This window comes from Streptomyces sp. NPDC021115, from assembly GCF_044333065.1.
GTDB lineage: Bacteria > Actinomycetota > Actinomycetes > Streptomycetales > Streptomycetaceae > Streptomyces.
Genome location: NZ_JBIRQF010000018.1, coordinates 1 through 57,671 on the forward strand (window position 1 = coordinate 1; position 57,671 = coordinate 57,671).

General features: G+C 71.5%; 47 protein-coding genes, 1 rRNA gene, 1 pseudogene and 1 riboswitch (1 of these 50 running past the window's edge). Of the genes and pseudogenes, 31 read left to right on the plus strand and 18 right to left on the minus strand.

Annotated features, from left to right (window positions below; translation table 11 throughout):
• The 11 genes from rrf to ACH4TL_RS35975 form a co-directional block, all read left to right on the plus strand.
• Positions 1 to 85 (plus strand): 5S ribosomal RNA (rrf, locus tag ACH4TL_RS35925); the annotation flags it as partial.
• 150 nt (positions 86 to 235) lie between these two features.
• The gene (locus tag ACH4TL_RS35930; RefSeq protein WP_398326453.1) at positions 236 to 844 is read left to right on the plus strand and encodes a CDP-alcohol phosphatidyltransferase family protein; all 609 of its coding nucleotides are present in this window, start codon (positions 236 to 238) and stop codon (positions 842 to 844) included.
• Between the two features lie 110 nt (positions 845 to 954).
• A complete protein-coding gene (locus ACH4TL_RS35935; protein WP_398326456.1) occupies positions 955 to 3,450 on the plus strand; it encodes a sugar phosphate nucleotidyltransferase in 2,496 nt (831 codons plus the stop codon).
• 126 nt (positions 3,451 to 3,576) lie between these two features.
• Positions 3,577 to 4,506 (plus strand): DUF881 domain-containing protein, encoded by a 930-nt coding sequence (locus ACH4TL_RS35940; protein ID WP_398326459.1) that lies wholly within the window; start codon positions 3,577 to 3,579, stop codon positions 4,504 to 4,506.
• Positions 4,503 to 4,835, plus strand: coding sequence for a small basic family protein (locus ACH4TL_RS35945; protein ID WP_014058688.1), 333 nt, complete (start codon positions 4,503 to 4,505; stop codon positions 4,833 to 4,835). The genes ACH4TL_RS35940 and ACH4TL_RS35945 overlap by 4 nt, the downstream gene beginning before the upstream one ends.
• A gap of 1,013 nt (positions 4,836 to 5,848) precedes the next feature.
• The gene (locus ACH4TL_RS35950) at positions 5,849 to 6,724 is read left to right on the plus strand and encodes a DUF881 domain-containing protein (RefSeq protein ID WP_398326854.1); all 876 of its coding nucleotides are present in this window, start codon (positions 5,849 to 5,851) and stop codon (positions 6,722 to 6,724) included.
• Positions 6,725 to 6,857: 133 nt separating this feature from the next.
• A complete protein-coding gene (locus ACH4TL_RS35955) occupies positions 6,858 to 7,712 on the plus strand; it encodes an FHA domain-containing protein (protein WP_398326462.1) in 855 nt (284 codons plus the stop codon).
• A 21-nt stretch (positions 7,713 to 7,733) separates the two neighbouring features.
• Positions 7,734 to 8,507, plus strand: coding sequence for a MerR family transcriptional regulator (locus ACH4TL_RS35960; RefSeq protein WP_398326465.1), 774 nt, complete (start codon positions 7,734 to 7,736; stop codon positions 8,505 to 8,507).
• Between the two features lie 52 nt (positions 8,508 to 8,559).
• On the plus strand, positions 8,560 to 9,033 hold the full coding sequence (locus tag ACH4TL_RS35965; RefSeq protein WP_009713203.1) for a bifunctional nuclease family protein: 474 nt from the start codon (positions 8,560 to 8,562) through the stop codon (positions 9,031 to 9,033).
• 168 nt (positions 9,034 to 9,201) lie between these two features.
• On the plus strand, positions 9,202 to 9,828 hold the full coding sequence (locus tag ACH4TL_RS35970; protein WP_398326468.1) for a MerR family transcriptional regulator: 627 nt from the start codon (positions 9,202 to 9,204) through the stop codon (positions 9,826 to 9,828).
• Between the two features lie 72 nt (positions 9,829 to 9,900).
• Positions 9,901 to 11,319, plus strand: coding sequence for a DNA polymerase IV (locus tag ACH4TL_RS35975; protein ID WP_398326471.1), 1,419 nt, complete (start codon positions 9,901 to 9,903; stop codon positions 11,317 to 11,319).
• On the opposite strand, the gene ACH4TL_RS35980 is transcribed toward ACH4TL_RS35975, so the two are convergent.
• Positions 11,295 to 11,612, minus strand: coding sequence for a PRC-barrel domain-containing protein (locus ACH4TL_RS35980; protein WP_039936641.1), 318 nt, complete (start codon positions 11,610 to 11,612; stop codon positions 11,295 to 11,297). The genes ACH4TL_RS35975 and ACH4TL_RS35980 overlap by 25 nt on opposite strands.
• 126 nt (positions 11,613 to 11,738) lie before the next feature.
• A riboswitch (glycine riboswitch) is annotated at positions 11,739 to 11,836 on the plus strand.
• A gap of 189 nt (positions 11,837 to 12,025) precedes the next feature.
• Here ACH4TL_RS35980 and gcvP point away from each other — a divergent pair.
• Positions 12,026 to 14,923, plus strand: coding sequence for an aminomethyl-transferring glycine dehydrogenase (gene gcvP / locus ACH4TL_RS35985; RefSeq protein ID WP_398326475.1), 2,898 nt, complete (start codon positions 12,026 to 12,028; stop codon positions 14,921 to 14,923).
• A gap of 87 nt (positions 14,924 to 15,010) precedes the next feature.
• On the opposite strand, the gene ACH4TL_RS35990 is transcribed toward gcvP, so the two are convergent.
• Positions 15,011 to 15,217 carry a DUF5999 family protein gene (locus ACH4TL_RS35990; protein ID WP_055551180.1) on the minus strand — a complete coding sequence of 69 codons (207 nt, stop codon included), beginning with the start codon at positions 15,215 to 15,217 and terminating at the stop codon, positions 15,011 to 15,013.
• Between the two features lie 268 nt (positions 15,218 to 15,485).
• A complete protein-coding gene (locus ACH4TL_RS35995; RefSeq protein ID WP_398326478.1) occupies positions 15,486 to 16,073 on the minus strand; it encodes a hypothetical protein in 588 nt (195 codons plus the stop codon).
• Positions 16,074 to 16,532: 459 nt separating this feature from the next.
• On the opposite strand from ACH4TL_RS35995, the gene ACH4TL_RS36000 reads away from it, so the two are divergent.
• Entirely contained in the window at positions 16,533 to 18,035 is a 1,503-nt protein-coding gene (locus ACH4TL_RS36000; RefSeq protein WP_398326480.1) for a glutamate--cysteine ligase, read from the plus strand.
• Between the two features lie 24 nt (positions 18,036 to 18,059).
• Here ACH4TL_RS36000 and ACH4TL_RS36005 read toward each other — a convergent pair whose 3' ends face one another.
• Positions 18,060 to 19,862, minus strand: coding sequence for a substrate-binding and VWA domain-containing protein (locus ACH4TL_RS36005; protein WP_398326856.1), 1,803 nt, complete (start codon positions 19,860 to 19,862; stop codon positions 18,060 to 18,062).
• 286 nt (positions 19,863 to 20,148) lie between these two features.
• Here ACH4TL_RS36005 and ACH4TL_RS36010 point away from each other — a divergent pair, with 286 nt between their 5' ends.
• Complete coding sequence (locus tag ACH4TL_RS36010) at positions 20,149 to 20,889, plus strand: CPBP family intramembrane glutamic endopeptidase (RefSeq protein WP_398326859.1); 741 nt, start codon at positions 20,149 to 20,151, stop codon at positions 20,887 to 20,889.
• A gap of 22 nt (positions 20,890 to 20,911) precedes the next feature.
• On the opposite strand, the gene ACH4TL_RS36015 is transcribed toward ACH4TL_RS36010, so the two are convergent.
• Positions 20,912 to 21,727, minus strand: coding sequence for a PhzF family phenazine biosynthesis protein (locus ACH4TL_RS36015; protein ID WP_398326483.1), 816 nt, complete (start codon positions 21,725 to 21,727; stop codon positions 20,912 to 20,914).
• Positions 21,728 to 21,868: 141 nt separating this feature from the next.
• Between ACH4TL_RS36015 and ACH4TL_RS36020 the strand changes: the two genes are divergently transcribed.
• Complete coding sequence (locus tag ACH4TL_RS36020) at positions 21,869 to 22,504, plus strand: PadR family transcriptional regulator (protein ID WP_398326486.1); 636 nt, start codon at positions 21,869 to 21,871, stop codon at positions 22,502 to 22,504.
• A 4-nt stretch (positions 22,505 to 22,508) separates the two neighbouring features.
• Here the strand turns inward: ACH4TL_RS36020 and ACH4TL_RS36025 are convergent, their stop codons facing one another.
• Both ACH4TL_RS36025 and ACH4TL_RS36030 read right to left on the minus strand, forming a co-directional pair.
• Positions 22,509 to 22,937: an SRPBCC family protein gene (locus ACH4TL_RS36025; RefSeq protein ID WP_398326489.1), complete on the minus strand. Its 429-nt coding sequence runs from the start codon at positions 22,935 to 22,937 to the stop codon at positions 22,509 to 22,511.
• Positions 22,938 to 22,941: 4 nt separating this feature from the next.
• Positions 22,942 to 23,556: an HAD domain-containing protein gene (locus ACH4TL_RS36030; protein WP_398326492.1), complete on the minus strand. Its 615-nt coding sequence runs from the start codon at positions 23,554 to 23,556 to the stop codon at positions 22,942 to 22,944.
• A gap of 235 nt (positions 23,557 to 23,791) precedes the next feature.
• Between ACH4TL_RS36030 and ACH4TL_RS36035 the strand changes: the two genes are divergently transcribed.
• Positions 23,792 to 24,319 carry a Clp protease N-terminal domain-containing protein gene (locus tag ACH4TL_RS36035; RefSeq protein ID WP_398326495.1) on the plus strand — a complete coding sequence of 176 codons (528 nt, stop codon included), beginning with the start codon at positions 23,792 to 23,794 and terminating at the stop codon, positions 24,317 to 24,319.
• Positions 24,320 to 24,351: 32 nt separating this feature from the next.
• Positions 24,352 to 25,395, plus strand: coding sequence for an EamA family transporter (locus ACH4TL_RS36040; RefSeq protein WP_398326498.1), 1,044 nt, complete (start codon positions 24,352 to 24,354; stop codon positions 25,393 to 25,395).
• 18 nt (positions 25,396 to 25,413) lie between these two features.
• Here ACH4TL_RS36040 and ACH4TL_RS36045 read toward each other — a convergent pair whose 3' ends face one another.
• Positions 25,414 to 26,094, minus strand: coding sequence for a pyridoxamine 5'-phosphate oxidase family protein (locus ACH4TL_RS36045; protein WP_398326501.1), 681 nt, complete (start codon positions 26,092 to 26,094; stop codon positions 25,414 to 25,416).
• A 37-nt stretch (positions 26,095 to 26,131) separates the two neighbouring features.
• Between ACH4TL_RS36045 and ACH4TL_RS36050 the strand changes: the two genes are divergently transcribed.
• Positions 26,132 to 27,466, plus strand: a complete 1,335-nt coding sequence (locus tag ACH4TL_RS36050) for an aminotransferase class I/II-fold pyridoxal phosphate-dependent enzyme (RefSeq protein WP_398326504.1) — start codon at positions 26,132 to 26,134, stop codon at positions 27,464 to 27,466.
• A 14-nt stretch (positions 27,467 to 27,480) separates the two neighbouring features.
• Here the strand turns inward: ACH4TL_RS36050 and ACH4TL_RS36055 are convergent, their stop codons facing one another.
• Positions 27,481 to 28,431 carry a DMT family transporter gene (locus ACH4TL_RS36055; protein WP_398326507.1) on the minus strand — a complete coding sequence of 317 codons (951 nt, stop codon included), beginning with the start codon at positions 28,429 to 28,431 and terminating at the stop codon, positions 27,481 to 27,483.
• Positions 28,432 to 28,505: 74 nt separating this feature from the next.
• On the opposite strand from ACH4TL_RS36055, the gene ACH4TL_RS36060 reads away from it, so the two are divergent.
• A complete protein-coding gene (locus ACH4TL_RS36060) occupies positions 28,506 to 29,411 on the plus strand; it encodes a LysR substrate-binding domain-containing protein (RefSeq protein WP_398326510.1) in 906 nt (301 codons plus the stop codon).
• Between the two features lie 30 nt (positions 29,412 to 29,441).
• Here the strand turns inward: ACH4TL_RS36060 and ACH4TL_RS36065 are convergent, their stop codons facing one another.
• Positions 29,442 to 29,909, minus strand: coding sequence for a pyridoxamine 5'-phosphate oxidase family protein (locus ACH4TL_RS36065; RefSeq protein ID WP_398326513.1), 468 nt, complete (start codon positions 29,907 to 29,909; stop codon positions 29,442 to 29,444).
• Positions 29,910 to 30,132: 223 nt separating this feature from the next.
• On the opposite strand from ACH4TL_RS36065, the gene ACH4TL_RS36070 reads away from it, so the two are divergent.
• The gene (locus ACH4TL_RS36070) at positions 30,133 to 30,801 is read left to right on the plus strand and encodes a cysteine hydrolase family protein (protein ID WP_398326516.1); all 669 of its coding nucleotides are present in this window, start codon (positions 30,133 to 30,135) and stop codon (positions 30,799 to 30,801) included.
• On the opposite strand, the gene ACH4TL_RS36075 is transcribed toward ACH4TL_RS36070, so the two are convergent.
• A complete protein-coding gene (locus tag ACH4TL_RS36075) occupies positions 30,802 to 31,305 on the minus strand; it encodes a Rieske (2Fe-2S) protein (protein WP_398326519.1) in 504 nt (167 codons plus the stop codon).
• 197 nt (positions 31,306 to 31,502) lie between these two features.
• Here ACH4TL_RS36075 and ACH4TL_RS36080 point away from each other — a divergent pair, with 197 nt between their 5' ends.
• Positions 31,503 to 33,080 (plus strand): Re/Si-specific NAD(P)(+) transhydrogenase subunit alpha, encoded by a 1,578-nt coding sequence (locus ACH4TL_RS36080; RefSeq protein WP_398326521.1) that lies wholly within the window; start codon positions 31,503 to 31,505, stop codon positions 33,078 to 33,080.
• Positions 33,081 to 33,086: 6 nt separating this feature from the next.
• The gene (pntB, locus tag ACH4TL_RS36085) at positions 33,087 to 34,520 is read left to right on the plus strand and encodes a Re/Si-specific NAD(P)(+) transhydrogenase subunit beta (protein ID WP_398326524.1); all 1,434 of its coding nucleotides are present in this window, start codon (positions 33,087 to 33,089) and stop codon (positions 34,518 to 34,520) included.
• Positions 34,521 to 34,550: 30 nt separating this feature from the next.
• Here the strand turns inward: pntB and ACH4TL_RS36090 are convergent, their stop codons facing one another.
• The 7 genes and pseudogenes from ACH4TL_RS36090 to ACH4TL_RS36120 form a co-directional block, all read right to left on the minus strand.
• Complete coding sequence (locus ACH4TL_RS36090) at positions 34,551 to 35,234, minus strand: response regulator (RefSeq protein WP_398326527.1); 684 nt, start codon at positions 35,232 to 35,234, stop codon at positions 34,551 to 34,553.
• Positions 35,231 to 36,421 carry a sensor histidine kinase gene (locus ACH4TL_RS36095; protein WP_398326530.1) on the minus strand — a complete coding sequence of 397 codons (1,191 nt, stop codon included), beginning with the start codon at positions 36,419 to 36,421 and terminating at the stop codon, positions 35,231 to 35,233. Before ACH4TL_RS36095 ends, ACH4TL_RS36090 begins: the two co-directional genes overlap by 4 nt.
• Positions 36,422 to 36,528: 107 nt before the next feature.
• Positions 36,529 to 38,751, minus strand: coding sequence for an MMPL family transporter (locus ACH4TL_RS36100; protein ID WP_398326533.1), 2,223 nt, complete (start codon positions 38,749 to 38,751; stop codon positions 36,529 to 36,531).
• A 143-nt stretch (positions 38,752 to 38,894) separates the two neighbouring features.
• Positions 38,895 to 39,164, minus strand: a complete 270-nt coding sequence (locus ACH4TL_RS36105; RefSeq protein WP_398326886.1) for a hypothetical protein — start codon at positions 39,162 to 39,164, stop codon at positions 38,895 to 38,897.
• Between the two features lie 77 nt (positions 39,165 to 39,241).
• Positions 39,242 to 39,874 (minus strand): annotated as a pseudogene (locus ACH4TL_RS36110) (3-hydroxyacyl-CoA dehydrogenase NAD-binding domain-containing protein); the annotation flags it as partial.
• Entirely contained in the window at positions 39,861 to 40,733 is an 873-nt protein-coding gene (locus ACH4TL_RS36115; RefSeq protein WP_398326536.1) for a 3-keto-5-aminohexanoate cleavage protein, read from the minus strand. The pseudogene ACH4TL_RS36110 and the gene ACH4TL_RS36115, both read right to left, overlap by 14 nt.
• Before the next feature lie 67 nt (positions 40,734 to 40,800).
• Positions 40,801 to 41,727 carry a ring-hydroxylating oxygenase subunit alpha gene (locus tag ACH4TL_RS36120; protein WP_398326539.1) on the minus strand — a complete coding sequence of 309 codons (927 nt, stop codon included), beginning with the start codon at positions 41,725 to 41,727 and terminating at the stop codon, positions 40,801 to 40,803.
• 62 nt (positions 41,728 to 41,789) lie between these two features.
• On the opposite strand from ACH4TL_RS36120, the gene ACH4TL_RS36125 reads away from it, so the two are divergent.
• From ACH4TL_RS36125 to ACH4TL_RS36165, 9 genes are all read left to right on the plus strand, one after another.
• Positions 41,790 to 42,371, plus strand: coding sequence for a TetR/AcrR family transcriptional regulator (locus ACH4TL_RS36125; protein ID WP_398326542.1), 582 nt, complete (start codon positions 41,790 to 41,792; stop codon positions 42,369 to 42,371).
• Between the two features lie 441 nt (positions 42,372 to 42,812).
• Complete coding sequence (locus ACH4TL_RS36130; protein ID WP_398326545.1) at positions 42,813 to 43,385, plus strand: LuxR C-terminal-related transcriptional regulator; 573 nt, start codon at positions 42,813 to 42,815, stop codon at positions 43,383 to 43,385.
• Positions 43,386 to 43,427: 42 nt separating this feature from the next.
• Positions 43,428 to 44,192 (plus strand): thioesterase II family protein, encoded by a 765-nt coding sequence (locus ACH4TL_RS36135; protein ID WP_398326548.1) that lies wholly within the window; start codon positions 43,428 to 43,430, stop codon positions 44,190 to 44,192.
• Positions 44,193 to 44,248: 56 nt separating this feature from the next.
• Entirely contained in the window at positions 44,249 to 45,106 is an 858-nt protein-coding gene (gene prcB / locus ACH4TL_RS36140) for a proteasome subunit beta (protein WP_398326551.1), read from the plus strand.
• Between the two features lie 259 nt (positions 45,107 to 45,365).
• Positions 45,366 to 46,394, plus strand: a complete 1,029-nt coding sequence (locus ACH4TL_RS36145; RefSeq protein WP_398326554.1) for a beta-ketoacyl-ACP synthase III — start codon at positions 45,366 to 45,368, stop codon at positions 46,392 to 46,394.
• A gap of 39 nt (positions 46,395 to 46,433) precedes the next feature.
• Positions 46,434 to 46,664, plus strand: a complete 231-nt coding sequence (locus tag ACH4TL_RS36150) for an acyl carrier protein (protein WP_398326557.1) — start codon at positions 46,434 to 46,436, stop codon at positions 46,662 to 46,664.
• Between the two features lie 336 nt (positions 46,665 to 47,000).
• The gene (locus tag ACH4TL_RS36155) at positions 47,001 to 48,659 is read left to right on the plus strand and encodes an acyl-CoA dehydrogenase family protein (RefSeq protein WP_398326560.1); all 1,659 of its coding nucleotides are present in this window, start codon (positions 47,001 to 47,003) and stop codon (positions 48,657 to 48,659) included.
• The gene (locus ACH4TL_RS36160) at positions 48,656 to 55,036 is read left to right on the plus strand and encodes an amino acid adenylation domain-containing protein (protein ID WP_398326563.1); all 6,381 of its coding nucleotides are present in this window, start codon (positions 48,656 to 48,658) and stop codon (positions 55,034 to 55,036) included. Before ACH4TL_RS36155 ends, ACH4TL_RS36160 begins: the two co-directional genes overlap by 4 nt.
• Positions 55,033 to 57,671, plus strand: the 5' portion of a protein-coding gene (locus tag ACH4TL_RS36165; RefSeq protein WP_398326566.1) for a type I polyketide synthase. It continues 3,415 nt past the right edge of the window; 2,639 of the gene's 6,054 nt are visible here — the first part of the coding sequence; the start codon lies at positions 55,033 to 55,035; its stop codon lies beyond the right edge, outside the window. Before ACH4TL_RS36160 ends, ACH4TL_RS36165 begins: the two co-directional genes overlap by 4 nt.

The following is a 57,671-nucleotide window of genomic DNA, read 5'->3' on the forward strand; positions in this document are numbered from 1 at the left end:
TTACATTCCGAACCCGGAAGCTAAGCCTTTCAGCGCCGATGGTACTGCAGGGGGGACCCTGTGGGAGAGTAGGACGCCGCCGAACAAATTTTAGAAAGGGCCCTGTAGGGAGCTGAAAAGCTTCCTACAGGGCCTTTTCGCGTGTGTCCACTACCTCCCCGGTGAGAGGCACCGGTGGCACTACCGGTAGAGTCATGGGGCATCATCGGCTGATTCCCTCACAGGAGGCCCCCGGGTGGAGGTTCAGGAGACACGGGTCCAGACGGATCGTGTACTCACCATCCCGAACATCCTCAGCACCGCGCGCCTCTTTGGCGTACCGCTTTTCCTGTGGCTGATCCTCCGGCCCGAGTTCGGCGGGCCCAAGAGCGACCTCTGGGCACTGCTGGTGCTGGCGCTCAGCGGGGTGAGCGACTATCTGGACGGCATGCTGGCCCGTCGCTGGAACCAGATCAGCAGCCTGGGCCGCCTCCTCGACCCTGCCGCCGACCGGCTCTACATTCTGTCGACGCTCATCGGCCTTACCTGGCGGGGCATCCTGCCGCTCTGGCTGCCCATGATTCTCCTGGCCCGGGAGGTCGTGCTCGTCGCGATGGTGTGGATCCTGCGGCGCCACGGCTATCCGCCGCCGCAGGTGAACTTCCTCGGCAAGGCGGCCACGTTCAACCTCATGTACGCCTTCCCCCTGCTCCTTCTGAGTGATGGAAGTGGCCCACTTCACACGACCGCCGCTATCTTCGGATGGGCGTTCGCCGGATGGGGTACAACACTCTATTGGTGGGCAGGAGTCCTCTACGTGGTTCAGGTCCGCCGGCTGGTGAAGGCGGACGCCGCGGCCGACTGAGTTCGCCGTCGTGGGCAACCCAGGAGCGGGTGCTCGTAGCGATTTCTTGGGCCATCGGGCGTGCGTGGTCGGCATGACCGTCGTCTCTTTACGAGGAGGACGCTTCCGACATGAAGGCCGTCGTAATGGCAGGGGGCGAGGGAACTCGTCTGCGCCCGATGACCGCGACCATGCCCAAACCGCTGCTGCCCGTGGCCAACAGGCCGATCATGGAGCATGTGCTGCGGCTGCTCAAGCGGCATGGCCTGTCCGAGACCGTGGTGACCGTGCAGTTCCTCGCGTCTCTGGTCAAGAACTACTTCGGGGACGGCGAGGAGCTCGGCATGGAGCTCACCTACGCCAACGAGGAGAAGCCGCTCGGCACCGCGGGAAGCGTCAAGAACGCCGAAGAGGCGCTCAAGGACGATGCCTTTCTGGTGATCTCCGGTGATGCCCTGACCGATTTCGACCTGACCGAGCTGATCAATTTTCATAAGGAAAAGGGCGCGCTGGTAACGGTGTGCCTGACCCGGGTCCCCAATCCGCTTGAATTTGGAATCACCATCGTCGACGAGGCGGGCCAGGTCGAGCGCTTCCTCGAAAAGCCCACCTGGGGCCAGGTCTTCTCGGACACGGTCAACACCGGCATCTATGTCATGGAGCCCGAAGTCTTCGACTATGTCGAGCCCGATGTGCCCGTCGACTGGTCCGGTGATGTCTTCCCGCAGCTCATGAAGGAGGGCAAGCCCATCTTCGGCTACATCGCCGAGGGCTACTGGGAGGACGTCGGCACCCATGAGAGCTATGTGAAGGCCCAGGCCGATGTGCTGGAGGGGAAGGTCGACGTCGAAATCGACGGCTTCGAGATCTCACCCGGCGTCTGGGTCGCCGAGGGCGCGGAGGTGCATCCCGAGTCCGTGCTCCGCGGCCCGCTCTACATCGGCGACTACGCCAAGGTGGAGGCCGGTGCCGAGATCAGAGAGCACACCGTCGTCGGCTCCAACGTCGTCGTGAAGAGCGGCGCGTTCCTGCATAAGGCCGTCGTCCATGACAACGTTTACGTGGGCCAGCAGTGCAATCTGCGCGGCTGCGTGATCGGCAAGAACACCGACATCATGCGCGCCTCCCGCATCGAGGACGGGGCGGTGATCGGCGACGAGTGTCTGATCGGCGAGGAGTCGATCGTCCAGGGGAACGTCCGGGTTTATCCGTTCAAGACCATCGAGGCGGGCGCGTTCGTCAACACCTCGGTCATCTGGGAGTCCCGGGGACAGGCCAATCTCTTTGGGACCCGGGGCGTGTCCGGCATCCTCAACGTGGAGATCACCCCCGAGCTGGCGGTGCGGCTGGCCGGTGCGTATGCCACGACCCTGAAGAAGGGCTCCACGGTCACCACCGCACGCGACCACTCCCGGGGCGCCCGCGCCCTGAAGCGGGCCATGATCTCCGCCCTCCAGACCAGCGCCATCGACGTCCGGGACCTGGAGAACGTGCCGTTGCCGGTCGCCCGCCAGCAGACGGCCCGGGGCAGCGCCGGCGGCATCATGATCCGTACGTCCCCCGGTGTTCCCGACTCCGTGGACATCATGTTCTTCGACGAGCGCGGCGCCGATCTGTCCGCGGGCGGCCAGCGCAAGCTGGACCGGGTCTACGCACGCCAGGAGTACCGGCGGGCGTTCCCTGGGGAGATCGGCGACCTGAGCTTCCCGTCGAGCGTCTTCGACTCGTACACGGGCTCGCTGCTGAGGGCCCAGGACATCAGCGGTATCGCCGAATCCGAGCTCAAGGTCGTGGTGGACGCCGCGAACGGCAGCGCCGGGCTCGTCCTCCCCAGCCTGCTGGGGCGGCTCGGCGTGGACGCGCTGACGATCAACCCGGGGCTCAACGAATCGCGCCCGACCGAGACCGCCGACGGCCGCCGAGCCGGGCTCGCCCGGCTCGGGGAGATCGTCGCGTCGGCCCGCGCGGCCTTCGGCGTCCGGTTCGACCCCGTCGGCGAGCGGTTCTCGCTCGTGGACGAGCGCGGCCGCATCGTGGAGGACGACCGGGCGCTGCTGGTGATGCTGGACCTGGTGGCCGCGGAGCGGCGGAGCGGGCGGGTGGCGCTCCCGGTTACCACGACCCGTATCGCCGAGCAGGTCGCGGCGTACCACGGCACCCAGGTGGAGTGGACGACGACCGCGGCGGACGATCTGACCCGGGTCGCCCGTTCGGAGACGACGATCTTCGGCGGCGACGGTCGCGGCGGCTTCATCGTCCCCGAGTTCAGCAGCGTCTTCGACGGCACGGCCGCGTTCGTCCGGCTCATCGGGCTGGTGGCGCGCACTCAGCTGACGCTCAGCCAGATCGATGCCCGGATCCCGCGGGCCCATGTGCAGCGTCGCGACCTTGCCACCCCGTGGGCGGTCAAGGGTCTTGTCATGCGGCATGTGGTGGAGGCCGCGGGGGACCGCTCCGTGGACACCACCGACGGGGTGCGGGTGGTCGAGGCCGACGGCCGCTGGGTGATGGTGCTGCCCGACCCGGCCGAGGCCGTCACGCACCTGTGGGCGGAGGGTCCGGACGACGCGTCCGCGCAGGCGCTGCTCGACGAATGGGCCGGGGTCGTGGACAGCGCGGGGCGCTGACCCCGGGCACTTCCGGCGGCTCTTGAACCCGTTTGAACACGTTGGGGCGCCGCCTCCCGGCCCCGGATCCGGCACGCCGGTGGGGCCATTGGGAGACGGCGCCCACGACGTGCGACGATGTGCGGCATGTCGCAGCAGCCCCCCGTTCGGAGCACAGAAACGCCGAGTCCGCGCCCGCGCCTCGACGCGTCCATGTCGCTGCTGACCAATGTGATGGACCACAGCCTCGACGACGGCTACGCCGAGGCTGCCGCGCGGCGCGGCGAGACCGGCCGGTCCCGGCTGCCGCGCACCCTGCGCGGCCGGCTGACCGTGGCCTTCGGCCTGGTGATGGTGGCGGTCGTGGTCACCATCGGGGCCGCCGAGGCCCGGATATCGGCGCCCACGCTGGCCAAGGAGCGGGGAGAGCTCATCGACCGGATCGAGTCGGGGAACGCGAAGGCGGACCGGCTCGCCAAGAGCGTGGACAAGCTGCGCGGGGACGTGGGGGAGAAGCAGCGGCAGGCGCTCGAGAAGCACGGGGGGCCCAAGGGGGACCTGGTGGCCCTGCTCTCGGGTGCGACCCAGGTGTCGGGCCCCGGCATCAAGCTGGTCGTCGACGACGCCAAGAAGTCCACGTCGGGGAGCGGCGGGGGCCCCAGGGAGAGCAACGACTTCTCCGATACGGGGCGGGTACGCGACCACGACATGCAGCGCGTCGTCAACGGTCTGTGGGAGTCGGGCGCGGAGGCCGTCGCGATCAACGGGCAGCGGCTGACGGCGCTCTCGGCGATCAGGGCCGCGGGAGACGCCATACTGGTCGACAACAAGCCGCTGGCGCCTCCGTACACGGTGCTGGCGGTGGGGGACGGGCAGCGGCTGAGCACCGCTTTCCAGGACAGTGCCGATGGGCAGTACCTGCATGTGTTGCAGCAGAACTACGACATCCGCACGAGCATTTCCGCCCAGGACACGGTCCGGCTGCCTGCCGCGCCGAGCCTGATCGTACGTAGCGCAAAACCCGTAGTCGGCGGCGCCGGCGAGGGTGGTACCGAAACAGGGAAGGGCACATCGTGATCGCCGTATTGGGCCTCATCGTGGGAGTCGTGGTCGGACTGGTGGTCCGACCCGTGGTGCCGACGGTGGTCGAGCCCTATCTGCCGATCGCCGTCGTCGCGGCACTCGACGCCGTGTTCGGAGGCTTCCGGGCGATGCTGGACGGGATCTTCGACGACAAGGTCTTCGTCGTGTCGTTCCTGTCCAACGTGGTGGTGGCCGCGCTGATCGTCTTCCTCGGTGACAAGCTCGGCGTCGGCGCCCAGCTGTCCACCGGGGTCGTGGTCGTCCTCGGCATCCGCATCTTCTCCAACGCCGCGGCGATCCGCCGGCACGTGTTCCGGGCGTGAGGCGGATGACGACCGACGACACCCCCGAGAAGCCGCGGCGCTCCGACCAGCTGGAGCGGCCGGAGCAGCCGGAACGGTCCGAGCGGCCGCAAGAGGCCGAGCAGTCCGAGGCGGCACGCACGCCGGAGCGGTCCGGGAAGCCCGAACGGCCCGAGCAGCCCGAACGGCCCGAGCAGCCGGAGCGGCCCGAGCAGCCGGAGCGGGCCGAGCAGCCGGAGCGGGCCGAGCAGCCGGAGCGGGCCGAGCAGCCGGAGCGGGCCGAGCAGGCTGAGAAGCCTCAGCCGACCGAGCCGCCCGAGGAGCGCGCCGCGGCTGATGAGGGTGACTCCGAGCGGCCCGCGAAGCCGCCGCGCAAGGGCGCGCCCGAGCAGTCCGACGCATCCGAGAAGCGGGCGGTCCCGCCGCAGCCGTCGCTCCCCAAGCCGCCGGAGAAGCGCGCGGCGGCGGCCGGGAAGCCCGAGCCCTCCGAGGCCGCGGAGAAGCGCGAGGCCGCCCCGCTGAAGCCCCAGGCGCCCCAGGCGACGCCTCCTGGACAGGGCGGGCCCCAGGGCCGGCGCCCGGCCCCCAGGGCGACCACCCCGCCCCGGGGCCAGGGCCCCGATGGCCCCCGCCCTCAGGGCCAGGGTCCCAGGGGGCAGGTGCCCAACGGGTCTGCTCCCCAGAACCAGGCGCCCCAGGGTCAGGGCCCCAAGGGCTCCGCCCCGCAGGGCTCAGCTCCGAGGAGACAGGCGCCCAAGGGTCCCGGTCCTCAGGGCCAAGCGCCCCGGGGTCAGGCGCCGAAGGGGCAGGGCCCCCAGCGCCCCGCCTCCCAGGGCCAGGCTCCCAGGGGCGCCGCCCCACAGGGCTCAGCTCCGAAGGGGCAGGGCCCCCAGCGGCCCGGGCCCCAGGGGCAGGGCCCCCAGCGTTCCGTTCCCCAGGGTCAGGGACCTCAGCGGCCCGGTCCCCACGGGCAAGGGCCCCGGCGTCCCGTTCCTCAGGGGCAGGGCCGCCAGCGGCCCGGGTCCCAGGGACAGGTGCCCCAGGGCGCGCCGCCTCGGGGGCCTGGCGCCGGGCGGGCCGTGCCCGGGCCGGGGCCGAACGGGCGGCGTCCGGGTGATTCCGCCAGTGGCGGGAACGGCGCCGGGCCCGGGTTCACGCCCGCGGGGAAGCCCGAGGGCGCGGAGGAGGCGCTGACCGGTCGGCAGCGCCTGCTGAAGGGCGTGTGGCCGCCCCGGGTGACCCGGGCGCAGCTGATCGTCGCCGTGCTGCTGTTCGGGCTGGGTCTCGGCCTGGCCATCCAGGTGCGTTCGACGAACGAGAACAGCGTGCTGCGCGGGGCCCGCCAGGAGGACCTGGTGCGGATCCTGGACGAGCTGGACGCGCGGACCCAGCGGCTCCAGGACGAGAAGCGCCGTCTGGACAATCAGCGCACCGAGCTGGAGAACAGCTCGGACCAGGCGGAGGAGGCCCGTAAGCAGACGCTCCAGAAGGAGCAGCAGCTGGGCGTGCTCGCGGGCACGGTCGCCGCGCAGGGGCCGGGGATCACGATCACCATCCACGACGCCCAGGGCTCCGTGGAGGCCGACATGCTGCTCGACACGGTGCAGGAGCTGCGTGCCGCGGGCGCCGAGGCGATCCAGATCGGCTCCGTGCGGGTGGTCGCCAACTCCTACTTCTCGGACTCCGGCGGCTCGGTGGAGATCGATGGACGGAAAGTGACGCAGCCGTACGTCATCAAGGTGATCGGCAAGCCGGAGGATCTGGAGCCGGCGCTGAACATTCCGGGCGGAGTGGTGCAGAGTCTGGAGAAGGAGCAGGCCACCGTGTCCGTCCGGCGGGAGAAGAAGATCGTTGTGGACGCCTTGCGGTCGGGGAAGCGCCCTGACTACGCTCGGTCGTCATCACGGTGAGGCGGTTCGATATGAGGGTCTCTCGGGGAGACCATGTGGATGCGGGGGGTCGACGCACCAGAAGAGTCGCGCGTGATGGAAACTGTCTGGTGGTCACGGACGTTGTGAGGATGTCCGGACCGTCTGCTGGTGTGTGCATCGAGGGTTTGTCCTGCCCCACGGGCGGGTCTGTTTCAGTCAAGGGGAATCGCCCGTGAAGTTGTTCGGGAAGTTGTTCGGGAAGAGTGCACGCCAGGACGGCGGCAGCAGCACCGCTCGCCACCGCGCGGGGCGTGGTGGGGACGAGAGCGGAGGGGGTGGCGAGGAGCGCCCGCTGTTCCGGGATCAGGTCGGCGGCCAGGGCGGTGACATTTCGGGCGGCCAGGGCGCGTCTTCTGTTGACCCCTCGGCGGCCGGGCGCATAGGTTTCGAGGACCCATCGGCCTCGCGTAGTGGTGGAGGTCCCGGATTGCCTGTTTGTACGAGGTGCGGGCATCGGAACGCGGAGGACAGCCGCTTCTGCTCCAACTGCGGCGCGCCGCTGCGGGGCCAGGCGCCGTCCGAGCGCGCTTCGGAGACCACGTCCACGATCTCCATCTCCGGGATCGAGGCGTACGACTCCGAGGTGACCGGCCAGAACCCGCTGCCGTCGCTCAGCCCGGAGGCCCAGGCCGCCGTGGAGGCGCTGCCGCTGGGATCCGCGCTGCTGGTGGTCCGCCGCGGGCCGAACTCGGGCAGCCGCTTCCTGCTGGACAGCGATCTGACCACCGCGGGCCGTCACCCGCAGAGCGACATCTTCCTGGACGACGTGACGGTCTCCCGCCGCCATGTGGAGTTCCGGCGCGGCCAGGACGGCAGCTTCACCGTCGCGGATGTCGGCAGCCTCAACGGGACGTACGTCAACCGTGAGCAGATCGACGCGCCGGTGGTCCTGACCAGCGGTGACGAGGTGCAGATCGGTAAGTACCGACTGGTCTTCTACCCGAGCCAGCGGGGCGTCGGCATCTGACCCGTCAGGGGAGGTCCGTCCATGCTTCAGACACCGTCGGGCGGTGCCGGTACCGGCACCGCCCCCGCGGGCGGCCCGGGCGGCCGGTCCATGAGCATCGGCGCCGTGCTGAATCTGCTGCGGGACGAGTTCCCCGAAGTCACCATCTCCAAGATCCGCTTCTTGGAGTCCGAAGGGCTGGTGGAGCCGCGGCGCACGCCGTCGGGCTACCGCAAGTTCAGTCAGGAGGATGTGGAGCGGCTCGCTCTCATCCTCCGCATGCAGCGTGACCACTACCTGCCACTGAAGGTCATCCGGGAGCACCTGGAGGCCCTGGAGCGGGGTGAGAGGCCGCAGCTTCCTGCCGTTTCGCCGGGAGCGCGGCCGCACGAGCTGCTGGAGCCGGGAGCCGGTCCGGGGGCCCTCGAGCCCCCGGAAGGCCCGACCGTGGCCCGGGTGGGCCGGGCCGAGCTGCTGGCATCCGCGCAGGTCAGCGAGGCGGAGCTGGCCGACTGGGAGTCGTACGGGCTGATCGTGCCCGACGCGCACGGCGGATACGACGTCGAGGCGGTGACCGTCGCCCGGCTGCTCGCCGAGCTTGGCCGTTTCGGCCTCGAACCACGCCATCTACGGATCATGAAAGCGGCCGCCGAGCGCGAGGCCGGGCTGGTCGAGCAGGTCGTCGCGCCGCTGCGGCTGCATCGAAACCCGCAGACCAGAGCGCATGCGGAGGCCAGCGCGCGGGAGCTGGCGACGCTCTCCGTCCGGCTGCACGCGGCCCTGGTGCAGTCGGCGCTGCGGGCCGCCGCACACTGACCGATCCGGCCCCGACTATCCAAACCGGCCGGGCACGTCCTAGGGTTGCTGTGTGAACGAGCTCGACGTCGTGGGTGTCCGGGTGGAAATGCCCTCCAACCAACCGATCGTGCTCCTGCGTGAAGTGGGAGGCGACCGGTACCTCCCCATCTGGATCGGACCAGGGGAGGCGACCGCGATCGCCTTCGCACAGCAGGGCATGGCTCCGGCGCGCCCGCTGACCCACGACCTTTTCAAAGACGTACTCGAAGCGGTCGGCCAGACCCTCACGGAGGTCCGGATCACGGATCTGCGCGAGGGGGTCTTCTACGCCGAGCTGGTGTTCGCCAGCGGTGTGGAGGTCAGCGCGCGGCCGTCCGACGCCATAGCGCTCGCGCTGCGCACCGGGACGCCGATCTACGGCAGCGACGGCGTGCTCGACGACGCCGGTATCGCCATCCCGGACGAGCAGGAGGACGAGGTGGAGAAGTTCCGCGAGTTCCTCGACCAGATCTCGCCCGAGGACTTCGGAAGCAGCAGCCAGTGAAGCGGTCTGCCGGACCTCGCTAGCACATTCGAGTAGCCTTTCCCGGACGAGGGACACGGGAAACCACTCTCAGGGTGATTATCACTCGGCGTGCCGAGTGTGGCGATCGTTGACGCACCCCGGGTGACTGCCTACCTTCGAGGAGGCAGGTCGAGGACGGAGGTCGGCGTGAGAAGCACCGGCGACGGCACGGCAGCCGGAGGTCCGTACACGCTCCAGGGGAGCGCACCGGCCGATCCGGCACTGAAGGCTCGGGTCGCGGCACAGCCCACGGCATCGCGAGAGCCCGCCGCGGGGGGTAAGGAGACGGTCGGCTACCGCGGCCCCACCGCGTGCGCCGCCGCGGGCATCACCTACCGCCAGCTGGACTACTGGGCGCGCACGGGCCTGGTGGAGCCGAGCGTGCGGCCCGCCTACGGGTCGGGCAGCCAGCGGTTGTACAGCTTCCGGGACGTGGTCGTCCTCAAGATCGTCAAGCGGCTGCTGGACACCGGCGTGTCCCTCCAGAACATCCGGGCCGCCGTCCAGCACCTGCGCACCAGGGGCCTGGACGATCTGGCCCAGATGACGCTGATGAGCGACGGCGCGACGGTGTACGAGTGCACCTCGCCTGACGAGGTCGTGGACCTCCTCCAGGGCGGCCAGGGCGTCTTCGGGATCGCCGTGGGCGTGGTGTGGCGGGACGTGGAGAGCGCGCTGTCCCAGCTGCACGGGGAGCGGGTGGACACCGGCGAGACGCTGGTGGGCCACAACCCCGCCGACGAACTCGCCAGGCGCCGCAACCGGGCGGGCTGAGAGCGCTCCCTCCGGGCGGTTCGGGTCCCCCGTGCGCGCCGATTGTCAGTGGTGTGCGGCAGCATCGGACCTGTGAGGGGTGCGCCGACGATTCTCCACCTGGACATGGACGCTTTCTACGCTTCGGCGGAGCAGGCGGCCAAGCCCAGCCTGCGCGGAAAGCCGGTGATCGTGGGCGGCCTCGGGCCGCGCGGGGTGGTGGCCACCGCGTCGTACGAGGCGCGGGTGCACGGGGTGCACTCGGCCATGGCGATGGCGCAGGCCCGCAGGCTCTGTCCGAACGCGGCGTACCTCACCCCACGCTTCCCGCTCTACCGCCAGGTCAGCGATCAGGTCATGGGGCTGCTGCGGGCGCTGTCGCCACTGGTGGAGCCGCTGAGCCTGGACGAGGCGTTCGTGGATCTGGAGGCGGGCGGCGCCGAGCCCCGGGTGGCGGCGGCGGTGGCCGTGGGGGAGCGGCTGCGGGCCGACATCCGCGCGGTGACCGGGCTGACCGGCTCGGTGGGCCTGGCCGGCTCCAAGATGCTCGCCAAGATCGCCTCCGAGCGGGCCAAGCCGGACGGACTGGTGGTCATCGAGCCCGGCACGGAGCGGGAGCTGCTGGACCCGATGCCGGTGCGCACCCTGCCGGGCGTCGGCCCGGCCACCGCGGAGGCGCTGCGCCGGGTCGGCATCCACACCGTCGCCGAGACGCGGGAGGCGGGCGAGGCGGAGCTGGTCCGGCTGCTGGGCCGGGCGCACGGGGCGTCGCTGTACCTGATGGCCAGCGGGCGGGACGAGCGGGCGGTGGTCGCCGAGCGGGACGCCAAGTCCGTCTCGGTGGAGGACACCTTCGACGTCGACGTGACCGACCGCACCCGGGTGCAGCTGGAGGTGGCGCGGCTGGCCGACCGCTGTGTGCGGCGGCTGCGGGAGGCGGGCCGCTCCGGACGCACGGTCGTGATCAAGGTGCGGCGGTACGACTTCTCGACGCTGACCCGTTCGGAGACCCTGCGCGGGCCCACCGACGACCCCGGCGTGGTCAAGGAGGCCGCGGCGCGGCTGATCGACGGGGTGGACACCACGGCGGGCGTGCGGCTGCTGGGGGTGGGCGTCTCCGGGCTCGCGGACTACACGCAGGAGGATCTGTTCGCCCAGGCCGCCCAGGCCGCGCAGGCGGCTGAGGCCGCCCACGAGGCCCTGGAGGGGCCGGAGAGGGCCCCGGGCTCCGAGACGCCGGAGCCGGAGGGCCCGGGCGCCCCGGGCGCCTCAGAGGCCGCTGAGGGCGCCGCGCGGCCGCGGGCGTGGCTGCCCGGGGCCGATGTGCGGCACGCCGAGTACGGGGCGGGCTGGGTGCAGGGCAGCGGGGTGGGGCGGGTGACCATACGGTTCGAGGTGCCCTGGTCGGAGCCCGGCCGGGTGCGGACGTTCGCCGTGGACGACCCGGATCTGGAGCCGGGCGAGCCGCTGCCGCTGGTGCGGCCCGGTCAGCCGGTGACGTCGAGACCGTAGTGGTGGTACAGCTGAAGCTCCTGCTCCGGGGAGAGATGGCGGCCGACCCCGAGGTCCGGGGCGTCCTTGATCAGCGCCCGGTCGTACGGCACCCGCAGCGCGTCGCCGACGACCTCGCTCGGTTCGAGGGGGACGAAGACGTCCCGGCTGAACAGGCCCGTGCGTACCGCCGCCCACTCGGGCTCGCCGGTCGCGTCGTCGAGGTAGACCTCGTCCACCGTGCCGATCTTGGCGCCCTCGCGGTCGAACGCCTTGCGGCCGATGAGGGTTCGCGGGTCGATGTCCGTCTGCACGCTCTCTCCCACAGATGGCGATGGTCCAGTGATACCTACCAAAAGCCACATCCGGGTACCCGGCCACTCGGGCATCCACTGTCCAACCCCCAACGGCAGACGCGCTGGTACGCTGGCTGTGGCTGTAGACCCCGTGCGGGAGAGTCCTCCGACGATGGTGTCGGGGGCGCCGAAGGAGCAAATCCTCCCCGGAATCTCTCAGGCACACGTACCGTGCGGGTGAGGTCACTCTGGAAAGCAGGGTGGGCCACGGGGAGCACATGCTCCGGAACCCCTCCTCACCGACGGTGAAAGCCGGTCAGGCACCACGGGCCGGTGAAGCTCTCAGGTTGAGATGACAGAGGGGGAGGCCGTCCGGGCACCCGCACCGCGGTGCCCCTCGCCGGTCGTACCTGACCAGGAGGCCCCCGCAGATGACCACCCACCGCATCTCGCTCGCCGAACTGGAGCGCGGTACTCCATTCGAGCAGCGGCACATCGGCCCCGACGCCGGAGCGCAGGCCAAGATGCTCGCCCAGGTCGGCTTCGGCTCCCTCGACGAGCTGACCGCCGCCGCCGTACCCGAGGTCATAAAGAGCGCCGAGGCGCTGCGGCTGCCGCCGGCCCGCAGCGAGGCGGAGGTCCTCGCCGAGCTGCGCGCCCTCGCCGACCGCAACCAGGTGCTGCCGTCCATGATCGGCCTCGGCTACTACGGCACGTTCACCCCGCCGGTGATCCTGCGCAACGTCATGGAGAACCCCGCCTGGTACACGGCCTACACGCCGTACCAGCCGGAGATCTCCCAGGGCCGGCTGGAGGCGCTGCTCAACTTCCAGACCGTCGTCTCCGACCTGACAGGACTGGACACCGCAGGTTCCTCGCTGCTGGACGAGGCCACGGCCGCCGCCGAGGCCATGGCGCTCTCGCGCCGCGTCGGCAAGGTCAAGGAGGGCGTCTTCCTGGTCGACGCCGACTGTCTGCCGCAGACCATCGCCGTCATCGAGACCCGCGCCGAGCCGACCGGCGTCGAGGTCGTGGTCGCCGATCTGACCGACGGCATCCCGGACGAGGCCGCCGAGCGCGGCGTCTTCGGCGTGCTGCTCCAGTACCCGGGCGCCTCCGGCGCGGTCCGCGATCCGCGCCGGGTGATCGAGCGGGCCCATGAACTGGGCGCGATCGTCACCGTGGCCGCCGATCTGCTCGCGCTCACCCTGCTCACCTCGCCCGGCGAGCTCGGCGCGGACGTCGCGGTCGGCAGCACCCAGCGGTTCGGCGTGCCCATGGGCTTCGGCGGCCCGCACGCCGGGTACATGGCCGTGCGTTCCGCCCACGCCCGCAGCCTGCCGGGACGCCTCGTCGGGGTCTCGCAGGACGCCGACGGCGACAAGGCGTACCGGCTGGCGCTCCAGACCCGCGAGCAGCACATCCGCCGCGAGAAGGCCACCAGCAACATCTGCACCGCGCAGGTCCTGCTCGCGGTGATGGCCGGAATGTACGCGGTCTACCACGGCCCGGACGGGCTCGCGGCCATCGCCCGCCGCACCCACCGCTACGCCGCCGTCCTCGCCGAGGGGCTGCGGGCGGGCGGCGTCGAGGTGGTGCACGGCGCCTTCTTCGACACCCTCACCGCGCGCGTCCCCGGCAAGGCCGCCGACGTGGTCGCCGCCGCCCGCGAGGCCGGGGTCAACCTCCGGCAGACCGACGCGGACCATGTGGGCATCGCGTGCGACGAGACCACAGGCCGCGCCCAGCTGGCCGCCGTGTGGTCCGCCTTCGGCGTCGACGGCGGGGACGCGAGCGGCATCGACGAGCTGGACGCCGCGGTGGACGACGCGCTGCCCGCGGAGCTGCTGCGCTCGGACGCGTACCTGACCCATCCGGTCTTCCACCAGTACCGCTCCGAGACCGCGATGCTGCGCTATCTGCGGCGGCTGGCCGACCGGGACTACGCGCTGGACCGGGGCATGATCCCGCTCGGCTCCTGCACCATGAAGCTCAACGCGACCACCGAGATGGAGCCGGTCACCTGGCCGGAGTTCGGCGCGCTGCACCCCTTCGCGCCGGTCGAGCAGGCCCACGGCTATCTGACGCTGATCCGCGAGCTGGAGGAGCGGCTGGCCGACGTGACCGGCTACGACAAGGTCTCCCTCCAGCCGAACGCCGGATCGCAAGGCGAGCTGTCCGGGCTGCTGGCGGTGCGGGCGTACCACCGGGCCAACGGTGAGCCGCAGCGCACGGTGTGCCTGATCCCGTCCTCCGCGCACGGCACCAACGCGGCGAGCGCCGTGATGGCGGGCATGAAGGTCGTCGTCGTCAAGACCGGCGAGGACGGCGAGGTTGACGCCGCCGACCTGCGCGCCAAGATCGAGCAGTACGGCGACCAGCTGGCCGTCCTCATGGTCACCTACCCGTCCACCCACGGTGTGTTCGAGGAGCACATCACCGAGATCTGCGCGGCCGTGCACGACGCGGGCGGCCAGGTCTACGTGGACGGCGCCAACCTCAACGCGCTGGTCGGACTGGCCGAGCCCGGCCGCTTCGGCGGCGACGTCTCCCATCTGAACCTGCACAAGACGTTCTGCATCCCGCACGGCGGCGGCGGTCCGGGCGTCGGCCCGGTCGCGGTGCGCGAGCACCTCGCGCCGTACCTGCCCAACCACCCGCTCCAGCCCGCCGCGGGACCGGCCACCGGCGTCGGCCCGGTCTCGGCCGCGCCGTGGGGCTCGGCGGGCATCCTGCCGATCTCCTGGGCGTACGTCCGGCTGATGGGCGCCGAGGGGCTGCGCCACGCGACCCAGGCCGCGGTGCTCGGCGCCAACTACATCGCCAAGCGGCTGGAGCCGCACTACCAGGTGCTCTACACCGGGCCCGGCGGGCTGGTGGCGCACGAGTGCGTGGTGGATCTGCGGCCGCTCACCAAGGCGACCGGGGTCACGGTGGACGATGTGGCCAAGCGCCTGATCGACTACGGGTTCCACGCGCCGACGATGTCGTTCCCGGTCGCCGGGACGCTGATGATCGAGCCGACGGAGAGCGAGGACCTGGCGGAGCTGGACCGGTTCTGCGACGCGATGATCGCGATCCGTGCGGAGATCGACAAGGTCGGTTCGGGCGAGTGGTTCAAGGAGGACAACCCGCTGCGGAACGCGCCGCACACCGCCGCCACGCTGAGCGGTGCGTGGGACCACCCGTACAGCAGGGACGAGGCGGTGTTCCCGGCCGGGGTCTCGGCCGCCGACAAGTACTGGCCGCCGGTGCGGCGGGTCGACGGGGCGTTCGGGGACCGGAACCTGGTCTGCTCGTGCCCGCCGCTGGACTCGTACGAGAGCTGAACACGGGGCTGGACACAACGATGGGGCCGGTTCGGCGGGTGCTCGCCGGGCCGGCCCCTGGTTATGCCATGCCGCTGGGTGGTCAGCCTAGGCGGCGGTCACGACGTGCTCGGTGGCGAGCGGTCGGCACGGGGCGATGACGCGCCCGTCCGGCAGCAGCTCACCGGTGTCCTCGAAGAGCAGGACACCGTTGCACAGCAGGCTCCAGCCCTGCTCCGGGTGGTGCGCCACGAGATGGGCGGCCTCCCGGTCGGCGGAGTCGGCTGACGGGCACGGTGGTTGATGCTGGCACATGGCGAGGTTCTTTCGCTGCGGTGAGGTGTATGTCCTGCTGCTCGCTGCGGCGTTCATGTTGGCCGCCCCCCGTTGTCTGTCGGTTGGTTGCTCCCAGTGTTGCCCTGCGGAGCGGATTCCGCAGGGATTTCGCGGCACCGGTCTTGCTAGATAATGACGCATCACCCGACCGGACGGTTCACCGTGGCGGGACTGTTACCCGGCCGTGGCGCGGCGCCCCGCGGCCCGGCGGGCCGCGGGGCGCTGAGGCCGTCGTGGAAGGCGCAGGTCAGGCCGGGGAGCCCAGCAGCGGGGCGGCGGCCAGCCGATGGGTGAGGACGGGCAGCAGATCGGCCGCGGGGTGCGGGCGGTGGGCCGCGATGCCGGGCGGTGCCGGGGCGAGCGGCACCAGCAGGTCCCCGGCGCCGAGGCCGCCCTCGGCGGCGTCCGCCGCGGGGTCGCCGTGCAGCCACAGCGCGACCATGTACAGCTCGGGGATGGACAGCAGCCGCGGCTGGTACGCCGAGGGCAGCGACTCGGCCTGGCGCAGGGCGAGTTCGGCCGATGCCACGTACGGCCCCTCGGAGAAGTGCGAGAAGGCCCAGCCGTCGGCGGTGAGCATGGCCTCGGCCGCGGCCACCGTGCGGTCGCCGTCGCGCAGCATGAAACGCCAGCCGGTGAGTCTGACCTGCGGCGGGCCGACGGGCGTGGTGATGTCGTCCAAGACGTGGACGGGGAGCGGGAGTTCGGGTTCGAAGGGGCCGGGCAGGGAGCTGAGTGCCGGGGTGCGGACCTCGCGGACGGCGGTGGGGGAGCCAAGGGCCGTGAGGACGCTGCGCAGGGCGGGCGCGGGGGCCGGGGGCACGAGCAGCGGCATGGTGGGTCGCCTCTCACTTCGGAGACACGGTGGAGCGATAGCGGGCCGGGGTAGGGGCGCGCGCTGTCGGTGTACGTAGCTCGGTACGCGGGTCAGAGGGGGCCGGGACGAACTGTCCGGGCGTTATCTCTCTGCCTCGTAAAGCGAGTTTATACGACTCATGTTCCAGCCGTGTTTCGCCTAGCTGTCGCAGATATTGCGCACAAGGTGTTTTCCGGTCCGCGCGGACGCGGGGATTTCCACCGATTCGATGCCGGATGCATGGATATGACCTGGCGGTTTACGTACGCCGCGGTAGGCTGGATCCCACCGCTCCATTTTCCCGGAGCAATGCGGCGCTGTTGAGAGCGTATCGGCTGGGCGGGCCGCGCGGGGCGTTATCGATCACATTGGCGGGCATCATCGAGCGTGGTGTGCGCGGGTGCGGGCGCCCATGATCCACTCAAGGAGGTAGCTCCGATGGGGGAGAAGGTCGTAGCCGGTGAGTTCGATCCGTCGGGTCGGCAGCGGCAGCGCGGGCGGTTGCGGCAGTGTCTCGACGCGCTGTCCCGGCTCCTGGCCGACAAGCGGTTCGACCGCCCGAAGAATCTCATGGGGCTGGAGATCGAGCTGAATCTCGCAGGCGCCGACGGGCTGCCGAGGATGATGAACACGGAGGTTCTGGAGCGCATCGCGAGTCACGATTTCCAGACCGAACTGGGACAGTGCAATCTTGAAGTAAACATCGTGCCGCACCGTTTGCACGGCCGGGTTCTCGACCAGCTCTCGGAAGAGCTGCGAACGGGACTGTCATATGCCGACCGCAAGGCGCGCGAGGTGTCCTCCGAGATCGTGATGATCGGAATTCTGCCGACCCTGGCCACCCGGGATCTCGGATCGGCCAACCTGTCCTATGACGACCGTTACAAACTGCTCAACGAACAGATGCTGGCCGCCCGTGGTGAGGATTTCCTCATCGATATCGAGGGCCGCGAGCGCATCAGCTACGCCAGCGCCACCATCGCCCCCGAGGCCGCCTGCACCTCCGTCCAGCTGCACCTCCAGGTCACCCCCGGGCGCTTCGCCGCCGTGTGGAACGCGGCGCAGGCCGTGGCCGCGGTACAGATCGCCATCGGGGCGAATTCCCCCTTCGTTTTCGGCCGCGAGGTGTGGCGCGAATCCCGGCCACCGCTGTTCTTGCAGGCCACCGATGTGCGGTCACCGGAATACGCGACGCAGGGGGTGCGGCCGCGCACCTGGTTCGGCGAGCGCTGGATCACCGACGCGTACCAGCTCTTCGAGGAGAACCTGCGCTACTTCCCCCCGCTGCTGTCCACCGGCGCCGACGAGGAGCCGCTGCGGACCCTGGACGAGGGCGGCGTGCCCGACCTCCAGGAGCTGGTGCTGCACAACGGCACCATCTACCGCTGGAACCGGCCCGTCTACCAGGTCGTGGACGGCGTACCGCATCTGCGCGTGGAGAACCGGGTGCTCCCCGCCGGCCCCACCGTCACCGACGTCATCGCCAACGCCGCCTTCTACTACGGGCTGGTCAGGGCGCTCGCCGAGGAGCCGCGCCCGGTGTGGACCCGGCTGCCGTTCAGCGCCGCCGCGGCCAACTTCGACGCCGCGTGCCGCCATGGGATCGACACGGTGCTGCAATGGCCGAAGCCCGGCCGCTCCTCGTCCCTGGCGCGCACCCCCGCCGTACGGCTGGTCCTGGAGGAACTGCTGCCGCTGGCCGCCGCAGGTCTTGACGCCTGGGGCGTCGAGCCCGCCGACCGCGACCGCTACCTCGGGGTGATCGAGCAGCGCTGCGCCCTGCGCGTCAACGGAGCGTCCTGGCAGGCCGCGACGTATCACCGGGCGCGGGACAGCGGGCTGGGGCGGGACGCCGCGCTCGCCGCCATGACCCGCCGCTACTGCGCCCTGATGCGGACCGATGCCCCGGTCCACACCTGGCCCGCCGACCTCTCCGCCTGACGGGCCGCTTCAGTTGAGGACCGGCTAGAAGTCGGGCGCGCCTGCTTCTCCGGCGGCGACGATGGCCTTGAGCATGGCCGCGTTGATCTGCGCGGGGTCGTTCACCTGCTGCGCCGAGCCGCCGGTCGCCCGGGCGATCTCGCGGCATGCGGCCCGGTCGGCGTCCGGGCCGACCGCGATGGCGATGAGCGGCACCGGGCGGTCCGGGTCGACCAGCCCCTTCAGCTCCTTCACCAGCGCGGCGCGGGAGATGCTGCCGGGGTCTTGGTTGGCGCCGTCGGTGAGGAGTACCACCGCGTTGAACTTGCCGCGTACGAAGGTCTCCTGGGCCTCTCTGTACGCGGCAAGCGTGGTGTCGTACAGCCCGGTCGAACCCTCGGGCAGCGGCTTGAGCGCGGCGAAGGCGGCCGCCAGCGCGGCGCGCTGGCCGGTGCCGTCCGGGGTGCGGGCCGCGAGCTGACGGGCCGGAACCAGTTCCCGGTAGTCGCGGTCGCCGTCCAGCTCGGTCGAGAACTCCCACAGCCCGATCTCGTCCGTGGTGGTGAACCGGGCGAGGGCCTGCCGCAGCGACGCCTTGGTGACGTCCATCCGGCTCTGTCCTGAACGGCCCGGCACCGGGTCGCCCATCGAGGCCGAGGCGTCGACGACCGTGTTCAGCCGGGCGCTCTGCACGGTGATGGTCCACATGCCCAGCGCCGCCTCCACCTCCCGGGCGGACGGCCCCGGCGAGGGCGTGACCGTGTACGGCTGGGGGGTGCGGCCGCCAGCGGCCTGCGCCACGGGCTCGTCGACCTTGCCGTCCGCCGGGCGGAAGCCGTCCTTCTTCAGGGCCCGGCGGCCGCGGGGGTCGGTGAGCAGCGTCATGAAGCGGGTGGCGGCCCGCGCCCGTACGGTGGTCAGCTCGCGGTCGTTGAGCACCGTGTACGGGTAGTCCAGCTCGGCCGTACCGTCCTTCGGATAGAACAGGCCGAGGCGGGACTCGCCTTCGGCCTCCGCGTTGTGCGCGAAGGCGGCCTGCTCGGACAGGAGCACCGCCTGGTTGCGCCGGGGCACCGTCTTCAGCAGCGCGTCGTCCGTCTTCGTGGCCCGCTGGGACAGCAGCTTGGCGTTGGCCGCGGCGCGGGTGTCGGTCGCGGCCTTGCCGTCGCCCGCGCCCGCCTTCGCGATGGACCCGTTGATCCGGGCGAGGGCCAGCAGCCCGGTGGCGCTGCGCGCCGGGTCGGCGGTGCCCAGCCGCGGGCTGTCGCCGCCGCCCGCCGCGGCCAGCTGCGCCCAGTCGTACGTCTTCTTCGGCCAGCCAAGACCCCTGGCCGCCGAGGGCGTGGCGGCGACCGTGACCGGGGAGGAGGCGATCCCGCCGAGCGTGTCCAGGGGCGCGGCGCTGACCGGGGAGGTGGTAGCGCGTTCGACCCAGACGCTGGAGTCCGGAACCCACACCTGGAACCCCGGGGTGCGGCCCTCGCTGCCGAGCGCGCCGGCGACCTGGTACGCGGGGCGGCTGGTGACCCGTACGTCCAGGCAGCGCCCGTCGGACCGGATGCCCGCCTTCCGGGCGTGGTCGGCCACGGTGCGCAGCGCCGGGGCGATGTCCGGGGACGCGGCGACGGAGAGCCGTACCGCATGGCTCCGGCAGGACTCGGCGGAGGGCAGCAGCCCGCCGCGTAAGACCACGACGGCGCCGGCCGCGACGGCGAGCACCAGCGCCGTGGAGATCGCCACGGTCCGGCGTCGGGAGGACGCGCCGGGTCTGGACCCCGTATTGTCCGGTGCGGAGTGATCGATGCGTTCGGTGTGACCCGCGTGATCGGTGTGATCGGCGCGGTCCATGGCATCGAATATGCCGGAGTAGTCGGGACCGTCGGACTCTTCGAGCTGGCTGTGGCGTCCCATGGCGATCTGTCTCTCCTGGAAGATGACGCTGTCAGGAGGGACGGCGCGCCAGCGGATGGCGCCCGGCCCAGCCTGCTGGTGCGGCTCGTGCGCGATCTCGGATGTGTTTTCGAGACCATAGCGGGGCGGGCGCGCCGATGAGGTATGAAGAGCGGAAGTGGAGGCAGGAGTGCAGTCAGAGGCGCGTGGGGCGGTGCTGCCGGAGGGCGATCTTCCGCGACGGATGCTGCGCAACGAGACGCTGCTCGTGCTGGCGCTGTCGCTCGGCGCGAGCGCTGTGTCCGCGCTGATCAGCTTCATCGGCTCGGTGACCAAACCCGGTGGGCTCAAGGACCAGGCGGTCACCATGAACGCCTCCCAGGCGCCGGGCCGCCCCTGGCTGGACCTCGCCTGGCAGCTGTTCGGGGTCGCGACCGCGCTGGTGCCGGTCGCGCTCGTGGCCCATCTGCTGCTGCGGGAGGGCGCCGGACTGCGCGCGATCGGCTTCGACCGCACCCGGCCGCGCTCCGACCTGGCGTGGGGCGTCGCGGTGGCGGCGGGCATCGGCGGCACCGGGCTGCTGCTCTACCTGGGCGCGCGGGCCGCCGGGGGCAATCTGACGGTGGTGCCCGAGGCGCTGCCCGACGTGTGGTGGAAGCTGCCCGTGCTCATCGTCTCCGCCGTGCAGAACGCCGTGCTGGAGGAGGTGATCGTCGTCGGCTATCTGCTGCGCAGGCTGGGGCAGTTGGGCTGGACGCCGATGGCCGCCCTGATCGCCAGCTCGGTGCTGCGCGGTTCGTACCACCTGTACCAGGGCATCGGCGGCTTCTTCGGCAACATGGCGATGGGCGTCGTCTTCGTGCTGCTCTACCGCAGGTGGGGGCGGGTCGGGCCGCTGGTCACCGCGCATGCGCTGATCGACATCGTGGCGTTCGTCGGCTACTCCCTGCTGGCGGGCAAGGTGGGCTGGCTGCCCACCGCCTGACGCCCCGCCCCCGGCGGGCCGTTCAGACCAGCAGCTCCCCGTCGATGACCGTGACGGCGCGGCCGGTCAGCAGCGTACGGTCGCCGCGCAGCGTGGTGCGGACCAGCCCGGTGCGGGCGGAGGCCTGGAGTCCGGTCAGCTCGTCGCGGCCGAGCCGGGCGGACCAGAACGGCGCGAGCGCGGTGTGCGCGCTGCCGGTCACCGGGTCCTCGTCGATGCCGACGCCGGGCGCGAAGACGCGCGAGACGAAGTCGTAGCCGCAGGCGGGGTCCTCGGGGAGCGCGGTCGCGATGACGGCCCGCTTGACGAGCCGCCCGAGCGCCGCGAAGTCGGGGGTGAGGGCCCGTACGGCCTTCTCGTCGGCCAGCTCCACCAGCAGATCGCCGACCTGGGGGCCGGTGTCCCGGGCGGAGACGACCGCGGCGCCGAGCGCGTCGGTCACCTGACGCGCCACCTCGACCTCGGTCAGCGGGGCGGTCGGGAAGTCCAGGGTGATCGTGCCATCGGGGTCGCCGGTCGCGGACAGCACCCCGCTGAGCGTGGCGAACCGTACGGCGCCGGTCGCCGCGCCCGTCGTCCGCAGCACATGGGCGGTCGCGAGGGTGGCGTGCCCGCACATGCTCACCTCGGTGGCCGGGGTGAACCAGCGCAGCGCCCAGTCGGCCTCGGCCCCGTGGGCGAGCGGGTGGGCGAAGGCGGTCTCGGAGAGATTGACCTCGGCGGCGACCTCCTGGAGCCAGGCGTCGTCCGGGAAGGCGTCGGTGTCCAGGAGGACGACCCCCGCCGGGTTGCCCGCGAAGGGGCGGTCGGTGAAGGCGTCGACGATTCGTATCCGCATGGTCCCGACCGTAGGCGGCGGGTGGACCGCGACTCCATGGCCAATCCCCGAGCGGTGGCCTTCGTACGGGCATTGTCATCCGATCGGTTCCGATATATCGTTGAGCCATCGTGATGGATCGATGATGAAAGGAGCGTCACGATGAGGCACCACCGTGGACAGGAACACCGCGGACCCGGTCGGCGCGACCGGGGTGACTTCGAGGAGCGGCGGGCGGCCTTCGGGCCGTTCGGGCCCGGGCCCGGGGGGTTCGGCGGCTTCGGCGGGCCCCCCTTCGGCGGGCCTCCGTTCGGCGGCCGGGGCCGGGGCGGCGGCGGGCGCCGTGGCCGGGCGCGGCGGGGCGATGTGCGCGCCTCGATCCTGGCGCTGCTGGGAGACCGCCCGATGCACGGCTACGAGATGATCCAGGAGATCGCCGAGCGCAGCGGGGGAGCGTGGAAGCCGAGCCCCGGTTCGGTGTATCCGACGCTTCAGCTCCTCGAGGACGAGGGGATGATCAGCGTCGAGAGCGACGGCGGCAAGAAGCTGTACGCGCTCACCGACGCCGGGCGCACCGAGGCCGAGGCGGGGCCGCAGGCGCCGTGGGAAGAGGCCGGGCGCGGCATCGACTGGGAGGCCATGCAGGAGGTCAGGCAGGCCGGGTTCGGGCTGATGGAGGCCTTCGCTCAGGTCTGGAAGACGGGCAGTCCCGAGCAGCGGCAGAAGGCGCTGTCCGTCATCAACGAGTCGCGCAAGCGGCTGTATCTGATCCTCGCCGAGGACGGCGACGAGGACTGACCGGCTACGACACCAGGGCGGCGAGCTTGCGCAGCGACTCTTCGAGCGCCGCGGTCGCCGAGTCCTTGAGCTTCCCGGCCATCAGGGACACCGCCGCCCCCGTGAAGTCGCCGTCGACACGGACCGTCGTCGCGTCCCCGTCCGGCGTCAGGGCGTAGCGCATGCCGAGGTTCACGCCCATCGGGCCCTTGCCCCGGGTGGCGAGCGCGCGCCCGGGTTCGTACTCCTCGACGGTCCAGGTCACTTCGGCCGGGAACCCCATCAGCCGCATGGTCTCCTGGTAGGTCGCCGCGGGTCCGAGCGCGGCGGGGGTGCCCTGCGGGAAGCCGGTGTGGGTGACGTTCCAGTCGCCGTACGAGGCGAGGTCGGTGAGCCGGGCCCATACCTTCTCGGCCGGTGCCTCGATGCGTGATTGCGCGCTGACCTCGGCCATGGGGTCATCCTTCCGGGGGTCCGGCGGCGGGGCTGCGCACCGTAGTCGCGCCGTGCGGAACATTCAATACTGACGGGTCATCAGTTCGCGGCTCCCGGGCGGAGCGCGGCCACGGCCGCTTCAGGCGGCACGGCCGGGGCGGGCGCTCCAGCAGCCGGTCGACGTGTTCCCGGCGCAGCCCGTGCGCGGGATCGATCGGCAGCAGCAGCCGGTCGCGCCGCAGCCGGGACCGGCTCACCAGCCGCTCCGGCATCACATCGTCCACCCAGGCGAACGGGCGGCCCGCGGCGTACCGCAGGATCGGCGCCCACTTGCGGCCCGCGAAGAGGTCGAGCGCCGGCAGCTTCGGGTCGTCCGGCCGCGGCCGGTAGCCGGTGAACTCCACGACCGGGAGCCGGGGCAGTTCGAGGAGTGGCGCGATATGGCGGTTGGCCTCGTGCTCCCAGGTGGTGGCCCAGACCAGGTCGTAGGCGGACGACAGCTCGCGCAGCCAGTCGGCATGGGTGGCGGAGAGGAGGACGGTGAAGTCGAGGATCTCGTAGGCGGTGAACCCGTCGGTCGGCAGGACCGGGTTGAGGACACCGTCGATGTCCAGGAAGAGCAGCGGCCGGGCGGTCATCGGACTCCTTAGCGGCACGGTGCGGCGGAAAGCCGCGGTTGTGAGTGGGGGACGGCCCCCGGGGCGGCGGCGGTTGCGTGCCGGCGGAGTTTCGAGGGGTTTCGGAGTCGGGAGGAAGACCGGGTTCTCTCCTCCCCGAGGATGATTTCCGGTCATCCGCGCCCAACTACCGTGGGATCCGCACATGCTTCCCGCTGAGGATGCTTCGGCCTCAAGGGACTGATGGGGTGAGAACGTGCGAAGTCCTACCCTTTCCGCTTCCGTCGATCCGGCCGCCGCCGGGTTCGAGGACCGGCTGAGCGAGCCGCTGACGGCCGTGGTCACGGGGGCCCGCCGCCGCGTCGTACGCGACGGGGACAAGCAGCTCGACACGGCCCATCTGCTGCACACCCTGGTGGAGAACGACCCGCGGGTGTGGGGCGCGTTCGCCGGGGGCCCGCCCCAAGTGGTGCGGGTGCTCGGCTATCTGGTGCAGCGCACCATCGGCTACGGGCTCCGCTGGAGCGGCACGGTCGAGACCTCGTCGACCGGTGCCGGTGGCGGGGTGCCCGGCTGGTCCCCGGCGGCCGCGGCCGCGATGGCGGCGGCCGTCGGGCGCGCCGCGGCGCGGGGCGCGCTGCTCGCCGAGGGCCCGGACCTCCTGGCCGCGCTGACCTACGACCGGGACTGCCGGGCCGCGGAGGTGCTGCGGCGGTCCGGGGTGGATGTGGATCTGCTGGTCACGGCGCTGGACGGCGAACCATGCCAGTTGCAAACGGGGTGACGGTCCTGACATCGGGCTGACATGATGGCCCGATGCACAGCACGCAAGGTCAGCGACACGATCAGGGCAGGGGCATCGGTCTGGGGCTCGCCCTGATATCGGCGCTCGCGTTCGGCGGCTCGGGCGTCGCCGCCAAACCGCTGATCGAGGCGGGACTCGAACCGTTGCAGGTCACCTGGCTGCGGGTGGCCGGCGCGGCCCTCGTCATGCTGCCCCTGGCCTGGCGCCACCGGCGGCTGCCGCTGCGGCGCCCCGGGCTGCTGCTGGGGTTCGGCCTGCTGGCCGTGGCGGGCGTCCAGGCGTTCTACTTCGCCGCGCTCTCGCGCATCCCGGTCGGGGTCGCGCTGCTCGTCGAGTACCTCGCGCCCGCGCTCGTGCTGGGCTGGGTCCGGTTCGTCCAGCGGCGGCCGGTGAGCCGGGCGGCCGCGGTCGGCGTCGTCCTCGCCGTGGGCGGGCTCGCGTGTGTGGTGGAGGTGTGGTCCGGGCTGAGCTTCGACGCGCTGGGGCTGGCGCTCGCCCTCGGCGCGGCCTGCTGCCAGGTCGGCTACTTCGTCCTGTCCGACCACGGCAGCGAGGGGCAGGACGCGGCCGATCCGCTCGGCGTCATCGCCTACGGGCTGCTGATCGGCGCCGCGACGCTGACGGTGGTCGCCCGGCCGTGGGAGACGGACTGGCCGGTGCTCGCGGGGCAGGCCGGCCTCGCGGACGCCCGGGTGCCCGCGGTGCTGCTGCTGTGCTGGATCGTGCTGGTCGCCACGGTGGTCGCGTACCTGACCGGGGTGCTCTCGGTGCGGCGGCTGTCGCCGCAGGTGGCCGGGGTGGTGGCCTGTCTGGAGGCGGTCGTCGCGACGGTGCTGGCCTGGGTGCTGCTGGGCGAACACCTGGGCGCGGCCCAGGTCGTGGGCGGTGTGGTGGTGCTGGGCGGAGCGCTGATCGCGCAGACGTCGGCGCCGAAGGCGGCGGGTACGGAGCCGGTGGCGGCGGGGTCGCCGCCCGCCGCGCCCGCGCCCGCCGCGTCCGAGTCGGGGCACCGCCGCGCGGCGGCGGACGAGCCCCCGGAGGACCCGGCCCCGTAACGCTCCGGCCCCAACGCCCTAGCCCAGCGACGCGAGATAGCCCGGTACGGGCGTGTCGGGTGCGAGGTCGTCCGCGGGGACCGGCGCGCCGTACGTGCGGGCGACCGGGATCACGCCGGTCCAGTACGGAAGTTCCACGTCCTCCGGCTCGTCGTTGGGGCCGCCCGCGCGCACCTTGGCGGAGACCTCGTCGAGGTCGAGGCGGAGCACGGCGGTGGCGGCCAGCTCCTTGGCGTTCGCACGGCGGGAGTCGTCGGCCCGGCCCGGCACCACATGGTTCACGATCGCGTCGAGCGCCGTCGCGCGCTCGGCGTCGTCGCGCACCTGATGCGCGGTGCCGTGCACCACCACTGAGCGGTAGTTGATCGAGTGGTGGAACGCCGAGCGGGCGAGCACCAGGCCGTCGACGTGCGTGACCGTGAGGCACACCGGCAGCCCCGGGTCCTCGGCGCCCGCCATCCGCAGCGGACGGGAGCCGGTCGAGCCGTGTACGTAGAGGCGGGATCCGGAGCGGGCGTAGAGGGTCGGCAGGACGACCGGGGCGCCCTCGCGTATGAAGCCCAGGTGGCAGACGTAGCCCTCGTCGAGGATCGCGTGCACCACGTCCCTGTCGTACGAGGCGCGTTCCCGGGCGCGGGTCGGGGTGGTGCGGTCGGTCGCGGCGTAGGCGGTGGCGTCCGGCTCGGTGGTCGCACTCATTTGCGTACTCCCCTTGCACTAGTGCAAACTGTGTTTTGTGCTAGGAGAATATCCGATCGAAGGGCGTGGCGCAGCGGAGATCGCGGCCAGCGTGGAGCGGGCGGTCGGTGCCGGGGGGCTGTCGCCCGGCCAACCGCTGCCCCCGCAGCGGGAGTTGGCCACGAGGCTGGGCGTCAATCCGAACACCGTCGCGGCCGCCTATCGCGTGCTGCGCGAACGCGGGGTGATCGAGACGGCGGGCCGCCGGGGCACCCGGGTGCGGGCGCGCCCGGCGAGCACGCCGCGCGAGTGGATCCGGGTCGAGGCGCCGGGCGCGCGCGACCTCGCGTCCGGCAACCCCGACCCGGCCCTGCTGCCGCCGCTCGGCGCGGCCCTCGCGGAGGCCGCGGCGCGCGCCGCCGACGGCCCCACGCTGTACGGCGCGCCGGGCGTCGCCCCCGGCCTCGGCGCGTCGGCGCGCGCCGCCTTCGACGCGGACGGCGTGCCGGACGGGCCCGTGGCCGTCACCTCCGGCTCGCTCGACGCCATCGAGCGCGTCCTCGCCGCCCATCTGCGGCCCGGTGACGCGGTCGCCGTCGAGGACCCCGGCTGGGGCAGCCTGCTCGACCTGATCCCGGCGCTCGGGCTGCGCACCGTTCCCGTCGGGCTCGACGACGACGGGCCGCTGCCGGAGGAGGTGGAGCGGGCACTGCGCCAGGGGGCGCGGGCGCTCGTCGTCACCGACCGGGCGCAGAATCCGACGGGCGCCGCGGTGAGCGCGGCGCGCGCCCGTGAGCTGCGCGCCGTCCTCGCCGGGCACCCCCGTGTGGTGCTCATCGAGGACGACCACGGCCACGGCATCGTGGATCTGCCCCTGCACCCGCTCGCCGGCGGCACGGATCACTGGATCCTGGTCCGCTCCACCGCCAAGGCGTACGGCCCCGATCTGCGCCTCGCGGTGCTCACCGGCGACGACGTCACCCTGGACCGGCTGCGCGGACGGCAGCGCCTCGGCCCCGGCTGGATCAGCCATCTGCTCCAGGACGCGGTGACGCATCTGTGGCGCACCGGCGCGGTGGACGCGGCGGCCGTCGCGGCGGCGTACGACGCGCGGCGCGACGCCCTGGTGAGCGCCCTGCGGGAGCGGGGGGTCGCCGCGCACGGGCGCAGCGGGATGAACGTCTGGGTGCCGGTGCCCGACGAGACGGGCGCGGTGGCCCGACTGCTGTCCGCGGGCTGGGCGTCCGCCCCGGGCGCCCGGTTCCGGGTGGCCTCGGGCCCGGGGCTGCGGCTGACGGTCTCCGCGCTGCGCGCCGACGAGGTGGCCGGGCTCGCCGAAGCGGTGGCCTCGGCGGTGGCGAGGGGGGCGGCCCCGGCGGGCCGGATGGACTGATGCTTCCGGCCGGCTTACCGGCGCTGGGTGAGGGCCGCGCCGACGAGGATGATCAGGGCGCCGACCGGCGTGTTCCAGCTGAGGTGTTCGCCGAGGATCAGCACGCCCGCCGCCGTGGCGATCACCGGGACGAAGTACGTCACCATCATCGCCGTCGTCGGGCCGACCTCCGCCACCAGGCCGTACTGGATCAGGAAGGCGAGGCCGGTGCCGAGCGCGCCGAGGGCGAGCACCGACAGCAGGGGGAGGACGGGGAACGAGCCCGGGGCCGGGGCGGCGAGCGGGGCGGCGATCGCCAGCTGGACCGTGCCGAGCAGCAACTGGCCGGAGGACATGGCCAGATGGGAGTTCCCGGTGTCGGCGAGCGTGCGGCGGACGTAGGCCCAGCCGATCGCGTAGCTGAACGAGGCGGTGAGCGCCAGCGCCGTTCCCAGCGGGTCCTGGCCGGAGAAGCCCTGCCACGCGCCCAGCACGATCAGGACACCGGCGAAGCCGAGCCCGAGGCCCGCGACGCGCTGCCGGGTCGGGCGGTCGTCGGAGACGACGGCCACCGCGACGACCATGCCCCACAGGGGCGAGGCGGCGTTGCAGATACCGGCCAGGGTGGAGGGGATGGTCGTCTCGGCGTAGGCGAAGAGCGAGAACGGGAGGGCGTTGAGGAAGAGGGCGGCCACGGCCAGATGGCCCCACACCCGGGCCCCGCGCGGCAGCCGCTCCCGCTTCGCCACCAGGACCGCGAGGAGGACGGCGGTGCCGAACACCATCCGCCCGAGGGTGACGTACAACGGCGCGAAAGCTTCGGTGCCCACCTTGATGAGCAGGAAACTGAAGCCCCAGACCAGGGCGAGCACGCCGAAGCGGACGCGCCAGTCGAGCAGCCGCCGTGGGCGGGCGCCGGGTGTGCGGGGCCGCTCGGTGGCTGAGGAGGGGGACACCGCGGTGGTCGCTCGGGGCATGGCCGTCATGGCGTCCAGCTTGCTGGCTACAACTTCTTAGAACAAGCGAGAATTCATGTGCGTTATCGCGTAGCATTACTTACATGAATCTGGATCGCTTGCGTACGTTGCATGCCGTGGCCCGGCACGGTTCCGTGAGCGGCGCGGCCGAGGGACTGCACGTCACCACCTCGGCCGTCTCCCAGCAGCTCTCCAAGCTGGAGCGGGAGACCGGGCAGCAGCTGCTCGCCAAGAACGGGCGCGGGGTGCGGCTCACCGACGCCGGGCGGCTGCTCTCCGACCACGCGGCGCGCATCCTGTCCCAAGTGGAACTGGCCCAGGCCGACCTGGAGGCCCAGCGCGGACACGCCGTCGGCGAGCTGCTGCTGGGCGCCTTCCCCACCGCCGTCCGCGGCCTCTTCCCCGCCGCGCTGGAGCGGATGCGGGCCGAGCACCCGCAGCTGCGCGCCCGGTTGCAGGAGATGGAGCCGGACGAGTCGGTGCCCGCGGTGGTGCGCGGCGACATCGACCTGGCCGTCGTCCTCGACTGGTACAACAAGCCGCTGCCGGTGCCCGGCGGGCTGGTCAAGGCGGCCCTGCTGGACGACCTGGTCGACGTGGCGATGCCCGCCGACCACCCCTTCGCCGACCGCTGCGCGGTCGAGCCGGAGGACTTCGTGGACGACGAGTGGGTGTCCTGGCCCGAGGGCGGGTTCTGCTACGACTGGCTGATGGTGACCCTGCGCGGCAAGGGCATCGAGCCGCACATCCGGCACACCGCGCGGGAGCACCAGACCCAGCTCGCGCTGATCGCCTCGGGGCTCGGGATCGGCGTCATCCCCCGGCTCGGCCGGGGCCCGGTGCCCGAGGGCGTGCGGATGGTGCCGGTGAGCCCGCCCACGATGCGCCGCCACGTCTACGCGATCTGGCGAGCCGACGCCGACCGCAGGCCCTCCATCCGCGCGGCGGTGGACGTGCTGCGGTCGGTGGGGGAGAAGATCGTCGACTGACCCGGCAGGGCCTGGTCCGGTACGACGCGCTCAGCCCTGGGGCAGTTTGCGGAAGTCCCAGGAACTGACCGTGTCCGGGGTCAGCCGCAGCCATGCGTGGCGCCCGTCGTGCGGCATGGCGTCCAGGCCGAAGTACTTCGCCGCGAACATCCGCTCCGGCGCGTCGAGTTCGGGGCACGGCGCGCCCGAGCGCGGGGCCTCGCCGACGAAGACGGCCTCGCCGCTCAGCTCGGCGCCGCGCAGCTCCCCGTAGTCGTGCCCGTCGTCGACGAGCACCGCGAGCCGCGGATCGCGGCGCAGCTCGGCCCAGCGGCGGCTGCGGGTCAGCGAGTAGAGCCACAGGGCCGTGCCGTCCCAGGCGAACCACAGCGCGCTGAGGTGCGGCCGCCCGTCCGCGGCCACCGTCGCGACCCGGCAGGTGCGCTGTTCGGTGAGGAACGCGTCCAGCTCGGCCGGGCTCATCATGATGCGGCGTCCCCGCCGCTGGGTGACGGTCATCCGCACAGAATCGCGACTCTTCCCTCCACATGCAATGGCCGTTACCCTCCCGGCGCTGGGGGTGTCTTGCCGATCAGGCCGGATCAGCGAGCGGCGTCTGGTGCGGGGGCACCTCCCAGCGGTAGCTGGGGGAGCATCGCAACCCGCGTGAGGAGAGCGCAGCGGCGCTGCGCGCGACGAGCGCGGGGCCGCGAGGTGCCGTGCCAGGCGTCGGGAGCCCGGCATGACCGGCAAGACACCCCCTAGACGCCAGGAGGCCGCCGTGTCGCTGTCCGAACTGCTCCGGCCCGAGGGCTGCGCCCTGCTCACCGTGGAGTGCCAGCGCGGCGTGGTGGGCCCGGGCAGCGCCCTGCCCGAACTCGCCGCCGAGGCCCGGGAGTCGGGCGCGCTCGGGCGTGTCGCCCGGCTGGTGTCGGCCGCCCACGACACGCGCGTACCGGTGCTGCACGCGGTGGCCGAGCGACGCGCCGACGGGCGTGGCGCGAACCGCAACGCGCCGCTGTTCCGGGCCGCAGAGCGGCTGCCGGTGCGGCAGCTCACCGGGAGCGACGCGGTACGGATCGCCGAACCGGTCCCGGTCGGCGCTGAGGACCTGGTGGTGCGGCGGCTGCACGGTCTGTCGCCGCTCGCCGGGACCGGCGTGGACGCGCTGCTGCGCAATCTGGGCTGCCGCACCCTGGTCGTCGTCGGCGTGTCGGCCAATGTGGCGATACCCAACGCGGTCTTCGACGCGGTCAACCTCGGCTATACGGCCGTGGTGCCCGCGGATGCCATCGCCGGGGTGCCCGCCTCGTACACCCCGGCGATGGTCCGTCACACCCTCGCCCTCGTCGCGACCGTCACCTCGACCGAGGACGTTCTCGCCTGCTGGCAGACCAACAGGGCGGCTTGATCAGGCCATCTTGATCGAGGTGCCCTCCACCTTGATCTTGGCCCCGGGCAGCGCCTTCGTGGCCGGTCCGCCCTTCGGGCTGCCGTCGCTGATGTCGAACTTGCTCTGGTGGCACGGGCAGTTGATGGTGCCGTCCGACACATCGCCGACCGAGCACCCCTGGTGGGTGCAGATCGAGGAGAACGCCTTGAACTGCCCCGAGGAGGGCTGGGTCACCACGACCTTGTGATCCTTGAAGACCATGCCGCCGCCCTCGGGTATCTGCGAGGTCTTGGCCAGCTCCATGCCGCCCCCGCCGCCGCCCGCCGCGTCGCCTCCCGCACCCGCGCCCGACTGCCCGGACCCGGCCGATTCCTGTGCGGAACCGGCGTTCTGCGAGTCGCCCGACCCGCCGCCGTCGTCCTTACCGCAGGCCGTGAGGGCGGCGGCCAGCCCGGCCGCTCCGGCAGCGGAGACGACGGCACGGCGGGTGGTGCCCCATCCGGTGGTTTCCGGCTGCGTCATGGTGGTGCCTCCTGAGTCAGGGACGTTTCGATTCCATACGCAGCCGAGTGCTCAGGTGTTCAACGCACACGTGGCCTCTTGTCGATCCGGACAGGGTCGAAAACGAACGGATCCGGGCACCGATGGATGGACAGGCACATCAGGCGCCGGGCGGACCGGCCCGGCGCCCGGGCGTCGACGGCGAGAGAGAGAAGACGATGGCCGCACCGGAACCGGAAACGGAAGTGCAACGCCAGCGGATCGGCGTACCCGCCGAGTCCGTCGCGGGCGAGACCAGGGTGGCGGCGACACCGGCCACTGTGGCCCGGCTGGTCGAGCTGGGGTATCACGTGATCGTCGAACCGGGGGCGGGAGCGTCGTCCCGCTTCTCCGACGCGGCCTACGAGGAGGCCGGGGCCCTGCTCGGGGACCCCTGGTCGGCGTCGGTCGTGCTGAAGGTCAACGGACCGTCGACCGAGGAGATCGGGCGGCTGCGCGACGGGGCGACCCTGATCGCGCTCATCGGCCCCGCGCTCCACCCGGAACTGGTCGAGGAGCTGGCCCGGCGGCCGGTCACCGTCCTCGCCATGGACGCCGTCCCGCGCATCTCGCGCGCCCAGTCCCTGGACGTCCTGAGCTCGATGGCGAACATCGCCGGATACCGGGCCGTGGTCGAGGCCGCGCACGCCTTCGGCCGCTTCTTCACCGGCCAGGTGACCGCCGCGGGCACGGTCCCGCCCGCCAGGGTGCTGGTGGCCGGGGCCGGGGTGGCCGGGCTCGCGGCGATCGGCGCGGCGCGCAGTCTCGGCGCGGTGGTCCGCGCCACCGACCCCCGGCCCGAGGTCGCCGAGCAGGTGCGCTCGCTGGGCGGGGAGTTCCTGACGGTACGGGCCGAACAGCCCGCGCAGGGGGTCAGCACCGACGGCTACGCCAAGGCCACCTCGGACGACTACAACCGGCTCGCCGCGCGGCTGTACGCCGAGCAGGCCGCCGACGTCGACATCATCATCACCACCGCGCTCGTCCCCGGCAGACCGGCACCCAAGCTGATCACCGCCGAGGACGTGGCGCGCATGAAGCCCGGCAGCGTGATCGTCGACATGGCCGCGGCCCAGGGCGGCAACGTCGAGGGAACGGTCGCCGGGAAGGCGGTCGTCACCGCCAACGACGTGACGATCATCGGCTACACCGACCTGCCCGGCAGGCTCCCGTCCCAGGCGTCGCAGCTGTACGGCACCAACCTCGTCAACCTGATGAAGCTGCTCACCCCCGGCAAGGACGGCCGCCTCGTCCTCGACTTCGACGACGTCGTGCAGCGGTCGATGACCGTGGTCCGCGACGGCGAGCTGACCTGGCCGCCGCCACCGGTGCGGGTGTCCGCCGCCCCTGGCCCCACCGACGCGGCGGACACCGCTCCGGCCCCCTCGGAGCCACCGGCGAATCCCGCCCGCCCCGCCCGGTCCTCGTACGCCCTCGTCGGCGCCGGGGCGCTCGCGCTGTTCCTGGTGACGGCCTTCTCCCCGAACGAACTCCTCGGCCACGTCACGGTGTTCGTCCTGGCGATCGTGGTCGGCTTCTACGTCATCGGCAATGTGCACCACGCGCTGCACACCCCGCTGATGTCGGTCACCAACGCCATCTCCGGCATCGTCGTGGTCGGCGCGCTGCTCCAGATCGGGCACGGGGACACCGCCGTCACCGTGCTGTCGTTCGCCGCGATCCTGCTGGCGAGCATCAACATCTTCGGCGGATTCGCCGTCACCCGCCGCATGCTCGGCATGTTCTCGAAAGGCTGATCGCGGATGACCACCACCACCGCCGCACAGGCCGCCTACGTCGTCGCCGCGCTGCTGTTCATCCTCAGCCTCGCCGGACTCTCACAGCACCGGACCTCCCGCTCGGGCGTCGTCTGGGGCATCGCGGGCATGGTCATCGCTCTGGCCGCCACCGTCGGTCTCGCCTCCCGGAGCATCACCGCCACCGGGCTCGTGCTGATCGCCGTCGCCACGGCCGTCGGCGCGGGCATCGGGCTGTGGCGGGCCCGCGTGGTCGAGATGACCGGCATGCCCGAACTGATCGCCATCATGCACAGCCTCGTCGGCCTCGCCGCCGCGTGCGTCGGCTGGAACGGCTACCTCGACGTCGACGCCGAACTGACCGGTTCGCTGCTGGCCATCCACCACGCCGAGGTGTTCATCGGCGTGTTCATCGGCGCCGTCACCTTCACGGGCTCCGTCGTCGCGTATCTGAAGCTCTCGGCGCGCATCGACTCCCGCCCGCTCATGCTGCCCGGCAAGCACGTCCTCAACGTGGCCGCCCTGGTCGCGTTCGTGGCGCTCACCGTCGCGTTCGTGGCCCGTCCCGCCATCGGACCGCTCATCGCGGTCACCGTGATCGCGCTCGCCCTCGGCGCGCATCTGGTCGCCTCCATCGGCGGCGGTGACATGCCGGTGGTCGTCTCGATGCTCAACAGCTACTCCGGCTGGGCCGCGGCGGCCTCGGGCTTCCTGCTCGCGAACAACCTGCTGATCGTCACCGGTGCGCTGGTCGGTTCCTCCGGCGCCTACCTCTCGTACATCATGTGCAAGGCGATGAACCGCTCCTTCCTCTCGGTGATCGCGGGCGGCTTCGGAGCCCAGCCGGTGACGAGCGACGGCGGCGACCAGGGGGAGCACCGGGAGATCGGCGCGGAGGACACCGCGGAACTGCTGCGCGGCGCCTCCTCGGTGATCATCACCCCGGGCTACGGCATGGCGGTCGCCCAGGCCCAGTACCCGGTCGCGGAGCTCGCGCGCAGGCTCCGCGAGCGCGGCACCGAGGTGCGCTTCGGCATCCACCCGGTCGCCGGACGGCTGCCCGGCCACATGAACGTGCTGCTGGCCGAGGCCCATGTGCCCTACGACATCGTGCTGGACATGGACGAGATCAACGACGACTTCGCCGCCACCTCGGTCGTCCTGGTCATCGGCGCCAACGACACCGTCAATCCGGCGGCCATCGAGGACCCGGGCAGCCCCATCGCCGGGATGCCGGTGCTGCACGTATGGGAGGCGGCCGAGGTGGTCGTCTTCAAACGCTCCATGGCCGCCGGGTACGCGGGTGTGCAGAACCCGCTGTTCTTCCGGGAGAACAGCCGGATGCTCTTCGGCGACGCCAAGCAGCGGGTGGAGGACATCCTGCGCAGCCTCGACGCCTCCGACCCGTCAGCCGTGGCCATGGCGGGCACGGCCACCTGAGGCGGGCGGCGCCGTACGGGACGGTCCCCGTCAGCCGGTCCGGTCCGGGCGGGCCCGGACCAGGCCGGACTGATAGGCGACCACGACCAGTTGGGCCCGGTCGCGGACGTCGAGTTTGGTCATGGCGCGCTGGATGTGGCTGCGCACGGTCAGCGGGCTGAGCACGAGCTGATCGGCGATCTCGGCGTTGGACTTGCCGTGCGCGGCCAGCGCCATGACCTCGCGTTCCCGCTCGGTGAGCGCGGTGAGGCGCTCCGGGGGCGCGAGCGGGGTGTCGGTGTCGGGGGTGGCGAGGAAGCGGGTGATGAGGGTCCGGGTCGCGGTGGGGGAGAGGAGGGAGTCCCCCGCCGCGACGGTGCGGATGCCCGACAGCAGGAGTTCCGGGCCGACGTCCTTGCCGAGGAATCCGCTCGCCCCGGCGCGCAGGGCCTTCGCCACGTTCTCGTTGTTCTCGAACGTGGTGAGGATCAGGACGCGGGTGGCGGACAGCTCAGGCCGGGAGCAGATGTCCGTGGTGGCGGTCAGTCCGTCGGTGCCCGGCATGCGGATGTCCATGAGGACCACATCGGGCTCGTGGGTCAGGGCCAGGTCGAGCGCTTCCCTCCCGTCGGTGGCCTCCGCGACGACGGTCAGGTCCGGTTCCGAGTCGATGAGGATGCGGAAGGTGGCCCGCAGCAGGGCCTGGTCGTCGGCGAGCAGGACGCGGATGGTCATGTGGCGATGCCTTCGTGGGGGGTGTTCAGCGGGAGGGCGCAGACGACTTCGAACCCGCCCTCCGGACGGGGGCCCGCGTCGAGGGTGCCCCCGACGGACCGGGCGCGCTCGCGCATGCCGAGCAGCCCGTAGCCGCGCCCGGGCCCGGCCGGTGCCGGGGTGCGGGGCGAGGCGGTGTCGTTGGTGACGGTGAGGGTCACCTCGTGCGGCGCATAGGCCAGACGGACGCGGGCGTTGCGGGTGGGGGCGTGCTTGGTGACGTTGGTCAGCGCCTCCTGGACGATCCGGTACGCGGTCAGATCGAGCCCCGCCGGGAGCGGCCGGGGCCGCCCGTCCACGGTGACGGCCACGTCCAGCCCGGCCGCCGAGCAGGCGGCGACCAGGTCGGGGAGTTGCCGCAGGCCTGGGGCGGGGGTCAGGCCGTCGTCGGTGTCGGTGTCCTGGTGCAGGAGCTCCACGGTGGCCTTGAGTTCGCGCAGCGCCGTGGCCGTGGTCTCCGACAACTGGCCGAGGATCTCCAGCGCCTTCCCGGGGTTCGTCCGCGCCAGGTGGGTGGCGGTGCCCGCCTGGGCGTTCGCGAGGGTGAGGTGATGGGCGACGACATCGTGCAGTTCCCGCGCGATGCGCATGCGCTCCTGGATCACATGGTGCCGGGCCTCCTCCTCCCGTTCGCGTGCGGCGTGTTCGGCCCTGGCGGCGGCGTACTCGCGGCGTACGCGGACGTAGGAGCCGAAGGCCGCGACCATGAGGACCCATCCGGCGGGGTTGATGACGCTGAGGACGGGGTCCTTGAAAGCGTTGCGGAGCAGCATGGTGACCGCGATGCTCGCGGCGGCCGCCAGCGCGCTGTTCCACGTGGTCCTCCGGTCGGTGCGCAGGCTCGCGACGTACTGCGCGGTCAGCATGGGGGCCATCAGCAACGGTGTCAGCAGATAGCCCGTGGCGCCCTGGCCCATCGTGCACAGCGTGGTCGCGGCCAGGACCGGAAGGGGACGGCCCTGCCGCCGGACCAGGGCCACGCAGCCGACGGCGGACAGCGCGATGCCGGGCCACAGGGCGACGTGCTCGACCACCACCGCCGAGGTGAGCCAGACGCCCGACAGGGTGACGGCGAACAGCAGCGCCAGGCCGACGGCCTCGACGGTCTTAGGACGGCTCGTCGCCCGGTGGCGCCAACGTGTGCTCATGGCACGTTCTCCGAGGTAGGACCAGGGGTGGGACCCGGGTCGGGACGACAGCTGCGGGCCGCGGCACCGCCTCGTACGGTACCGCGCCCGCTGTGGTCACGTGGGCGTCAGGTGCGCGCCCACTCCCGCGCGCTGGTCTCGCTGTCGGCGCCGGGCGGAGTGGGCGCCGGGACGAGCCCGGAGCCCTCGACGTCGACGCTCGGCAGCGCCCTGTCGAGGCGGCGGGGCAGCCACCATGCCTTCTCGCCGAGCAGGGCGAGGACCGCGGGCACGAGGGTCATACGGACGACGAAGGCGTCGAAGAGCACCGCCACGGCGAGGCCGAAACCAATGGTCTTGATCATGGACTCGCCGGAGCCGACGAACCCGGAGAAGACCGCGATCATGATGACCGCGGCGGCCACGACCACCCGGGCGCTGTGCCGGAACCCGCTGACGACCGCCTGTGCGGGCCGTTCGCCGTGGACGTACGCCTCCCGTACGCGGGCGACGAGGAACACCTCGTAGTCCATGGCCAGACCGAAGACGATGCCCACCAGGAAGATCGGCATGAGGCTCATGATCGGGCCGGTCTGCTCCACGCCCAGCAGCTCCGCGCCCCAGCCCCACTGGAAGACCGCCACGACCGTGCCGAGCGCCGCCAGCACCGACAGCAGGAAGCCGAAGGCCGCCTTGACGGGCACGAGGACGGAGCGGAAGACCACCATGAGCAGCAGCAGGGCGAGGAGGACGATGACCGTCAGATAGGGCAGCAGGGCGTCCTGGAGGGCGTTCGCGACGTCGATGTTCATCGCGGTGCTGCCGGTGACGTCGAAGGTCGCCCCGGTGTCCTTCTCCAGGGCGGCGCGCTCCGCGCGGATGGTGTGCACGAGGTCCTTGGTGGCCTCGTCGTTCGGGCCGGTGGCCGGGACCGCCGAGAAGAGCGCGGTGTCGCCGTCCGCGTTGAACCGCGCGGGGGAGACGGACACGACGCCGTCGGTGCCCTTGACCGCCTCGGCGACGGTACGCGCGGCCGCCTTGGGGTCGGCCGCCCCCTCGGCGTCCACGACGACGGTCAGCGGGCCGTTGAAGCCCGCGCCGAATCCGTCGGCGAGCGCGTCGTAGGCGCGCCGCTCCGTCGTGGAGGTGGGCTTGGCCTCGTCGCCCGGCATGCCCATCTCGAGCTGGGTGGCGGGCAGCGCGAGCGCGCCCAGGCCCGCCGCACAGACCAGCAGGACCGTGACCGGACGGCGCAGCACGAACCGGGCCCACCGGGTGCCGCCGTTCGGCGCGCCATCCGCGTCGGGCCGCGTCAGCGTTCCGCGCTTGCGTTCGGCGCGGGGCAGGACGGCGTTCGGCCACATCCCGAGCAGCGCGGGCACCAGGGTCAGCGCGATGAGGACGGCGAGGACCACGGCGCCCGCCGCGCACAGGCCCATCTTCGTCAGCATCGGCACCCCGACCACGGACAGACCGGCCAGCGCGATCACGACCGTCAGGCCCGCGAAGACCACGGCGGACCCCGCCGTACCGGCGGCGATTCCGGCCGCCTCGCTCGGATGGTGGCCATTGGCGCGCTCCTCCCGGTAGCGGGAGACCACGAACAGGGCGTAGTCGATGCCGACCGCGAGCCCGAGCATCGAGGCGAGCGTGCCGGTGGTCATGTTCAGCCCGAAGGTGCTGCCCAGGGCCAGGATCGCGCACATGCTGATCCCGACGCCGACGACGGCGGTGAGCAGCGGAAGCCCGGCGGCCGCCAGAGAGCCGAAGGTGATCAGCAGGACGACGGCGGCCAGGGCGATGCCGATGGCCTCGCCCGGCCCTCCGGCGGCGGGCTGCGTGGCGAGCGCGCTGCCGCCCGTCTCGACCGTGAGCCCGGCGTCGCGGGCCTCGTCGACGGCCTTCTCCAGGGCGGTCTTGTCGGCGTCGGTGAGGTCGTCGGCCTTGGTCTTGAAGGTGACCGTGGCGTACGCCGTGGAGCCGTCCCCGCTCACCGCGCGCGCCGTGAACGGGCTCACGGCGCTGTCGACCCGGGGCCCCTCGGCGGCCTCGGCCACCAGCTTGTCGATGGCGGCACGATACCCGCCCGCGGTCACCTTCTCGCCGTCCGGGGCGATGAAGACGATCCGCGCGGTGGCGCCGTTGGCGTCCGACCCCGGGAAGCGCTCCCCGATCAGGTCGAACGCCTTCTGCGCCTCGATGCCGGGCATGAAGGACGTGCCGTCGTCACCGGCGCCGGGCGCCTTTGCGGCGCCGGCCCCGGCGGCGCCGAGGGTCACCGCCCACAGCAGTGCCACGAGCCAGCGCCGCCGGAAGGCGGTACGGCCTACTCGATACAGGAAGGTAGCCACGTGTCTGGGATCTCCGCATCCGAATCTGTGTACCGACTCAGACTCCCGGGCACGGGCCCCTCCCCGCGTCGTGCCGCTACGGGCACTTGGCGCTGGTGGAATCGCACGAGGCGCCGCGGTGTCTCCTCCTCAGGTAGGACAACTCAGCTGGGACAGGGGTCCGTCGTGGCATGGCCCCGGGCAACGGCGATCAGCTCGGTGAGCAGGGCGTCGCGCCGCTCGGACAGATCATCGACCGAGTGCGCCGCGCTGACCGGGCGGAGCCCGTCCACCAGCCGTCGCGACACGGCCTCGTCCAGACGCGGACGGCCCAGGTCGTCGAACCAGCGGTTGAAGCTGTCGGCGTAGCGCTCGCAGAACGCCTCCAGACCCCCTTCACCGGCACCCAGGCGGAACAGCAGCGTCGGGCCCATCGTCGCCCACCGCAGCCCGGGACCCGCACAGACTGCCGGTCGACGTCCTCGACGCTCGCCACGCCCTCGTCGACGAGGTGGATGGCCTCTCTCCAGAGCGCCGCTTGCAGCCGGTTGGCGACGTGTCCGGGCACCTCCCGCCTGACCTCGATCGTCACCTTGCCGACCGACTCGTAGAAGGCGCGCGCCCGGTCCACCACTCCGGGAGCGGTCCTCGCGTTCCCCATCACCTCGACCAGGGGGATGAGGTGCGGCGGGTTGAAGGGGTGGCCGAGGACGAAGCGCCCCGGCTCCCGCCAGCCCTCCTGCATCTCCGTCAGCGTCAGTCCGGAGGCCGACGAGGCCACGACCGCCTCGGCCCCGAGGGCGGGCTCGATGGACGCGTACAGCTCGTGCTAGAGGCCGAGCCGCTCGGGAACGCTCTCCTGGACGAACTGCGCGCCTTCGACCGCCGCGCGTACGTCGGCGCAGAAGCGCAGACCGTCCGGGTCGCCGTGCTCGGTGAGGCCCAGCCTCGTCAGCACCGGCCAGGCCGTCTCCACCGCCTGACGCACCTTCTGCTCGGCGAGCGGGTCCGGATCGAAGACGGCGACGGACTTGCCCGCGGCCAGGAAGAGCGTGGTCCAGCTCCGGCCGATCACCCCGCCGCCGAGGCCGGCCACGCGCGTGACCTCGCCCGGCCCGTCGCTCCGCTGTTCAGAAGCTGACATGGTCCGCCCCTTTCAGTCCCAGTCGGCGACGGGCCTCGGCCGGAGTGGCGACGGTGTGTCCGAGGGATTCGACGATGGTGCGGATCTTCGCGACCTGGGCCGCGTTGGACGGGGTGAGTTCGCAGGGGCCGATGTAGAGGCTGTCCTCCATGCCCACCCGGAGATTCCCCCCGAGCATGGCGGCCTGCGTCGCGAACGGCATTTGGTGCCGTCCGGCCGCGAGGACGGACCACTCGTGGTCGTCCCCGAAGAGTTTCTCGGCGACGGTGTGCATGTGCACGAGGTTGTCCAGGTCGGCGCCGACGCCGCCCAGCACACCGAAGACCATCTGCACGAAGAAGGGCGGTTCGAGCCACCCCTGGTCGATGAGCCAGGCCAGGTTGTACAGATGGCCGAGGTCGTAACACTCGAACTCGAACCGGGTGCCGTGCGCCCCGCCCGGCTCCTTCACGATGTACTCGAGGTCGGCGAAGGTGTTCTTGAAGACCAGGTCGCGCGTCGACTCCAGGAACTCCGGCTCCCAGTCGTGTTTCCACCGGTCGTACTTCTGGCGCATCGGAAAGATGCCGAAGTTGAGCGAACCGACATTGAGCGAGGCCATCTCGGGCGATGCCGCGACGGCGGCGCGGAGCCGGTCCTCGCGCGACATGTCCAGGCCGCCGCCGGTGGAGATGCTGACGACGGCGTCGGTCTCGGCGGCTATCCGCGGCAGGAACCGCTGGAACAGCTCCGGCCGGGGATCGGGTTTCCCGGTCCGCGGATCGCGCGCGTGCAGATGGACGATGGCCGCGCCCGCCCGCGCCGCCTCGACGGACGCCTGAGCGATCTCGTCCGGGGTGATCGGCAGGTGCGGTGACATCGTCGGGGTGTGGATGCCCCGGTCGGAGCGCACGTGATGATGACTGGCCTGGACATCGGAACGCACCTCACCGTGCCAGCGCGCGGTAGGCATCGAGGACGAGGCCGTGGAAGTGGTGCACCCCGTGCTCGGAGAGCCCCGGCGCCCGCTCGGCGTCGTAGACGATCCGGCCCTGGTCGAAGGCGGGCGTGCCCATGCCGCGCTGGACGCTCTCGACCAGGCCGATGTCCTGCACCTGGAGCACGTCGTCGATGTACTTGACCGATTGCTGCTCCGCCTCGTTCAGCTCCGGGCTCTCCAGGAAGAAGTCCCAGGTCTCCACGGTGCGGTCGGGCCCGGCCGGGAGCACCTGGAAGACCATGAAGTTGCCCCGCCCGGGGTAGCGCAGCAGGCAGGTGTTGGGCCACAGCCACCACACCGCGTGCTCCTTGACGGTCGCGCCGGACACGTCGTACGCGATGTTCGCCGAGGTGCCCGCGTCCGCGAAGTGGCTCGACCAGATGCCATGGGTCCGCACGTCGTAGGTGTTCATGTCCACCAGCGACACGAACTCCCGGTGTGCGACGTGGCAGTGGTAGCACTCCAGGAAGTTGTCGATGACGTTCTTCCAGTTGGTCCTGACGTCGTAGTGCAGGCGCTTGGCGTGGGTGAGCCCGGCGATGTCCGGTGCCCGCTCGGTGATCTCGGCGGCGAGGTCGGGAGCCTGTTCCGCCAGGGGCCGGGCGGCCGGGTCGAGGTTGACGTAGACGAAGCCGCAGAACTCCTCGACCTGGATCCGGTCGAGGCAGATCCGAGACCTGTCGAAGGTGTCCATCCGGTCCGTCTGCCGCGCCCTCACCAGGGCACTGCTCAGGCCGTACGTCCACGCGTGGTACGGGCACACGATGGTGCGGGTCGTCCCCTCGCCCGACAGGAGCTCGTGCGCCCGGTGCTTGCAGACGTTGTAGAAGGCGCGCAGCCCCTGCGACCGGTCGCGGATTGGACGATCGTTCAAGACCTGACTGGACGATCGTTCAATGCGGACGGTCCGGTGCGGCAGCGACTAGTCTCATGCGGGTGAGCGACACGACCGCGGAGCAGGAGAAGAAGGCCGGCCGGGAGGAGCAGATCCTGGATGCCGTCCTCACCCTCTTGTCGCAACAGGGGATCTCGGGCGTCAGCATGGGCGCGGTGTCGCGGCAGGCGGGCGTCTCGCTGGGCCTGGTCAACTACTACTACGACGACAAGGACACGCTCATCTGCGCGGCCCTGCGCCGCATCGAGAGGCAGGACATGGCCATGGTCGCGGGCGACCCGGCCAAGACCCCGGAGGAGAACCTCCGGGCGGTCCTCCGCCGTGTCGCCCGCGCCGAGTTCCTGACCACGGAGTACCTCTCCCTGCGCCTTCAGCTGTGGTCGCTCGCCCAGGCCCACCCGGTGTTCGGGGAGATCAACACGACGGCCCAGAAGCGCTACCGCAGGGCCCTGGCGACGCTGATCCGTGCCGCCCGTCCCGAGCTGTCCCGGGCCGAGGCGAACAAGCGGGCCGCCGACATCGACATCGTCCGGAACGGCATGTGGCTCACTGCCCTGCTCGGCCTCGACCGCGCTTCGATCCGCCGGAGCGTCACCCGATGCGAAGAGATCGCCTTCGCGTGAGTGGAACCTTCGAGTCATCGCGTGAATCGAAGGTTAAATCCAGGCGAACCCCGTAGGCGAGGTAGTGGCGATCCAGTCAGAGCGGGGAATTCGCGGTTGCACGTAAGTCATGGATATAAACGGCAACTGCCCACAAAGCCGTCCTGTCCCCCGATGGCGTTGCGCATTTGTTGGATGCCGATTCGCTGAGTGTTGAAAAGTGTGGGGATTTTTTGGGTTGTCCGTGACGCGCGGCACAGGTGCGGCGGGTGACCCGACGGTCGGGCATATGCCCGCGATTGTGCTGCCTGGCGTGATCCCGCGGCGTTGGCGTTGCGGGCGCTTTACCCTTCAAGTGCTCGTTTGCTGTTCACTCGTCGCTGTTTCTGGGCATAGTCGATCGAAGGGGTAGTTGTGCCTATAGCTGTTAACGACGTGGAAACATTTCATAGGGCACTGCTCATGCAATCCGGCATCAGTATGGCTGTGGTTGATGCGGAGGAGGGAATTCTGTGGGCGAGCCCCAGTTTCCTTCACTATTTCTCGGGAACGAGGGGGAAGGTCGTCGGGGAGCGTCTCTCCGACGGCTTTCATCCGGGAGAGCAGGAGCGTTTGGGTTATTTGTTGACCGAAGTCCTGGAGGGGCGGCGGATCCGCTTCACCGAGGAAGTCACCATGGTCCGGGGGAGTGGGGGATGTGTTGTCGGAAATCTGGTGGGTGTGGCCGTGGGCGGATTTGAGGGAGGCCCAGGTCTGCTCGCTTTATGGCAGCCGGACCGCAGCTTGGCGGAGAGCGTGAGCGACCGGGGCAAGAAGGCCACGGTGAGCGAGATGGGGCGCAGGGTTCTCGAGGGTGTGGCGCGTGGTCTGTCCACCGCCAAACTGGCATCCCAGCTCTACATGAGCAAGAACGGCATCTCGTACCACCTGGGCGAACTGATGAGAGAATTCCAGGCCGACAACCGGACCGAGTTGGTCTCCAGGGCCTATTCGGTTGGCCTGCTCAAGGTCGGAACGTGGCCGCCGGCCACCTGACAGGATATTTCTCCGGCTCGAGGGGTGATGTGTTCCGTGTCCATGTCCATGACGTACCACAGTCTTCCGGGGTCCGATGCTCCGGTCCGGCTGATCGCTTTCCATCATGCCGGGGGGTCGGCCTCCTCGTTTCTGCCGGTGGTGAAGGACCTTCCGGACGGCTGTGGCGGATTCCTCTTTGAGCTCGGTGGTCGGTTCGGTGAGTCGGAAAGTGCGCCGGCCGCCGATTTTCATGCGGCGTATGAGCGTTTTCTTCCCGACTTTCTCCGCCTGGTCGACCGGCCGACCGTGGTGATCGGGCACAGCCTCGGCGCCCTGTTCGCGCACAATCTTGTCGCGGCGCTTTCGCCCGACCGGGCGGCACTGGTCAAGACCCTCGTGGTCTCAGCGTCCAAGGGGCCGCTGGTGGCCGCCGGAGAGGCTTCGATGCCCGCCGCTCCGTTCCTTGTGCGGTCCGCCTCCAGCGTCATGGAGGATCTGCGGACGTTCGGCGGCACCGCCCCGGAGTTCCTGGAGGATCCGGATTTCATGGAGGCCGCCGTCAGTCAGCTCGGGCATGATCTGCACCTGGCCGATACCTACGCCCCGCCGCCCGGTCCACCGCCCAACGTCCCGCACCTGGTCTGGTACGGGCTGGACGACTTCACCCTGGCCGAGGCGGACCGGCTGGCCTGGTCGGAGTCGTGTGCTGGGGCACCGGACCACGAGGGTTTCCCCGGTGGTCACTTCTATCTCTTCGACAGGCCGGAACCGGCCGTCCGACTTCGGGAGCTGACCGGCGGGCTGGCTGCGGAGGGTTTCCGTTGATCGGATATTTGGTAGGTTCCGAAGATCTTCGATCCATTACAGAGAGGGGACGCTGAGTGACTGGGACCACCGGCGGGCAGCCGCTGACGCCCTGGCTGTTCACCCCCGGAACGTCGTCGTTCACGGAGTTCATCGCGAGGTACGAACCGGACCTGATGCCTGGCAGCGGGCAGCGTGCCGCCGGAACCCCGAGACTGACGGAGGATCAGATCCCGCACGGCACCACCGTGCTGGCCCTCACGTACGCGGACGGCGTGATGATGGCCGGTGACCGGCGCGCGACGATGGGAAATCTCATCGCCCAGCGCGATCTGGAGAAGGTGTACCCCGCGGACGAACACACGGCGGTGGCATTCGCCGGAACCGTGGGGATCGCGCTGGACATGGTGAAGCTGTACCAGGTCGAGCTGGCCCACTTCGAAAAGGTCGAGGGCACGGCGATGACCCTGGACGGCAAGGCGAACCGGCTGGCCACCATGATCCGGAATCATCTCGGCCAGGCCATGCAGGGGCTCACCGTGATACCCATCATCGCCGGGTACGACCTGCGTGCCCCGGAGGGCAAGGAAGGCCGGATCTTCAGCTATGACGTGACCGGCGGACCGTACGAGATGCAGGACTTCTACAGCGTGGGGTCCGGTTCTCCCTATGCCCGGGGAGCGTTGAAGAAGCTCTACCGGCCTGGGCTCTCGCACCGGGAAGCCGCGCTGGCCGCGCTCCAGGCGCTGTACGACGCGGCGGACGACGACTCGGCGACCGGCGGCCCGGACATCTCCCGGCGGATCTTCCCGATCGTCGCGTCGATCACCGAGGAAGGCTACGAGCGGATGGACGCGGCGGAGACCGAGGAACTGAGCCGTCTGGTGGTGGAGCAGCGGATGCGCCAGCCGGAGGGGCCCACTGTCACCTTGTGACCGGCGGCCTTCCGTCACACCGTCCCGGAGGGGCGGGCCCGAATCGGGCCCGCCCCTCCGGCTTTTCCGCGTGCGGGTATTTCCCTTCCCGTCTCGCTCCTAAACGCTCGGAGTGTGCATAGGTGGACATGAACTTCGCGGAAATCTCCGCGTAGGGTCCTGCGTGAATGGAGCAGGGAATGAGCGGCAGCGGTCGGTGAATTGTTTCGCCGGTGAGAATTCCCTGGATTCCTGACCGCTTGACCAGGGAGGCTCGTACATGCCGGTGCCGGTGAGATACCAGGAGAAAGGCCGGGCGGCGGTGGTGGCGGGTGTCGGCGGATGGGTGCCTCCGGACGTTGTCACCAATGACGATCTGTCCGCCCGCCTCGACACATCGGACGAGTGGATCCGCACCCGTACCGGTATCAGCGCCCGGCACGTGATTTCCCCCGGTATGGCCACTTCGGATCTCGCGTTCGAGGCGGGCCGGAGGGCGCTGGAATCCGCGGGCGATCCGGACATCGGGGCGGTCGTGCTCGCCACGACCACTCCCGACCGGCCCTGTCCGGCCACCGCGCCGGACGTGGCGGCCCGTCTCGGGCTGGTGGGAGTGCCGGCCTTCGACATCTCGGCGGTGTGCGCGGGCTTTCTCTACGGCCTGGCGACAGGGGCGGGGCTGATCGCCTCAGGGGCGGCGCGGCAGGTTCTGCTGATCGGGGCGGACGCCTTCACCACCATCGTCGACCCGAAGGACCGTTCCACGGCGGTGATCTTCGCGGACGGGGCGGGCGCCCTGGTGCTGCGAGCGGGCCGGGCCGACGAGCCCGGTGCGGTGGGTCCCGTGGTCCTCGGCAGCGACGGCAGGTTCGCCCACCTCATCCAGGTGCCGGCCGGCGGGTCACGCCAGCGCTCCCGGAGCCGGTCCGGCGGCCCGGGCGAAGAGTTCTTCCAGATGGAGGGGCGTCACACGTTCCGGCAGGCCGTGGAGCAGATGTCGGCGGCATCGCGGCACGCGGTCGAGGCCGCCGACTGGCGTCTGGAGGACGTCGACCGGTTCGCCGCCCACCAGGCCAACGCCCGGATCCTCAAGACCGTCGCGGACGAGCTGGCCATACCGGCCGGGCACCGGCTGTCGAACATCTCCCAGGTCGGTAACACCGGTGCCGCCTCCATCCCGCTGCTGCTCGCCCAGGCGGCTGAGGACGGCAGCCTCGCCGAGGGGCACCGGACCTTGCTCACCGCGTTCGGCGGCGGACTCTCGTGGGGCGCGGCCACGCTCACCTGGCCTGGGCTGCCCGCTGCCTGACGCCAACCACCCCCTACACAGAAGGAATGGGGCTGTCCCATGTTCGAGACGCTCAAAGACGTACTGGTCGGCAAACTCGCAGCGGTCCCCGAGAAGATCACCCCGGAGGCCACCGTCGAGGAGGCCGAGCTGGATTCGCTGTCCATCGTCGAACTCTCGATCATCCTGGAGAAGGATTTCGCCATCACGATCACTGACGACGAGCTGCTGGCCGCTCCCACGATCGGCGACATGGCGAAGCTGGTGGAGGAGAAGAACGCGGCGGTCTGACGCTCGCCCGCTCCACCGGTGCCGTTTGGTCGGCCGAATGGTGAAGAAAGCTTAGCGGAACCCCGCGTTCCCCTCCTGTCTCGTTCTAAACGCCAGGAGTGTGCATAGGTGGACACGAAGTGCTCGAAAATCTCTGAGTAGGGTCATGTGCAATTGGCCTGGAAGTAGGCGTCATCCACGTAGGCGGGGTCCGGAGTGAGTGACAGTAATACGGTTAACCTATTTCATCGGCACGGGTTTCCAAGCTTCTTGGAGGGAATCTATCAAGGCCGGTTCGATTGGGGCATGATAAGCGATTTCGTGGCACAGGATTCCGCTGACGAAAAGGCGGGAGACGTGGCGGTGGAACGCCTGACGGATATCCTGAAGAACCGGGTGAACCCCACCGCCGTCGACGTCACCCGGGAGCTCCCGGAAGGGCTGCTCGAGGAGCTGCGCCGCAATGGATTCCTGAATCTCCAGGACTCCCCGGACATCGACGGCCTGGGGCTGTCGAGCTACAACACCTTCCGGGTCGTCCAGGCGGCGGCGAGCTGGTCGGTGCCGGTCGCGCTGGTCCTCGGGATCCAGACGGCCGTCGGCTCCGGAACATACCTGCGGGCGCTGCCGCCCGGCGAGCTGTCCTCCTACGTCGAACAGCGGCTGTGGGACGGCGTCATCTCCGGCTCCGCCGACACGGAGCCCACTGGAGCCTCGAACAGCGCCCGGCAGACCCGCGCCGTCCGCACCGACGACGGAGAAGCGTTCCTTCTGACCGGCGAGAAGATCCACATCGGCAACGGCCCCATCGCGGACGTCGTGACCGTCTCGGCGATGCTGGACGAGGACGGGCAAGACCGGCCCCGGCTGTTCTTCGTGGAGACCTCCGACCCGGGGTTCAGCGTCCGTTCCCGCCACGAGTTCATGGGAGTCAAGGGCTTCCCCAACGCGGCACTGGTGCTGGACGGCGTCCGGGTGCCACGCGAACGCATGATCGTCGAGGTCGACCCGGACACCGAGGTACGCATCACGCCGGAACTCACCATGGCCGTGGTCCGGGGCCGGCTGCATTTGATCACCGCCCCTGCCCTCGCCATCTCCAAACTCTGCCTGGAATGGTCCCGGAACTTCCTCAACCGGCGCACGGTCGACGGCCGCCCGCTGGGCGCCCGGGAGGAAATCCAGCACATGGTCTCCGCCACCATGGCCGACGTCTTCGCCATCCAGGCGCTCGCCGAATGGAGTCTGCTCCCCACCGACCAGCCCGACCTCGGCCTCAACGTGGCATTCGAACAGAACGTCACCAAGGCGATCAGCGCGGAGATCTGCTGGCGGGCCGCCGACCGCACCATGGACCTGCTGGCCGGAGAAGGGTTCGAGACAGCGCCCAGCAAAGCGCGGCGGGGCACCCCTGCCCTTCCCCTGGAACGTTTCTACCGGGACGCCAGAAACCTCCGGATCTCCGGGGGAGTGTCGTTCCTGCTCCAGTTCTGGGCCGCCCGCATGAGCCAGTTCACGTATTACGGACCGGACCGTGCCGGACAACCGGCCGCCCCCTCACAGGACGCACGACAACCGCGCACCGAAGGACTCGACCCGTCGAACGCGGACCACCTGCGATTCGCCGCGGCCGAGACCCGGCGACTCGGCGCCGCCTGCGAGAAGTTCGCCGCCGACCATCCCGCGCCCGGACTGTACGAACACCAGCACCGCCTCATCGCGTTCAGCCAGATCGCCGACGAAATCCTGACCATGTCCGTCGTCCTGGCCAAGGCGGCACGCCTCCACCGCGAGGGCCGCACCGAGGCCCAGGACCTCGCGGCCGTCCACTGCGCACACGCCAGGGACCGCCTCGCCGGACTGTGGCGGCAGGCCGAGCCCGAGACGGCCGGACCCGATCACGCCGCCGTGAGCGACGCCTGGCTCAGCGGCGGCGACACGTACGCCTCCCTGCTCACCGGCGTGATCACCGATATACCGCCCACCGCCGACACCCACCCGGGGGAGGAGCGATGACGAAGGAAACCCACGACCACCGGCTTCCGCTCTCCGTCGACCAGCAGGCCGTCTGGGTGCACTGGCAGGTCGACCCGGACCGCTCCAGCCACATCCTCCACCTGCCGATGCTGGTCGACGAGGGCGAGCTGGACCTCCAGCGGGTCCACGCGGCGGCGACGTCGCTCGGGCAACGCTTCCCGATGCTGCGCGGCAGGGTCGTGGAGAGCGGGAACGAGACCGAACTGCGCTGGGACGACGCCCCCGCCATCCCGGTCACCGAAGTACGGACGGACAGCCCGCGGGCCGAGCTGGTCAGCCGCCACGGCGCCGCCCGATTCGACCTGCGCCAGGGGCCGCTGGCCCAGATCCAGCTGGTGCACGGACCCGACTACGTGGTCCTGCTGATCGACGTTCACCACATCGTCTTCGACGGCGGCGCCTGCGGCCCGTTCCTCGCCGCTTTCCGGGACGCCTACGCCGGGAAGGACCTCGGCCCGGCCGAGGACTCCACGGTCCACGCCGAGTTCGCCCGCGGGCAGCACGCGCTGACCCACGGCCCGGAGGGCGAGAAGCACCGGGAACACTGGCGCCGGACCCTGGGCGAGGACCTGCCCGCGCCGCTCCAGCTGCCGGGCGGGCCCGGCGAACCCACGCTCCACGAAGTCGCCCTGGACCCCGCACTGATCGAGGCCGCCCACAAGACGGCCGCCGCCGCCAGGGTGCACCCGATGATCCCGCTGTACGCCGCCTTCTGCCTGCTCATCCGGGCCCGCACCGGCCAGGAGGACCTGATCGTCCCCACGCCGTACCACGGCAGGACCCGGGAACTGCGCGACCGCGTCGGCTACTTCTCCAACGTACTGCCGCTGCGGCACCGGCTGCCCACCGGCATCAGCCACCGTCAGGTCCTGCGGGACCTCCACGGCAATCTGCGCGACGCCGTCCGGCACGGCAGCCTGCCCTACCCCGCTCTGCTGCGCGCCGCCGGGCTCACCGGGCAGCAAGCCCGCACCCATGCAGGCCAGGTCATCTTCCAGTACTGGCCCACTCCGCCGCGGGACGAGATCGATCTGACCGCGGTCCGGGTGACCGGCCCGGACGGCCACGCGGTGCTGCGCCTGCTGGCCATGGAGGATTACGCCGACCACACGCTGACCGTGATGCTGCGGGAGGACCCCCGTGGCATCAGCATGATCTGGAAGGACCCCGCGGGGGCCGTCGGACGCGCCACCGTGGAGCAGCTGGCCGCCGCCTACCCGGTGGCACTGGCCGAACTCATCGCGGACCTCGACGCCACGGTCGGTGCGACGGCCCCGGACTCCACCGCCGCCGGGGACCGGCCGTCCCCCGAGGAACTGCTGGCGCGGGAACTGGCCTGGAATGCCACCGACGCGGACTTCCCGGACGTGTCCCTGCCGGAGCTGCTGCGGGCACGCGCGACCGCCACGCCGGACGCGATCGCCGTCTCGGACGGCACACGGCGGCTGACCTACGCCGAGCTGGCCGACCGCGCCGCCACCCTCGCCCGGGGGCTCGCCGCCCGGGGCGTGCGCCCCGGCGATCTGGTGGGGCTGCTGCTGCCGCGCGGCATCGCACAGGTGGAAGCGGTACTCGGCACCCTGTTCGCCGGAGCGGTGTACGTACCGCTGGACGTGGCGGTGCCCGCGGAACGCCATCAGCTGATCCTCGAGGACAGCGCCGCGGTCTGCCTGGTCACCGACGGGCGCCGGGGCGTCGCGGGCTTCACCGGCACGGTGCTCGCGCTGGACGGGCTACGGGACGCGCCGGACGGGGAACTCCCGGAGACCGACCCCGGCTCACCCGCATACGTGATCTTCACCTCCGGTACGACCGGGCGCCCCAAGGGCGTGGTGATCACCCACCGCAATGTGGTGCGGCTGGTGGTCAACGACCGGCTGCCCTACGACTTCGGCCCCGGCGATGTGTGGACGATGTTCCACTCCTACGCCTTCGACGTCTCCGTCTGGGAGATGTTCGGCTGCCTCGCACACGGCGGACGACTGGTGGTGGTCGGCAGCGACGACGCCCAGGACCCGCAGCGCCTCCTGACCCTGCTGCGCACCGAGAACGTCACCGTACTCAGCCAGACCCCCAGCGCCTTCGCCCAGCTCACCGCCGTGCACGGGACGGGGCAGGCGCCGCTGGACTCCCTGCGTTACGTGATCTTCGCGGGCGAGAAACTCGATCCCGGCTCCCTCGCCGGCTTCGCGGCCCGCCACCCGCGCACGACCCTGGTCAACATGTACGGGATCACCGAGGTCACCGTCCACACCACCTTCCGCGAGGTCACCGACCGGGACATCGAGACCGGCCGCAGCAACGTCGGCGTCCCCCTGCCGACGACCAGCCTCTTCATCCTCGGCCCCGACCGGGAGCCGCTCGCGGCCGGCGAGACGGGAGAGATCTGGGTGGGCGGACTCGGCATCGCCGACGGATACCTGGGCCGGCCCGAGCTGACCGCGCAGCGCTTCCTCCCCAACCCGTTCGGCGAGGGAACCCTGTACCGCAGCGGTGACCTGGCCCGCCGCCTGCCGGACGGCACCGTCGAGTACGTCGGACGGGCCGACCAGCAGGTCAAGATACGCGGCTACCGGATCGAACCCGGAGAGATCGAGGCCCGGCTGCTCGACCATCCGGCGGTCGAAGGCGCCGTCGTCCTGCCCGAACCCGGGCCCGGCGGCGACCAGCAACTCGTCGCGTACCTGGTGCCGCACGGCAGCCCGCCCACCACCGCGACCCTCCGCGGCCACCTCGCGGTGCGCCTCCCGGACTACATGCTCCCGGCACGGTTCCGCACCGTGGACAGCCTCCCCCTGACGGTCAACGGGAAGATCGACACCAAGCGGCTGCGCGAGGCCGGAACGCCGCTGGAGACCGGCCAGGACACCGACCCGCCGCGCACCGCGACGGCCCGTGCGGTGGCCGAGGTCTGGTCGGACCTGCTGAACGTCCGCGGCCCGGGCGCCGACCAGTCCTTCTTCGAACTCGGCGGCCACTCCCTGCTCGCCGCCCGGACGCTGCGGGAGACCGCCAAGCGGCTCGGCGGGGACGTACCGCCGCTGCGGATGCTCTTCGAGCACCCGGTGCTCCAGGACTTCGCCGACGCCTTCGACCGGCTCGTGGGCGGACCGCCGTCCGCACCGGCGCCCCCGCCGGTCGCGTCCGGGGGACCGCTGCCCGCCTCCGGCTTCCAGCAGCGGATCTGGTTCGACGAACAGCTCCTCGAAGGCGGAGGCGAAGGCGAGGGCCAAGGACGGGGCCTCTACCAGGTGCCGATGGTGTGGCGGGTCCGAGGCCGCCTCGACCCGGCCGTCCTGCGCGTGGCGATGCACCGGATGACCGAGCGCAACGAGATCCTGAGGACCGCCTTCGTCCAGCGTGACGGCACCCTGTGGCAGGAACCCGGTGCCGCATGGCAGCCGGAGGTCGTCCACCAGGACCTGACCGCGATCGCCGGGCACGACCGGGACCGCGAGGTGACGAAGCGGCTGCGGGCCGCCGCCCGGGAACCCGTCGACCCGGGCTCCGGCAGGCTCCTGCGCGTCACCCTGCTGGACCTGCCGGGTGACGAACAGCTCCTCCTGCTCAACACCCACCATCTGGTCTGGGACGGCGGCTCCGCCCAGCCCTTCCTGCGCGAACTCGCCGACTGCTACGCCCAGTCGCTCGACCCCGGCGGGCCGCCGCCCGCGCCGCGCCCGCAGTACCGGGACGCGCTGGGCCGCCCGGCCGACCCCGCGGGCCTCGGCCACTGGGCCGACCGACTGGACGGCGCCCCCGCCCACCCCGGTTTCGAACCGCCCCCCGCCCCCGGGCCGAACGGCCTGACCCCCGTGCCCATGCCCCCTGAACTTCCGCAGCATCTTGCGGAATTGGGGAGGCGGCACGGGGTGAGCCCGGCCATGGTCTTCGCGGCCGCGCTCGCCGCCGCACTGCACGGCTGGACCGGCCAGGACGACGTGACCTTCGGAACACCGGTCGCCGGACGGCTGCACGAGGAGTACGCGGACGTCATCGGGCCGCTGCTGAACACCGCCGTACTGCGGTCCACGACCCGGCAGGGCGAGACCGTCGGCGAACTCCTCGGCCGGCTGCGGGACACCGTCCTCGACGCGATCGACCACCAGGAGGTCCCGTTCGAGGACGTGGTGGAGCGCCTCAACCCGCCGCGCCGCCCCGGCTGGAGCCCGTACGTCGAGGTCATGCTCGTGGTGGAGGCGGAGCCGGTGGCCCCGGTGCCGGTGGGTCCCGGCCAGGTGACCCCGTACGCCTTCGAGGACCCGGAGGCGGACCATCTCGCGAAGTTCGCCCTGACCGTGACCTTCCACGAGGACGACGGACGGTTCACCGGAAACATCGCCCACCGGGGCGACCGTATCCCCGCCGAAGCCTCCCGGGCCTTCGCCGGGCTGCTGGGCCGGACGCTGGAGGCACTCTGCGGCCCGCCGTCACAGCGCGTCGACGCGGTCCCGCTGACCGGCCCCGACGAGCACCGGCGGATCATCACGTTCGAGGAGGGCGCACCGGCCGCGCCGCCCACCACACTGCCCGCGCTGCTCGCCGAACGGATCTCCGAGCGGCCCGGCGCACCGGCCGTCGAATCCTCCCGGGGCGTGCTCAGCTACGGCGAACTGCACACCCGCGCCCTGCGGTTGTCCGCCCGCGTCCGGACCGCAGTCGAGGGACGCGAGCCGATCGTGGCCATCGTCCTGGGCCGCGGCGAGGACCTGGTGACGGCCATGCTCGCCACCTGGTACGCCGGGTGCGCGTTCTGCCCGATCGACCCGGACTACCCGGACGAACGCATCCGGCTGACCCTTCAGGACGTCGCGGCCGGTGCCGTCATCACGGGCCCTGACCGGCGCCCCGACACCGGGCGTGTCCCGGTCCTGGATGTCGGCGACCCGTCCGCGTACGAGAAGGACACCGCGGCGCCCGAGCCGCACACCCCCGCCCCCGACGCGCCCGCCTACGTGCTCTACACCTCGGGGACGACCGGACGGCCCAAGGGCGCGGTACTCAACCACCACGGCCTGGCCCAGCTCGCCCTGTGGCACGCCGAGGCGTACGACGTGACGCCCGCGGACCGGGCGAGCCATCTGTCCAGCGTGGGCTTCGACGCCACCCAGTGGGAGATCTGGCCCTATCTGGCCGCCGGAGCCTGTGTGGTGGCCCACGAGAAGCGCGTGGTGGTGCCCGAGCTGGCACCGTGGCTCGCCGAGCGGCGGATCACCATGACCTATCTGTCCACTCCGGTCGCCGAGGCGGTCTGGGGCACCGGAGCGGACCTTCCCGCACTGCGCTGGATGCTGTTCGCCGCCGCGGCCCAGACCCGGCGCCCGCCCGACGGACTCGGCTACCGGGTCGCCAACAACTACGGGCCCACCGAAGGCAGTGTGGTCGCCACCTGGCAGCCCGGCCCGACGCCCGAGGACGCGCCGCTGAACATCGTCGGCCGCCCGATCACCGGCAAGTCGGTGTACGTCGTGGACCCGGCCGGGCGCCGCTGCCCGCCCGGAGTGATCGGCGAGCTGCTCATCGGCGGGGTCGGCATCGCCCTGGAGTACCGGGGCAACCCGGAGCTGACCCGGGAGCGGTTCCTGCCGGCCGGCCCCGACGGGGCCCCGGGCCCCGTCTACCGGACCGGTGACCGGGCCCGCTGGCGCGAGGACGGAACACTGGAGTTCCTCGGCCGCATGGACCGTCAGCTCAAGGTGCGCGGTCACCGGATCGAACCCCAGGAGGTCGAGGCGGGACTGCTCGCCGACCCCCTGGTGCAGCGCGCCTACGTCTCGGGCGACGCGACGACCCTGGTCGCCCATGTGGTGCCCGCCGCCCCGGGCGGCCGGGACAGCCGGCGTGTCCTGGACGGGCTCGGCGCCCGCGTACCGGCCCATCTGGTGCCCGATGCCCTGATGTGGCTCGACGAACTGCCCACGACCGCGCACGGGAAGGTCGACGTGGCCCGGCTGCCCCGGCCCGGCCGTGACGACCTGGCGGGCGCGCGGAACTGGGTGGAGCCATCTGACCGCCTGGAACGGCGGATCGCCGCCGTCTGGGCGGCCGTGCTGGACATCGAACGGGTCGGGGCCGCGGACAACTTCTTCGACCTGGGCGGCAACTCCCTGAAGCTGGCCACCCTGCACGACCGTCTGCAGAAGGAACTGGACCGGGAGATCCCCGTACACCGGCTCTTCGAATTCCCGACGGTACGTCAGCTGGCCCGCTTCCTCGCACCCGCAAGCGACGGCGCGGCAGCGTCCCCGCCGGCCGCCCGTGACGACATCGCCGCACGGGCCGCCCGCTGGCGATCCCCCGAGCCGCGGCAGTCGCCCGCCGTCCACGGAACTCCCCGGAGGAACCGCAACTCATGACGACGCATCAGCAGATCGCGGTCACCGGCATGGCCGCGCGCATGCCCGGGTCCACGGACATCCCCGGTTTCTGGGCGGATCTCAGGGCGGGCCGGGAAGGACTGACCCGGTTCACCGCGGAGCAGTCCCTCGCGGCCGGGGTGGACCCCGAGCTGAGCCGGCACCCCGACTACATCCCCGTGCGCGGCACCATCGACGGCGGTGACCGGTTCGACCACTCCTTCTTCGGCTACACCCCGGCCGAGGCCGCCACCATCGATCCGCAGCAGCGCGTGTTCCTGGAAGTGGCGTCCACCGCCCTCGACGACGCCGGTATCGACCCGGTCCGGCTGAACGGCTGGATCGGTGTCTACGCCGGAAGCGACATCACCCCTGACCAGGCGTCCGGCGACGGGGAACTGCTGAGCCGGGTGATCGGGGTGGAGAAGGACTTCGTCGCCACCAGGGTCGCCTACAAGCTGGGGCTGCGCGGCCCCGCGATGGCGGTGCAGACCGCCTGCTCCACCTCCCTGGTCGCCATCCACCAGGCGTGCAACAGCCTCCTGTCGCAGGACTGCGACGTGGCCCTGGCCGGGGGAGTGTCGCTGCGGCTGCCCCAGTGGACGGGCTACCAGTACAGCGAGGGCCACATCATGTCCCCGGACGGGCACTGCCGTCCCTTCGACGCCGACGGCTGCGGCACCGTGCCGAGCAGCGGGGCCGGGGTGGTCGTACTGCGCCGCCTGGAGGACGCGCTGGCGGACGGGGACCGGGTCCTCGCGGTGATCCGCGGCTGGGCGCTCAACAACGACGGCGGGGCCAAGGTCGGCTACACGGCACCGTCGGTCACCGGGCAGCGGGACGTCATCCGGCTGGCCCTGGGCCGGGCGGGGGTCGACCCCGCCGACGTCGGCTGCGTCGAGGCGCACGGCACCGCGACCAGGGTCGGCGACCCGATCGAGGTGGCGGCACTCACCTCGGCCTTCCGGGCAAGCACCGACCGCGCGGGCACCACCTGGCTGGGCGCGGTGAAGAGCAACATCGGCCACACCGGCGCGGCCGCCGGGGTCGCCGGACTGATCAAGACCGTGCTCCAGCTCCGCCACCGGGAGATCGCCCCGACGGTGCACTACCGGTCGCCCAACCCGGACCTGAACCTGTCGGAGAGCCCCTTCCGGATCGCCACCGAGGTACAGCCGTGGGACACCGAGGGGCCGTTGCTCGCCGGTGTCAGCTCCTTCGGCATCGGCGGCACCAACGCCCATGTGGTCCTGGAGAGCGCGCCACGCTCCGTCCGGCCCGCGCAGTCCGTCCGGCCCCGGATCTTCCCGCTGTCCGCGAACAGCCCCTGGGCGCTGGAGAAACTGCGTACCTCGGTCGCCGACGTGATCGCCGCGCCCGCCCCCGCGTCGTCCACCGTGTCCGGTACCGGCTCCTCCGGGGACGGCCTCGGCGACGTGGCCTTCACCCTGGCCGAAGGGCGGCGCAGGCTGCCCCACCGCACGACGGTCGTCGCCGCCGACCGGGACGCACTCGCCGCCGCCTTGCGCACACCCCCGCGCGAGCCGGTCCGGTACGACGGCACCACCCCCGCCGTCTCCTTCGTCTTCCCCGGCCACGGCACCCTCTACCAGGGCGCCGGAGCCGCCGCCCACCGGCTCCTGCCCGAATTCCGCAGGGTGTTCGACGAGGCCGCGCACATCGTCCTGGAGCGCTACGGCATCGATCTGGCGGCCCTGGTCACCGGCCGTCCCGCCCCCGTCGAGGACATCACCTTCCAGCAGCTCGCCCTGTTCACCCTCGGATACGCGCTGGGCAGTCAGCTGCGCGCCTGGGGAGTGCGGCCCGCGGCGATGATGGGCAACAGCGTCGGCGAGTACGTCGTCGCCGCCCTCGCCGGGGTCTGGAGCCTCCCGGACGCGCTGGCCCTGGTCTCCTCGCGGGGCCGGGCGATGCTGTCCGCCGCCCCCGGCCGGATGGTCGCCGTCGTACGGCAGCCGGGCAAGGACCTCCGGGTGCCGGACGGCGTCACCCTCGCCATCGACGCGCCCCACCAGCTTGTGCTGTCCGGCGAGCCGGAACCGGTGGTCAAGGCGTACGAGACCTGGGTCGCCGAGGGCTGGTCCTGCCGGCTCCTGGACATCGACCGGGCCTCGCACTCGCCGATGATGGACGGCCCCGCCGAGGAACTGCGGGCCCAGGCGGCCGCCACCCCCACGGGCACCACGGACACCGGGGACACCGTCGTCGTCTCCACCCTCACCGGCGAGCCGGTGAAACCCGGGCAGTTCACCGACCCCGGCCACTGGGCGGGCCACCTGCACGGCACCGTCCAGCTCCACCGCGCCATCGGCACGCTCCTGGACACTCCCAGCGACCTCGTCGTCGAACTCGGTCCCGGGCAGAGCACGCTGCGCGCCGTACGGATGCACCCCGGCTGGGACACCGCCACCCCGGCCGTCCCGGCCCTGGGAAGGGCCGCCGACCAGGAAACCGAAAGCGTCCTGGAACTCTGCGCCGTCCTCTGGGAGCACGGAGTCGAGGTCGACCTGGCCGGGCTGCTGGACGCGGACGAGCCCACCATCACCGAACTGCCCGCGCACCCCTACGAGCCGAAGCCGCTGCCCGCCCGGCCCGCACCCGCGGCCGGTACCGC

Coding starts and splice junctions, on each gene's coding strand:
- ACH4TL_RS35935 (WP_398326456.1), top strand. CDS start 955: ATGAAGGCCGTCGTAATGGCAGGGGGCGAGGGAACTCGTCTGCGCCCG.
- ACH4TL_RS35940 (WP_398326459.1), top strand. CDS start 3,577: ATGTCGCAGCAGCCCCCCGTTCGGAGCACAGAAACGCCGAGTCCGCGC.
- ACH4TL_RS35960 (WP_398326465.1), top strand. CDS start 7,734: ATGCTTCAGACACCGTCGGGCGGTGCCGGTACCGGCACCGCCCCCGCG.
- gcvP (WP_398326475.1), top strand. CDS start 12,026: ATGACCACCCACCGCATCTCGCTCGCCGAACTGGAGCGCGGTACTCCA.
- ACH4TL_RS35990 (WP_055551180.1), bottom strand. CDS start 15,217: ATGTGCCAGCATCAACCACCGTGCCCGTCAGCCGACTCCGCCGACCGG.
- ACH4TL_RS35995 (WP_398326478.1), bottom strand. CDS start 16,073: ATGCCGCTGCTCGTGCCCCCGGCCCCCGCGCCCGCCCTGCGCAGCGTC.
- ACH4TL_RS36000 (WP_398326480.1), top strand. CDS start 16,533: ATGGGGGAGAAGGTCGTAGCCGGTGAGTTCGATCCGTCGGGTCGGCAG.
- ACH4TL_RS36005 (WP_398326856.1), bottom strand. CDS start 19,862: ATGGACCGCGCCGATCACACCGATCACGCGGGTCACACCGAACGCATC.
- ACH4TL_RS36010 (WP_398326859.1), top strand. CDS start 20,149: ATGCTGCGCAACGAGACGCTGCTCGTGCTGGCGCTGTCGCTCGGCGCG.
- ACH4TL_RS36015 (WP_398326483.1), bottom strand. CDS start 21,727: ATGCGGATACGAATCGTCGACGCCTTCACCGACCGCCCCTTCGCGGGC.
- ACH4TL_RS36020 (WP_398326486.1), top strand. CDS start 21,869: ATGAGGCACCACCGTGGACAGGAACACCGCGGACCCGGTCGGCGCGAC.
- ACH4TL_RS36025 (WP_398326489.1), bottom strand. CDS start 22,937: ATGGCCGAGGTCAGCGCGCAATCACGCATCGAGGCACCGGCCGAGAAG.
- ACH4TL_RS36030 (WP_398326492.1), bottom strand. CDS start 23,556: ATGACCGCCCGGCCGCTGCTCTTCCTGGACATCGACGGTGTCCTCAAC.
- ACH4TL_RS36040 (WP_398326498.1), top strand. CDS start 24,352: ATGCACAGCACGCAAGGTCAGCGACACGATCAGGGCAGGGGCATCGGT.
- ACH4TL_RS36045 (WP_398326501.1), bottom strand. CDS start 26,094: ATGAGTGCGACCACCGAGCCGGACGCCACCGCCTACGCCGCGACCGAC.
- ACH4TL_RS36055 (WP_398326507.1), bottom strand. CDS start 28,431: ATGACGGCCATGCCCCGAGCGACCACCGCGGTGTCCCCCTCCTCAGCC.
- ACH4TL_RS36060 (WP_398326510.1), top strand. CDS start 28,506: ATGAATCTGGATCGCTTGCGTACGTTGCATGCCGTGGCCCGGCACGGT.
- ACH4TL_RS36065 (WP_398326513.1), bottom strand. CDS start 29,909: ATGACCGTCACCCAGCGGCGGGGACGCCGCATCATGATGAGCCCGGCC.
- ACH4TL_RS36070 (WP_398326516.1), top strand. CDS start 30,133: ATGACCGGCAAGACACCCCCTAGACGCCAGGAGGCCGCCGTGTCGCTG.
- ACH4TL_RS36075 (WP_398326519.1), bottom strand. CDS start 31,305: ATGACGCAGCCGGAAACCACCGGATGGGGCACCACCCGCCGTGCCGTC.
- ACH4TL_RS36080 (WP_398326521.1), top strand. CDS start 31,503: ATGGCCGCACCGGAACCGGAAACGGAAGTGCAACGCCAGCGGATCGGC.
- pntB (WP_398326524.1), top strand. CDS start 33,087: ATGACCACCACCACCGCCGCACAGGCCGCCTACGTCGTCGCCGCGCTG.
- ACH4TL_RS36090 (WP_398326527.1), bottom strand. CDS start 35,234: ATGACCATCCGCGTCCTGCTCGCCGACGACCAGGCCCTGCTGCGGGCC.
- ACH4TL_RS36095 (WP_398326530.1), bottom strand. CDS start 36,421: ATGAGCACACGTTGGCGCCACCGGGCGACGAGCCGTCCTAAGACCGTC.
- ACH4TL_RS36105 (WP_398326886.1), bottom strand. CDS start 39,164: ATGGGCCCGACGCTGCTGTTCCGCCTGGGTGCCGGTGAAGGGGGTCTG.
- ACH4TL_RS36115 (WP_398326536.1), bottom strand. CDS start 40,733: ATGTCACCGCACCTGCCGATCACCCCGGACGAGATCGCTCAGGCGTCC.
- ACH4TL_RS36130 (WP_398326545.1), top strand. CDS start 42,813: ATGCAATCCGGCATCAGTATGGCTGTGGTTGATGCGGAGGAGGGAATT.
- ACH4TL_RS36135 (WP_398326548.1), top strand. CDS start 43,428: ATGTCCATGACGTACCACAGTCTTCCGGGGTCCGATGCTCCGGTCCGG.
- ACH4TL_RS36145 (WP_398326554.1), top strand. CDS start 45,366: ATGCCGGTGCCGGTGAGATACCAGGAGAAAGGCCGGGCGGCGGTGGTG.
- ACH4TL_RS36150 (WP_398326557.1), top strand. CDS start 46,434: ATGTTCGAGACGCTCAAAGACGTACTGGTCGGCAAACTCGCAGCGGTC.
- ACH4TL_RS36160 (WP_398326563.1), top strand. CDS start 48,656: ATGACGAAGGAAACCCACGACCACCGGCTTCCGCTCTCCGTCGACCAG.